Source organism: Streptomyces soli, from assembly GCF_003999195.1.
In the GTDB taxonomy this organism is placed as follows: Bacteria; Actinomycetota; Actinomycetes; order Streptomycetales; family Streptomycetaceae; genus Actinacidiphila; species Actinacidiphila soli.
The window spans coordinates 1-55377 of sequence record NZ_RJVR01000257.1 but is presented as its reverse complement, the minus strand read 5'-3'; the positions used below and the strand labels follow the sequence as shown (position 1 = coordinate 55377).

General features: G+C 70.7%; 56 protein-coding genes and 2 pseudogenes. 17 read left to right on the top strand and 41 right to left on the bottom strand.

Translation table 11 applies throughout. The annotated features are described in order from the left end of the window. Positions 1–35 precede the first annotated feature (35 nt). From EFK10_RS26545 to EFK10_RS26505, 7 genes and pseudogenes are all read right to left on the bottom strand, one after another. A complete protein-coding gene (locus EFK10_RS26545) occupies positions 36–3185 on the bottom strand; it encodes an alpha-mannosidase (protein WP_127358188.1) in 3150 nt (1049 codons plus the stop codon). Between the two features lie 3 nt (positions 3186–3188). After that, positions 3189–4532, bottom strand: a complete 1344-nt coding sequence (locus tag EFK10_RS26540) for a 6-phospho-beta-glucosidase (protein ID WP_127358187.1) — start codon at positions 4530–4532, stop codon at positions 3189–3191. Beyond that, a complete protein-coding gene (locus EFK10_RS26535; protein ID WP_127358186.1) occupies positions 4529–5374 on the bottom strand; it encodes a DeoR/GlpR family DNA-binding transcription regulator in 846 nt (281 codons plus the stop codon). Before EFK10_RS26535 ends, EFK10_RS26540 begins: the two co-directional genes overlap by 4 nt. Positions 5375–5743: 369 nt before the next feature. Beyond that, on the bottom strand, positions 5744–6550 hold the full coding sequence (locus EFK10_RS26525; RefSeq protein WP_127358185.1) for an HAD family acid phosphatase: 807 nt from the start codon (positions 6548–6550) through the stop codon (positions 5744–5746). Between the two features lie 388 nt (positions 6551–6938). Continuing rightward, positions 6939–7100: pseudogene (locus tag EFK10_RS26515) on the bottom strand (GntR family transcriptional regulator); the annotation flags it as partial. Between the two features lie 366 nt (positions 7101–7466). Beyond that, positions 7467–8651 (bottom strand): hypothetical protein, encoded by a 1185-nt coding sequence (locus EFK10_RS26510; RefSeq protein ID WP_127358184.1) that lies wholly within the window; start codon positions 8649–8651, stop codon positions 7467–7469. Further along, positions 8641–9576 (bottom strand): 5-dehydro-4-deoxyglucarate dehydratase, encoded by a 936-nt coding sequence (locus tag EFK10_RS26505; protein ID WP_127358183.1) that lies wholly within the window; start codon positions 9574–9576, stop codon positions 8641–8643. Before EFK10_RS26505 ends, EFK10_RS26510 begins: the two co-directional genes overlap by 11 nt. A 123-nt stretch (positions 9577–9699) precedes the next feature. Here EFK10_RS26505 and EFK10_RS26500 point away from each other — a divergent pair, with 123 nt between their 5' ends. After that, the gene (locus EFK10_RS26500) at positions 9700–10518 is read left to right on the top strand and encodes an NAD-dependent epimerase/dehydratase family protein (protein WP_127358182.1); all 819 of its coding nucleotides are present in this window, start codon (positions 9700–9702) and stop codon (positions 10516–10518) included. A 119-nt stretch (positions 10519–10637) separates the two neighbouring features. Continuing rightward, positions 10638–10844, top strand: a complete 207-nt coding sequence (locus EFK10_RS26495) for a WD40 repeat domain-containing protein (RefSeq protein ID WP_240677469.1) — start codon at positions 10638–10640, stop codon at positions 10842–10844. Here the strand turns inward: EFK10_RS26495 and EFK10_RS26490 are convergent. Both EFK10_RS26490 and EFK10_RS26485 read right to left on the bottom strand, forming a co-directional pair. Continuing rightward, positions 10835–11215 carry a VOC family protein gene (locus EFK10_RS26490; protein ID WP_127358180.1) on the bottom strand — a complete coding sequence of 127 codons (381 nt, stop codon included), beginning with the start codon at positions 11213–11215 and terminating at the stop codon, positions 10835–10837. The two genes, EFK10_RS26495 and EFK10_RS26490, sit on opposite strands and share 10 nt — an antisense overlap. Next, positions 11182–11709 carry a DUF6817 domain-containing protein gene (locus tag EFK10_RS26485; RefSeq protein WP_127358194.1) on the bottom strand — a complete coding sequence of 176 codons (528 nt, stop codon included), beginning with the start codon at positions 11707–11709 and terminating at the stop codon, positions 11182–11184. Before EFK10_RS26485 ends, EFK10_RS26490 begins: the two co-directional genes overlap by 34 nt. 199 nt (positions 11710–11908) lie before the next feature. Here EFK10_RS26485 and EFK10_RS26480 point away from each other — a divergent pair, with 199 nt between their 5' ends. After that, positions 11909–12877 carry a LysR family transcriptional regulator gene (locus EFK10_RS26480; protein ID WP_127358179.1) on the top strand — a complete coding sequence of 323 codons (969 nt, stop codon included), beginning with the start codon at positions 11909–11911 and terminating at the stop codon, positions 12875–12877. Here the strand turns inward: EFK10_RS26480 and EFK10_RS26475 are convergent. Then, on the bottom strand, positions 12802–13089 hold the full coding sequence (locus EFK10_RS26475) for an aromatic-ring hydroxylase C-terminal domain-containing protein (RefSeq protein WP_127358178.1): 288 nt from the start codon (positions 13087–13089) through the stop codon (positions 12802–12804). The genes EFK10_RS26480 and EFK10_RS26475 overlap by 76 nt on opposite strands. Positions 13090–13151: 62 nt before the next feature. On the opposite strand from EFK10_RS26475, the gene EFK10_RS26470 reads away from it, so the two are divergent. Continuing rightward, the gene (locus tag EFK10_RS26470; protein ID WP_127358177.1) at positions 13152–13355 is read left to right on the top strand and encodes a helix-turn-helix domain-containing protein; all 204 of its coding nucleotides are present in this window, start codon (positions 13152–13154) and stop codon (positions 13353–13355) included. 9 nt (positions 13356–13364) lie between these two features. After that, on the top strand, positions 13365–13844 hold the full coding sequence (locus EFK10_RS26465) for a Clp protease N-terminal domain-containing protein (protein ID WP_127358176.1): 480 nt from the start codon (positions 13365–13367) through the stop codon (positions 13842–13844). On the opposite strand, the gene EFK10_RS50890 is transcribed toward EFK10_RS26465, so the two are convergent. Next, complete coding sequence (locus tag EFK10_RS50890; RefSeq protein ID WP_240677468.1) at positions 13816–14013, bottom strand: hypothetical protein; 198 nt, start codon at positions 14011–14013, stop codon at positions 13816–13818. The two genes, EFK10_RS26465 and EFK10_RS50890, sit on opposite strands and share 29 nt — an antisense overlap. Before the next feature lie 51 nt (positions 14014–14064). Next, positions 14065–14247, bottom strand: a complete 183-nt coding sequence (locus EFK10_RS50885; protein WP_240677467.1) for an SDR family NAD(P)-dependent oxidoreductase — start codon at positions 14245–14247, stop codon at positions 14065–14067. Positions 14248–14313: 66 nt separating this feature from the next. Between EFK10_RS50885 and EFK10_RS26455 the strand changes: the two genes are divergently transcribed. Then, entirely contained in the window at positions 14314–15465 is a 1152-nt protein-coding gene (locus EFK10_RS26455; RefSeq protein ID WP_127358193.1) for a TerD family protein, read from the top strand. Between the two features lie 184 nt (positions 15466–15649). Here the strand turns inward: EFK10_RS26455 and EFK10_RS26450 are convergent, their stop codons facing one another. Next, the gene (locus EFK10_RS26450; RefSeq protein WP_127358175.1) at positions 15650–17110 is read right to left on the bottom strand and encodes an alkaline phosphatase PhoX; all 1461 of its coding nucleotides are present in this window, start codon (positions 17108–17110) and stop codon (positions 15650–15652) included. A 137-nt stretch (positions 17111–17247) separates the two neighbouring features. Continuing rightward, positions 17248–18777, bottom strand: a complete 1530-nt coding sequence (locus EFK10_RS26445; RefSeq protein ID WP_127358174.1) for a hypothetical protein — start codon at positions 18775–18777, stop codon at positions 17248–17250. Between the two features lie 273 nt (positions 18778–19050). Between EFK10_RS26445 and EFK10_RS26440 the strand changes: the two genes are divergently transcribed. Together EFK10_RS26440 and EFK10_RS26435 are read left to right on the top strand one after the other, a co-directional pair. After that, positions 19051–19659: a hypothetical protein gene (locus tag EFK10_RS26440; RefSeq protein WP_127358173.1), complete on the top strand. Its 609-nt coding sequence runs from the start codon at positions 19051–19053 to the stop codon at positions 19657–19659. 114 nt (positions 19660–19773) lie between these two features. Then, on the top strand, positions 19774–20637 hold the full coding sequence (locus EFK10_RS26435; protein WP_164836153.1) for a hypothetical protein: 864 nt from the start codon (positions 19774–19776) through the stop codon (positions 20635–20637). Positions 20638–20676: 39 nt separating this feature from the next. On the opposite strand, the gene dapD is transcribed toward EFK10_RS26435, so the two are convergent. The 12 genes from dapD to EFK10_RS26375 form a co-directional block, all read right to left on the bottom strand. Continuing rightward, entirely contained in the window at positions 20677–21666 is a 990-nt protein-coding gene (gene dapD / locus EFK10_RS26430) for a 2,3,4,5-tetrahydropyridine-2,6-dicarboxylate N-succinyltransferase (protein WP_127358171.1), read from the bottom strand. Positions 21667–21772: 106 nt separating this feature from the next. After that, complete coding sequence (locus EFK10_RS26425) at positions 21773–22996, bottom strand: MFS transporter (protein WP_407647144.1); 1224 nt, start codon at positions 22994–22996, stop codon at positions 21773–21775. Positions 22997–23103: 107 nt separating this feature from the next. Beyond that, a complete protein-coding gene (locus EFK10_RS26420) occupies positions 23104–23640 on the bottom strand; it encodes a TetR/AcrR family transcriptional regulator (protein WP_127358169.1) in 537 nt (178 codons plus the stop codon). Then, positions 23640–23960: a DMT family transporter gene (locus EFK10_RS26415; protein WP_127358168.1), complete on the bottom strand. Its 321-nt coding sequence runs from the start codon at positions 23958–23960 to the stop codon at positions 23640–23642. The genes EFK10_RS26420 and EFK10_RS26415 overlap by 1 nt, the downstream gene beginning before the upstream one ends. Positions 23961–24072: 112 nt before the next feature. Continuing rightward, positions 24073–24414, bottom strand: coding sequence for a metal-sulfur cluster assembly factor (locus EFK10_RS26410; RefSeq protein WP_127358167.1), 342 nt, complete (start codon positions 24412–24414; stop codon positions 24073–24075). After that, a complete protein-coding gene (gene sufU / locus EFK10_RS26405) occupies positions 24411–24866 on the bottom strand; it encodes a Fe-S cluster assembly sulfur transfer protein SufU (protein WP_127358166.1) in 456 nt (151 codons plus the stop codon). Before sufU ends, EFK10_RS26410 begins: the two co-directional genes overlap by 4 nt. Before the next feature lie 16 nt (positions 24867–24882). Beyond that, the gene (locus tag EFK10_RS26400; RefSeq protein WP_127358192.1) at positions 24883–26136 is read right to left on the bottom strand and encodes a cysteine desulfurase; all 1254 of its coding nucleotides are present in this window, start codon (positions 26134–26136) and stop codon (positions 24883–24885) included. Between the two features lie 5 nt (positions 26137–26141). After that, entirely contained in the window at positions 26142–26906 is a 765-nt protein-coding gene (sufC, locus tag EFK10_RS26395; protein ID WP_127358165.1) for a Fe-S cluster assembly ATPase SufC, read from the bottom strand. 7 nt (positions 26907–26913) lie between these two features. Further along, on the bottom strand, positions 26914–27243 hold the full coding sequence (locus tag EFK10_RS26390; RefSeq protein WP_127358164.1) for a non-heme iron oxygenase ferredoxin subunit: 330 nt from the start codon (positions 27241–27243) through the stop codon (positions 26914–26916). Continuing rightward, positions 27243–28409, bottom strand: coding sequence for a Fe-S cluster assembly protein SufD (sufD, locus tag EFK10_RS26385; RefSeq protein WP_127358163.1), 1167 nt, complete (start codon positions 28407–28409; stop codon positions 27243–27245). The genes EFK10_RS26390 and sufD overlap by 1 nt, the downstream gene beginning before the upstream one ends. Before the next feature lie 62 nt (positions 28410–28471). Then, complete coding sequence (gene sufB / locus EFK10_RS26380) at positions 28472–29893, bottom strand: Fe-S cluster assembly protein SufB (RefSeq protein WP_127358162.1); 1422 nt, start codon at positions 29891–29893, stop codon at positions 28472–28474. Then, positions 29890–30621, bottom strand: coding sequence for a helix-turn-helix transcriptional regulator (locus tag EFK10_RS26375; RefSeq protein ID WP_206305596.1), 732 nt, complete (start codon positions 30619–30621; stop codon positions 29890–29892). The genes sufB and EFK10_RS26375 overlap by 4 nt, the downstream gene beginning before the upstream one ends. A gap of 148 nt (positions 30622–30769) precedes the next feature. On the opposite strand from EFK10_RS26375, the gene EFK10_RS26370 reads away from it, so the two are divergent. From EFK10_RS26370 to EFK10_RS26360, 3 genes are read left to right on the top strand one after another with little or no spacing between them, the layout of a single operon-like run. Continuing rightward, positions 30770–31600, top strand: coding sequence for an aminoglycoside N(3)-acetyltransferase (locus EFK10_RS26370; protein WP_127358160.1), 831 nt, complete (start codon positions 30770–30772; stop codon positions 31598–31600). A 10-nt stretch (positions 31601–31610) separates the two neighbouring features. After that, the gene (locus tag EFK10_RS26365; RefSeq protein ID WP_127358159.1) at positions 31611–32537 is read left to right on the top strand and encodes an ABC transporter ATP-binding protein; all 927 of its coding nucleotides are present in this window, start codon (positions 31611–31613) and stop codon (positions 32535–32537) included. Further along, positions 32534–33313 (top strand): ABC transporter permease, encoded by a 780-nt coding sequence (locus EFK10_RS26360; protein WP_127358158.1) that lies wholly within the window; start codon positions 32534–32536, stop codon positions 33311–33313. The genes EFK10_RS26365 and EFK10_RS26360 overlap by 4 nt, the downstream gene beginning before the upstream one ends. A 7-nt stretch (positions 33314–33320) precedes the next feature. On the opposite strand, the gene EFK10_RS26355 is transcribed toward EFK10_RS26360, so the two are convergent. Next, a complete protein-coding gene (locus EFK10_RS26355) occupies positions 33321–34046 on the bottom strand; it encodes a L,D-transpeptidase family protein (protein WP_127358157.1) in 726 nt (241 codons plus the stop codon). A gap of 214 nt (positions 34047–34260) precedes the next feature. Further along, positions 34261–34524, bottom strand: a complete 264-nt coding sequence (locus EFK10_RS26350; protein WP_127358156.1) for a hypothetical protein — start codon at positions 34522–34524, stop codon at positions 34261–34263. Positions 34525–34568: 44 nt separating this feature from the next. On the opposite strand from EFK10_RS26350, the gene EFK10_RS26345 reads away from it, so the two are divergent. Then, the gene (locus tag EFK10_RS26345) at positions 34569–35573 is read left to right on the top strand and encodes a COX15/CtaA family protein (protein WP_127358155.1); all 1005 of its coding nucleotides are present in this window, start codon (positions 34569–34571) and stop codon (positions 35571–35573) included. A gap of 79 nt (positions 35574–35652) precedes the next feature. On the opposite strand, the gene EFK10_RS26340 is transcribed toward EFK10_RS26345, so the two are convergent. From EFK10_RS26340 to EFK10_RS26325, 4 genes are all read right to left on the bottom strand, one after another. After that, a complete protein-coding gene (locus EFK10_RS26340; RefSeq protein WP_127358154.1) occupies positions 35653–36759 on the bottom strand; it encodes an amidohydrolase family protein in 1107 nt (368 codons plus the stop codon). Positions 36760–37066: 307 nt separating this feature from the next. Further along, a complete protein-coding gene (locus tag EFK10_RS26335; RefSeq protein ID WP_127358153.1) occupies positions 37067–38359 on the bottom strand; it encodes a type I glutamate--ammonia ligase in 1293 nt (430 codons plus the stop codon). Positions 38360–38424: 65 nt separating this feature from the next. Continuing rightward, the gene (locus EFK10_RS26330; RefSeq protein WP_127358152.1) at positions 38425–38793 is read right to left on the bottom strand and encodes a hypothetical protein; all 369 of its coding nucleotides are present in this window, start codon (positions 38791–38793) and stop codon (positions 38425–38427) included. 24 nt (positions 38794–38817) lie between these two features. After that, positions 38818–39768 carry a heme o synthase gene (locus EFK10_RS26325; RefSeq protein WP_206305597.1) on the bottom strand — a complete coding sequence of 317 codons (951 nt, stop codon included), beginning with the start codon at positions 39766–39768 and terminating at the stop codon, positions 38818–38820. Between the two features lie 399 nt (positions 39769–40167). On the opposite strand from EFK10_RS26325, the gene tkt reads away from it, so the two are divergent. The 5 genes from tkt to pgl are packed head-to-tail and all read left to right on the top strand — an operon-like array spanning position 40168 to position 46693. Beyond that, the gene (gene tkt / locus EFK10_RS26320) at positions 40168–42246 is read left to right on the top strand and encodes a transketolase (RefSeq protein WP_127358150.1); all 2079 of its coding nucleotides are present in this window, start codon (positions 40168–40170) and stop codon (positions 42244–42246) included. Positions 42247–42277: 31 nt separating this feature from the next. Continuing rightward, on the top strand, positions 42278–43396 hold the full coding sequence (gene tal / locus EFK10_RS26315) for a transaldolase (RefSeq protein ID WP_127358149.1): 1119 nt from the start codon (positions 42278–42280) through the stop codon (positions 43394–43396). A gap of 5 nt (positions 43397–43401) precedes the next feature. Next, on the top strand, positions 43402–44925 hold the full coding sequence (gene zwf, locus EFK10_RS26310) for a glucose-6-phosphate dehydrogenase (RefSeq protein ID WP_127358148.1): 1524 nt from the start codon (positions 43402–43404) through the stop codon (positions 44923–44925). Further along, the gene (gene opcA / locus EFK10_RS26305) at positions 44922–45914 is read left to right on the top strand and encodes a glucose-6-phosphate dehydrogenase assembly protein OpcA (protein ID WP_127358147.1); all 993 of its coding nucleotides are present in this window, start codon (positions 44922–44924) and stop codon (positions 45912–45914) included. The genes zwf and opcA overlap by 4 nt, the downstream gene beginning before the upstream one ends. After that, the gene (pgl, locus tag EFK10_RS26300) at positions 45911–46693 is read left to right on the top strand and encodes a 6-phosphogluconolactonase (protein WP_127358146.1); all 783 of its coding nucleotides are present in this window, start codon (positions 45911–45913) and stop codon (positions 46691–46693) included. The genes opcA and pgl overlap by 4 nt, the downstream gene beginning before the upstream one ends. Positions 46694–46984: 291 nt before the next feature. Here pgl and pgi read toward each other — a convergent pair whose 3' ends face one another. The 9 genes and pseudogenes from pgi to EFK10_RS26255 all read right to left on the bottom strand — a co-directional run. Beyond that, positions 46985–48637: a glucose-6-phosphate isomerase gene (gene pgi / locus EFK10_RS26295; RefSeq protein ID WP_127358145.1), complete on the bottom strand. Its 1653-nt coding sequence runs from the start codon at positions 48635–48637 to the stop codon at positions 46985–46987. Positions 48638–48682: 45 nt separating this feature from the next. Further along, positions 48683–49675 carry an N-acetylglucosamine kinase gene (locus tag EFK10_RS26290; RefSeq protein WP_240677466.1) on the bottom strand — a complete coding sequence of 331 codons (993 nt, stop codon included), beginning with the start codon at positions 49673–49675 and terminating at the stop codon, positions 48683–48685. A 121-nt stretch (positions 49676–49796) separates the two neighbouring features. Next, on the bottom strand, positions 49797–50132 hold the full coding sequence (locus EFK10_RS26285) for an RNA polymerase-binding protein RbpA (protein ID WP_073497103.1): 336 nt from the start codon (positions 50130–50132) through the stop codon (positions 49797–49799). Positions 50133–50325: 193 nt separating this feature from the next. Beyond that, positions 50326–50562: a preprotein translocase subunit SecG gene (gene secG / locus EFK10_RS26280; protein ID WP_127358143.1), complete on the bottom strand. Its 237-nt coding sequence runs from the start codon at positions 50560–50562 to the stop codon at positions 50326–50328. Between the two features lie 118 nt (positions 50563–50680). Continuing rightward, positions 50681–51457: a triose-phosphate isomerase gene (gene tpiA / locus EFK10_RS26275; RefSeq protein WP_127358142.1), complete on the bottom strand. Its 777-nt coding sequence runs from the start codon at positions 51455–51457 to the stop codon at positions 50681–50683. Between the two features lie 7 nt (positions 51458–51464). Continuing rightward, positions 51465–52676 carry a phosphoglycerate kinase gene (locus EFK10_RS26270; protein ID WP_127358141.1) on the bottom strand — a complete coding sequence of 404 codons (1212 nt, stop codon included), beginning with the start codon at positions 52674–52676 and terminating at the stop codon, positions 51465–51467. An 85-nt stretch (positions 52677–52761) separates the two neighbouring features. After that, positions 52762–53766 (bottom strand): type I glyceraldehyde-3-phosphate dehydrogenase, encoded by a 1005-nt coding sequence (gene gap, locus EFK10_RS26265; RefSeq protein WP_127358140.1) that lies wholly within the window; start codon positions 53764–53766, stop codon positions 52762–52764. Positions 53767–53953: 187 nt separating this feature from the next. Next, a pseudogene (locus tag EFK10_RS26260) lies at positions 53954–54409 on the bottom strand (zinc carboxypeptidase); the annotation flags it as partial. 59 nt (positions 54410–54468) lie between these two features. Continuing rightward, on the bottom strand, positions 54469–55377 hold a 909-nt coding region (locus EFK10_RS26255; RefSeq protein WP_164836152.1), incomplete at its 5' end, for an RNA-guided endonuclease InsQ/TnpB family protein.

Genomic DNA, 55377 nt, shown 5'->3' with positions numbered 1-55377 from the left:
CCAGGGACCGCGCCGGCACCAGATGTTGAGCGTCGCTATGCGCGCGGCGTCAGCCGCAGGGTCAGCACCTGGAAGGGCCGCAGGCTCACCGCGATCCCGCCGTCCGCGTCGGGCTCGATCGGCTGCTCGCCGTCCATCGGTCGTTCCAGCAGGTCGGTGACCCGCGCGTGTGCCACCGCGAAGCCCGGCCGCAGGGTGGTCGTGGCCCGGCCGCCCAGCGACTCGTAGAGCCTGACCACGACATCCCCCGACCGGTCGTCGGCGAGCTTGACCGCCTCGATCACCGCCTCCCTGCCGTCCAGGCACACCAGGGGCGCGGCGGCCTCGGCGTCCGGCGCTCCGGGGGCGACCCGCAGCGGCAGGTTGAGCGCGTAGCCGCTCTCGACGGCGTCGGCGACGGACGCCCCCGGGAGGAGCGAGTACGTCATCCTGTGCGCGCCCTGGTCCGCCGCCGGGTCGGGGCTGCGGGGTGCGCGGACGAGGCTGAGGCGCAGGGTGGTGGTCGTACCGCCGTCCTCGCGGGCGGCGCGGCCGACATCGTGGCCGTACGTCGAGTCGTTGATGACCGCGACGCCGTAGCCCGCCTCGGCGACATGCACCCAGCGGTGGCAGAAGACCTCGAACCGGGCCGCCTCCCAGCTGGTGTTGGTGTGCGTGGGCCGGAAGACATGCCCGAACTGGATCTCGGCCGCCGAGCGGTCGGCGTGCACGTCCAGCGGGAAGGCCGCCTTGAGGATCTTCTCCGTCTCGTGCCAGTCGATCTCGGTCTCGATGTCGATCCGCGGGCTCCCCGCGCGGAGCCGTACGGTCTGCGTGATCTTCGACTTGCCGAAGCTCCGCTCGATCCGGACCGCGCCGACCAGCGGGCCGCTCTCGACCACCTCGATCGCGTCCACCTCGGTGAGGTCGGTGTACTGCCGCTTGTAGTGCCGGTCGATGTCCCAGGCGTCCCACTGGTTCGGCAGATCCGTGTGCAGCCGCAGCAGGTTGCCGCGCTCCCCCGGCGCCAGGACCTCGCGGCCGGCGGCCAGGTCCCGTACGGAGGCGAAGAGTCCTTCGTCGTCCAGGGTGAGGCGGACGAGGCCGTTGTCGAGGACGCGGTCGGTGACGGTAACGGGGACGAGCGGCTGCGCCTCGGTCAGCGGTGCCGCACCGGACGCGGGTACGTGGTGGGCGTAGACGGTGCGCGGCTTGCCGTCGGCGGTCAGCTCCGCGGGGACGGTGACGACCTCCGTGCGCGGCCGGGGCCCGGCGTTGTACACCCAGGGCGTGGCCTGGGCATGTTCAGCCCGTCCGACGTTTGAGGACGCCAGCGCGGACGTCGCCGCGGCGATGACCGCCTCCAGCTCCGCCCGCACCCGGGCGTACGTCGCCTCGGCCTCGCGGTGCACCCAGGCGATGGAGGAGCCCGGCAGGATGTCGTGGAACTGGTGCAGCAGCACCGTCTTCCAGAGGCGGTCCAGATCCTCGTACGGGTACCCGTACGAGGACCCCGCGCGGAGCGCGGCCGTGGCGGCCCACAACTCGGCCTCGCGGAGGAGGTGTTCGCTGCGCCGGTTGCCGGACTTGGTGCGGGCCTGGCTGGTGTACGTGGCCCGGTGCAGCTCCAGGTAGAGCTCGCCGGTCCAGACGGGGGCGTCGGGGTATTCGGCCTGGGCGTCGCGGAAGAAGGTGTTGGGGTCCTGGACGATGACCTTGGGGGAACCCTCCAGGTCACGCAGGCGGCGGGCCTTCTCCATCATCTCGCGGGTGGGGCCGCCACCGCCGTCGCCGTGGCCGAAGGGGACCAGCGACCGCGTGCCGCCGCCCTTGTCGGCGTAGTTGCGTACCGCGTGGGCCATCTCCTCGCCGGCGAAGACCGCGTTGTAGGTGTCGACGGGCGGGAAGTGGGTGAAGACGCGGCTGCCGTCGATGCCCTCCCACCAGAAGGTGTGGTGGGGCATCTTGTTGGTCTGGTTCCAGGAGATCTTCTGGGTCAGGAACCACTTCATGCCGGCCAGCTTCGCGAGCTGCGGGTAGGCGCCGGTGTAGCCGAAGGAGTCGGGCAGCCAGACTCCCTCGCACTCGACGCCGAACTCGTCGGCGAAGAAGCGCTTGCCGTGCACCAGCTGCCGGGCCAGGGCCTCGCCGCCGGGCAGGTTGCCGTCGGCCTCGACCCACATGCCGCCCACGGGGACCCAGTTGCCGGCCTTGGCAGCGTCCTGCATCCGGGCGTAGACCTCGGGGTAGTGCTCCTTGGCCCAGGCGTACTGCTGGGCCTGGGAGCAGGCGAAGACGAAGTCGGGGTAGTCGGCGGCCAGGGCCGTGACGTTGGAGAAGGTCCGCGAGGTCTTGCGTACGGTCTCGCGCAGCGGCCAGAGCCAGGCGCTGTCGATGTGGGCGTGGCCGACGGACGACAGGGTGTGCGCGCTGGCGTTCGCGGGCCGGGACAGCACATCCACCAGCTCGGATCGGGCGGCAGCGGCGGTGGCCGACACATCCGCGATGTCGAGGGCGTCGAGCATGCGCTCCAGGGCGCGGAGCAGCTCGTGGCGGCGCGGGTCGGTGTCGGGCAGTTCGCGCATCAGCTCGGCCGCGACCTCGATGTCCAGCATGAGGTGCCAGACGTTCTCGTCGAGTACGGCGAGGTCGGCGCGGGCGAAGGTGTAGAGCGGCTCGGGCGGGGCGGTGAGCTTGTCGCCGAAGGGGGTCGGCAGGAAGCCGTTGGCCAGGATGTCGGGGTTGGCGGCGGCCTCCAGCAGGAGTTCCACCGGTTCGCCGCCGGCCGCCGGGTTGGCGACGGGAACGTAGTGGTTCTGGGGCTCGATGCCCTTCACGGGGTGCCCGGCGGCGTCGTAGACCAGGGCCTCGGCCTGGTTGCCGGGCCAGTCGCCGACGAAGCCGAGGTCGAAGACGGCCTCGACGCGCTTGCCGGCCCATTCGGCCGGGACCGTACCGACGGCCCGGATCCAGCTGGTGGACCAGGGCCTCCCCCAGCGCTCACCGACCGCGAACGGCCCGTACTCGGCGGCCAGGGCCTCTTCCACCGGGACCGAGGCTCTCCCCCTGGCTTCGCTGGGGGTACCCCCAGGGACGTGCCAGGCGGTGAGCGTCAGCGGGACCGACGCGGCGTACACGGCCGGGCGGATCCGCTGCTTCAGCGCACGGTCGAGGCGGGCCTCCACCTGCTTGCGGTCGTCATGCATGGCTCAGTCCCGGAGATAGGCGAGGTCGGGTACGTGCTTCTGGTAGCCGTCGAGCAGCCGCTGGGCGACGGCCACGGAGTCGACCAGGGGGTGCAGGGCGAAGGCCCGCAGCGCGGCCGCCCGCTCGCCGGTGGTCGCGGCGTGGATGACCGCCCGCTCGACGGCCTTGACCGAGATGACCAGGCCGACCGCGTGGTCGGGCAGCGGGTCGCCGGTGATGGGGCGGGCGCCGTTGGCGTCCACGTGGCAGGGGACCTCGACGATCGCGTCGCCGTCGAGGGGCGGCAGGGCGCCTCTGCCGCGTACGTTGAGGATCAGGGTCGTACGTTCGTCCAGGGCGATGGCGCGCATGAGGGCCAGGGCGACGAGTTCGTAGCCGCCGGACTCCAGGTCGCAGGAGTCGCGCTCGCCGCCGCCGACGGCCTCGCGGACGTCGGCGCCGTAGGTGGCCTCGCGCTCCAGGCGGGTGGCGTCCCAGGCCTGGAAGGGGGCGGTGCCGGGGGCGCGCATCTGCTCGTAGAAGCGCTGCTGCTGGTCGAGCAGGAAGGCCCCGCGGGTGTGCTCGGCGGCGCGGGCGGCGGCGACCGACTCGCGGTTGAAGTAGTAGTAGTGGAGGTATTCGTTGGGCACCGCGCCCAGGGTGCGCAGCCAGTCCGCGCCGAAGATCTTCCCCTCCTCGAAGGAGGTCAGGGCGTCGTCGTCGGCGAGCAGGCGCGGCAGCAGGTCGACGCCGTCGACCCGGATGGCCCGCAGCCAGCCCAGGTGGTTGAGGCCCGCGTAGTCGAACCAGGCGCGCTCGGGGTCGATGCCGAGGGCCCGGGCGACGCGCTTGCCGAGGCCGACGGGTGAGTCGCAGATGCCGATGACGCGGTCGCCGAGGTGGCGGGACATCGCCTCAGTGACCATGCCGGCGGGGTTGGTGAAGTTGATGACCCAGGCGTCGGGGGCGAGCCGGGCGATGCGGCGGGCGATGTCGACGGCGACGGGGATCGTACGGAGTCCGTACGAGATGCCGCCGGCGCCGACCGTCTCCTGGCCGAGTACGCCCTCGTCCAGGGCGACGCGCTCGTCGATGACGCGGCCGGCGAGGCCGCCGACGCGGATCGCGGAGAAGACGAAGTCCGCGCCCCTGACGGCTTCGTCGAGGTCCGTGGTGACGGTGACCTCGGGCGGGTCGGGGACCCCTGCCGCCTGTTCGCGCAGCACTTTGACGATGGCGTCGAGGCGCCCGGCGTCGAGGTCGTGCAGGGTCACATGGGTGACTCCGCCGTCGGCCCGGTCCTCCAGGAGGGCGCGGTAGACGAGGGGGACCCGAAAGCCTCCGCCACCGAGAATCGTGAGTTTCACGCGGATTCACCTCGCGATGCCGCACCGGAGCGGCGGTCTGGGGTCGGCTTGTCGTCGGAGTAGGGGGTGTCGCTCCCCGGGGTGTCGGAGGGTACTTCGACCACCTCCACGCCGGCCTCGCTGAGCGCGGCGCGAGTCTTTTCGTCGGCGGGTGCGTTGGTCACGACGAGGTCGAGATCGTCGGGGCCGCAGACCCGGGCCATGCCGGTGCCGGGAAACTTCGCGGCGTCGGCGACGAGCACCACCTTGTCGCTGGCGGCGATCATGGCGCGTTTCACCGGTACTTCCACCGCCGTGGTGTCGAGGACCTGGCCGTCGGGCCGTACACCGCTGGTGCCGAGGAACAGCACGTCGGCGCGGACCTGGCGCAGGTTGTCCTCGGTGAGGAAGCCGACCAGGGAGCGGTAGTCGCGCCGGACGACACCGCCGAGCAGGACGAGCTGTATCTCCTTGTCGTCCTGCAGCTCCTCGTAGACGGCGAGGTTGCTGGTCATCACCGTCAGCGACCGGCCGCGCAGTTGCCGGGCGACCCGGTGCGCGGTGGTGCCGATGTCGAGCAGCACGGTCTCGCCGTCCCGGACCTGCGCCGCGCACCAGGCGGCGAGCGCGTCCTTGGCCTCCACCCGTACGCCCGCCACGTCGGTGAACGGGTCGTCCTCGCCGATGACCGGCACCGCACCGCCGTAGACCCGCTTGAGCAGGCCCTCGTCCTCCAGCAGCAGAAGGTCGCGGCGGATCGTCGCCTGGCTGGTGCCCAACTGCTCGGCCAGCGCGGTGACGGCGGTGGGTCCGTCCGAGCGGAGTGCCCGGAGGATCAGCTCATGTCGTCGGTCAGGAAGCATGGCGCTGACCCTACCCCTCAAAGTCGAGCACAGTCACGCACCTTTCTGAGCGACTCTTGTCAAATCTATGCGCGGAGTGAAAGCTTCTGCGCAATTCCCCTCCGGGAGAGGAAGGTCGCCCCGTGCATCCGGCACACAGCACCCCGTCCGGCGGGCAGACGCCAGACGTTTTCCTGTCGGGTCTGCCTGCAACTGGCCCTGGCCCAGCTCAATGTCGGGCACGGCACCGACTACAGCATGGTCATGGCCGCGGTGCTCATGGCCTCGGCGCCACTCGTCCTCGTCTTCGCGCTCTTCGCCCGTGGCTTCATCGCCGGCGCGACGGAGGGAGCGGTGCGCGGCAGAGCCGCCGCGCACCGCTCCTGTCTCCTAGGAGACGAAGTACGTCGGGTTCGGGATCTTGTACGTCTCGTCGGCGTAGCCGCCCTCGAGGTCCGAGTACTGGTCACCGAAGTTGCCGATGATGTCGTAGCCCAGGGACTCCACGTACGCACGGGTGCCGGCCTTGTACTGCACCGTGGTGCAGGTCCAGGAGGTGGCGGTGGCGCAGTTGCTCAGGTAGGCCGGCGGGGCCGCCTTGTTCTTGAGGAACACGTGGTCCGTGGCGAGGTTCAGGTCGTAGCCGTCGGCGGTGAGGTTCTTCACCGCCGAGCCGCGCTGGGCCTCGGCCAGGCCGGAGAGGAGGAAGACCTCGACTCCCTTGGAGTTGGCGTAGTCGACCAGACCGGTCATGCCGGGGACCGCCGGACGGTCCGCCTGGTCGACGTAGGCCGCCCAAGTGGTGCTGTTGTACGTGTAGTTCGTCTTCTTCTCGTAGTCGAGGCTGAGCAGCAGCGTGTCGTCGACGTCGAGGATGATCGCGGGCTTCTCGCCCTTCTTCAGGCCCTTCGCGGCGAGGGGCTTGATGTCCTTCTTCGCCTCGTCCAGAACACTGGCGGTGTCCTTGGCGTAGGCGCTGTCCGGCGAGGCCTGGTAGACGCCGTTGGCGTCCTTCGTCGTGCCGTAGTACGTGTCGATCTCGGTGACGAGCTTGCCGATGTTGTACGGCTCGCTGCTGTGCTTCGCCTCGGTGACCTTGCCGTTGTCGCCGGCGGTCGCGACACCGGTGCCGTACAGGGCACCGCCCGCGATGGCACAGGCGGCGGCTATGGCCGTCACTCTCACTGATCTGCGCATAAATGGGTCTCCGGATCCGGCCGTTGTGGCCAAGAGGTCAGGAAGTGACCCGGCACTGGCCTATTCGGGCCCCCCTCACCAGGTCACCGCCTATCTACGCGCATCACATCGCGGGCCACAACGGTCTTTGTGATTCCGTTATGTAAATTCGCGGGTGCGCCCCGGTCAGTTCCAGTGAGGGTAGGCGACCCGGTCCACGCCGCCCCCGGCGTCGAACGGGGTCACCGGTATCGCCACGACCTCGGCGAGCGCTGACGACTGCTCTGCGAATGACATACGGACTGGCCCTTCCTGTGTCTGTACGGCGGCTGTTGGCCCTTAGCCCGTGGCCCTCTGCACGGGGTGCGGGCGCGCGCGGAACCGTCCCCGCACCGCGCGCGCCCGCGGCTCATGGGGTTCCGCCGCTCTCTTGCGGAAACGCCCGGGCCACGAAGCTCGCGATGTGCTCGTGCAGCAACCCCGCCGCGCCCTCCGCGTCGCCGTCCAGCGCCCGCGCCAGGATCTCCCGGTGCTCGTTCGCCTCCTGCTCCCACGACGGCACCGCCTGCCATGGCCCGGGCTGCCGGGTGGCAGGGACCCGTGGTCCGCGCCAGTGAGGGCGGTGGGGGGTCGGTGTGGGTCCTCCTGCACCCGGGCCCCGTACGCCCCCCACTTGGCCCGGGGTGCCGGGCGGCCACGGATGCGTGGTCCGGGCCAGTGACAGGGCAGGAGAGCGAGCAACCCCCATCGGCCGGTAGCCGCCGACGGCGGGGTGGGTCCGTAGAGACGCTGAGGCGACGCGGAACGCCCGGTTCCGAGCTGGCGAGGAACAGGGCGGGCGACCACGCGGCGCCGGCCGCAAATCGACCGCAGCACTGTCTCATAGGACCCACCCCGACACGCCCCCGGCCCAACAACAAACCCACCGCGCCCCCGGTCACCGCAGAGCGAACCGAACCGCCGCCAGGTCCGCATCGGACGCGAGCCCCGCATGGTAGAGCCGCAGCTCGGTCGCGCCGAGCGCAGCGGCCACCGCGGCGTCGGCCGCGAGCGTGGCGGGGCTGCCGCCCATGCCGGCGACGACGGGGAGGTTGGCGGCGAGGACGGTGCCGGGGCGGCGGTGGGGGGTGCAGGCGGCAAGGCCGGCCGTGCCGGGGAGGACGAGGCCGTCGGCGTGGGCGAGGATGTGCGCCGGGTCGACGCCGGCGTTGGCGCCGGTGTGGTGGAGGGCGGGGTCGGCGTGGAGGAGGACCTGGAAGCCGTCGGGGGCCTCGTCGCGGACGGCGCGGATCGCGTCCCGCTGGAACGTACGGGCCACCTCGCCCCGCCACGAAAGTGTCGCCCCGGCGAGGTCCGCGCCGAGCAGCTTCTCGATGTCCGCCCATTCGTCGGGACCCGCCGTCCATTCCCCCGCCCACACCGGCGCCAGCGCGGCCCGGACCGCGGCCCGGAGGTCGTCGGGGTCGGCGCCGAGGCCGGCGTAGCCCTCGGCGCAGGTGGGGCAGAAGCACAGCGACATCAGGTATTGCGCGGCAGCGCCCAGCGGGACGCCGCCCACCTTGTCGTGGGCGTGGAGGTGGGCGAAGCCGTACCAGCCGCAGGACTCCAGTTCGGTGCCGGCCGCGCCGGGGCGGACGGCGGCCTCGGCGGCCAGCGCGGTGGCGTAGGCGCGGAACTCGGGCTGGGCGATGCAGGGCGCCCAGGGGTAGCGGTCGCCGTAGGCGTTGACCACCGACGTATGCGGAAAGTCGTCGCCCAGGCGGGAGTTGTGGGCCAGGACGACCCACGAGTGGACGGACAGCCCGGCGTCGGCCAGGGCCTCGGCGGCCGAGCCGTACGCGTCGAGGGACGGCACCCAGTCCTGCGTGTAGGGCCGCAGGGCGCGGCCGGCCCAGCGCCGTTCGGAGGGCGGGTAGAGGACGGCCGCGTGCCGGGCGGTGACGATCCGGTGCCGGGGATGGCGGGGGGTGAGGGCGCGGGTGGAGTGGTAGGCGGAGGCCAGCGTGACCTGGCCGATGCCGAGGTCGGCGAGGCGCTGGGGCGCGTCGGGGTCGCCGATGACGTCCCAGGGGTAGACGAAGACGGAGGCCTTGAGGTCAGAGGCCTTGAGGTCAGTGGTCACCGAGCAACGCCCGTTCACGCTCGATCAGTTCGGCCAGCTCCTTGACGTGTGCGGGCAGCGGTTCGGACAGCGGCGGCCGCACTTCGCCGACGTCGAGGCCGCGCAGCCGTACGCCTGCCTTGACCAGGGAGACGGCGTAGCTGCGGCCCTGGTGCCGGAGTTCGACGAGCGGCCGGTAGAAGCCGTCGATCAGCCGGTTGACCGTGTCGTCGTCCCTGGCGTCGAGCGCGGCGTGGAAGGCGAGGGCGATCTCGGGGGCGAAGCAGAAGACGGCGGAGGAGTAGAGCCGGACGCCGATGCCCCGGTAGGCGAGCCCGGTGAGCTCGGCGGTGGGCAGCCCGTTGAAGAACAGGAAGTCCTGGCCGGGCAGTCCGGAGCGCACCGCGCTGACGATGCGCTGCATCAGGTCGAGGTCGCCGACGCCGTCCTTGAGGCCGATGATGTTGGGGATCTTGGCCAGCTCGATCACGGTCTCCGGGGTGAAGACGGCGTTGTCGCGCTGATAGACGATGAGCTCCAACCCGGTCCCGGCGGCGAGTGCCGCGTAGTGCCGCAGCAGTCCCGCCTGGTCGGGTACGACGAGGTAGGGCGGCATCGCGAGGAGCCCGTCGGCACCCGCCTCCTCCGCGATCCGCGCGTACCGCAGCGCGAGCGCCGTTCCGTATCCCGCTCCGGCGACGACGGGAACCAGCCCGGCCGCCTCGGCGACCGCGGCCTCGACGCACAGGCCGAACTCCTCGGGGGTCAGGGCGTGGAACTCGCCCGTCCCGCAGCATGCGAAGACCGCCGCCGCACCCGCGTCGATCCCGTCACGTACGTGGGCACGGAAGGTGTCCAGGTCCAGGGATCCGTCCGGGCGGAAGGCCGTCACGGGGAAGAAGAGCAAGCCGTCCAGGCGCTGGGCCAGTGCAGCGACAGAGGTCATTACGGTGCACCCATCTGATTATTGTCCATATCCGTGAACATGGTTACGCTAAGGGAGCGTCCCAGCAGGGTCAAGCACAGCACCACCCATCGCCCATCACCCTCGGCTCAAGGAGAACGCGTCATGCCCGCTCCCCGCACCATCCTGCTCACCGGCGCCGCCGGCGGCGTGGGCACTCTGATGCGCGAGCTGCTCCCCAAGTACGGCTACGAGCTGCGACTCCTCGACCTCGTCCCGGTCGAAGGCGCCCCCGACGCGATCACCGCCGACCTCGGCGACCCGGCCGACGCCGACGTCATCCGCGAGGCCGTCCGGGGCGTGGACGCGATCGTGCATCTCGCGGGCATCTCCCTGGAGGCGTCCTTCGCGAAGATCCTGCACGCCAACATCCAGGGCACGTACAACCTCTACGAGGCCGCGCGCGAGGAGGGCGTAGCCCGCGTCATCTTCGCCTCCAGCAACCACGCCATCGGCTTCACCCCCCGCCCCCTCGGTGACGACCCGCTGGTCCCGGTCGGCACCCCGCACCGCCCCGACACCTTCTACGGCCTCTCCAAGTCCTTCGGCGAGGACCTCGCCCAGTTCTACTGGGACAAGCACGGCCTGGAGACGGTCTCGCTGCGCATCGGCTCCTGCTTCCTCGAGCCCACCTCGGTCCGCATGCTCTCCCTCTGGCTGAGCCCCGCCGACGGCGCCCGTCTCATCCACGCCGCGCTCACCGCCGACGACGTCAAACACACCGTCGTCTACGGCAGTTCGGCCAACACCCGCGTGTGGTGGGACCTCGCCCCGGCCCGCGCCCTCGGCTACGAGCCGCGGGACGACTCCGAGCCGTACGCCGCCGAACTCATCGCCAAGCACGGCGAACTCGACCCGGACGACCCCGAAACCGCGCGAATGGGCGGCCACTTCACGACGCGCCCGCCGATCTGGCCGCATTGACGGGCTAAGAGGCCGCGCGAATAGGTGGGGCGGCGTCGCGTGCCGACGGGCGGCGCCTGGCGGCGTTGTCGTCGGTCGACGACTCTCCCCAGACTCCGTCCAGGAGGTGCCCCCTGGGCGTGCACGACGACTGGGTGAACGGCCTATCCCGGCACCCGGACGGCACGCGCCTGGCCACGGCCTGCCGCGACCGGTCCGTACGCATCTGGGAGCCCGCGGGGCCGGACCTGGACGCACTGCTGCGCCGGGCCCGCTCCCGGGTCTTCCGCGAGCTGACGCCCGACGAACGGCGTGCGTACCTGCTGCCGGACCGGCCTCAGTCGTAAGTGCTGATCTCGATCAGATTCCCGTCCGGGTCGCGCAGATACACGCTCTCGATAGGCCCCAGCGCTCCCGTGCGCTTCACCGGGCCCTCCTCGACCCGAATGCCCTTGCTGATGAGCTCGGCGAGCACCTGCTCCAGGGGCGTACGGACGATGAAGCACAGGTCGGCGCTGCCACGGGTGGGGCGGCGGGCCTTGGGGTCGAGCTCGTGGCCGACCTGGTGGAGGTTGATCTTGCTGTCGCCGAAGACGAGCGCGCGGCGGCCGTCCCCGAAGGTCACCGGCTCCATGCCGAGGACGCGGGAGTAGAAGCCGATCGTGGCCTGGATGTCGGCGACGGTCAGGACGAGGTGGTCGAGCCGGTCGATCCGCATGCCGTCAGACACTCCTTCCAGGCGGAATCGCTGAGCAGGGGCCGGAACCGGGTGAGGAGCCGCAGCAAACCCGGGCCCCACCGGTCGGCGACGTCGGGGTTGGTGAGGACGAGGTCGATCTCGTTCGCCGCCGTCAGCTCGGCGAAGTCACGCCGGAGGGAGGGGGACGGCACAAACGTACGGCCGGTGAAGCGGTCATGGAAGACCGCGTCGTCGTCCGCCAGGCCGGCGTAGGTCGCTTCGCGGTCGCAGCTCGCGTAGTCGTACACCAGCTGCTCGGCCCCGGCGCCGATGACGGCGGTCAGTTCGGCGCGGCGGCCGAGCGGCAGCAGGGCGGTCGGGAAGCCGTCGGTGCCGTAAGCGGCGTGGCAGAGGCCGGCCAGCCGCAGCTCGGGGCGGGCGCCCCAGGCGGCGAGGAGGGCGCGTACGCGGAGCAGGTGGTTCAGCAGCGTGCCGCCGGGGTGGGCGATCTCCCCGGCGCCGAGCGTTCGCATGAAGCCGGCGGCTTCCTCCTCCACGGCGGCACATCCCTCCGTCAGCGGGTGGGGTCGGTCGGCACCCGTCCGTGGTTAGTCAGCGGACGGGTTGCCGCCAGGGCCGAAACCCGGGCCCTGCGTAGATCATGCGCGGCGGTCGATGCCCAAGTCAATCATCGGGTTTTTTTCGCCAACTCCAAGCTCTAGCTTGGGAGTTATGACTCTTGACGACCTCCGCGTCTTCACCGCCGTGTGCGAGGCCGGCAGCCTCAGCGCCGTCGCCCGTACGCTGACCTGCAGCCAGTCGGCCGTCAGCCAGCACGTCAAGCGGCTCGAACGCCAGCTGAGCCTGAGCCTGCTGGAGCGCCGGCCGCGCGGCGTCGCCCCCACCCACGCGGGACGCGTCCTGTACACGGCTGCAGCCACCGGTATCGGGGGCATCGACCTGGCGCTGGCCGAGCTCCGCGACCTGCGCGACGGAGGCGGCGGCACCGTCCGGATCACCACCGGCGCCACCACCGTGCGGCACTTCATGTCGGAGGCCGTGGTGGCCTTCCGGAAGCGTTTCCCCGAGGTCAGCCTGGAGTTCCAGACGGAGAACTCCAGCCGCAGCTGCTTCGACGCCCTCACCGCGAACGAGGCCGACCTCGCGTGGATCACCATCGGCGCCCCGGTCCGCGGCACCGAGCAGCGGCCGGTCATCGAACTCCCCTGGGTCCTCGTCGTCCGGGCCGACGATCCGCTCGCGAGCCGTGGCACCCTCGGCCCCGCCGACCTGGCCGACATCCGGCACATCCAGCTCCCGGAGAACTCCACCTCCCGGCGCCACCTGGAGGACCACCTCTCCCGCCAGGGCATCCAGCTCACCTCGACCACCAGCGTGGCCGACTGGGACACCGCCATCCTCCTGGCCGAACTGGGCCTCGGCCACGCCCTCGTCCCCGCCCTCCCCGCCCTCGACCCCGCCGGCGGCATCCGCCTCCTACCCGTCCCCGTCCTCCCGCCGCTGTCCGCGGGCTGGGCGGTCCGCCAGTGGGACGCGCTGAGCCCACCGGCCCGGGAGTTCGCGGAAGCGATCGCCGGGAGCCTGGCGCACCGGGCAGCACATCGTCAGGGACCGAACCACGTGGTCAGCGCCTCGCGCAGCCCGTCGTACGGCGCGGAGTCGGCAGCCCAGGCGACATAGCCGTCCGGGCGGACCAGCATCGCGGCGGGACCGTCGGACACCGCGACGAGGTCGACGCGGTCCTCCCACCCCCGCGCCAGGGCCGTCACCGCACCCTCTCCCGTGGCATCCAGCAGCACCGGCCGCCCGGCCCGCAACAGCCCCGGCAGCGGCGGTTCGGAAAGCCACTGGCCGTAGCCGACATCCGTACCGGCCAGCAGCTCGGACCACATCGCGAGTCACGTCTGTCAGTCTGGGTTGACAAAACTCGGAGTGTCAACCCAGACTGACAGACATGGATGCGGAAGAACTCGCCGAACGGCTCAGGTCGAACGACCCCGCCGTAGGCCTGCGCGCGGTGAGCGCCCTGCACCGGCTCGCCGAGCAGGTCGAGACGGCCTCCGTGGCACTCGCCCGGGAGCAGGGCTGGTCCTGGGAACAGATCGGGGACGCCCTGGGCGTCTCACGGCAGTCCGTACACGCGAAATACGGAAAGTGAGGCCCGCACATGTTCAAGCAGTTCGCCACCGGCGCCCGTGACACCGTCACGTCAGCGCTCGAAGAGACCCGCCAGCGCGGCGACCGGCGCATCAGCACCGAGCACCTGTTCCTGGGGCTGCTTCATGACCCCGGCTCGGCGGCGACCCGGGCGCTCGGCGTGGACCTGACGGCCGCGCGCGCCGCGCTGGGGGCGCTGGACCAGGCGGCGCTCGCCGCGATCGGGATCGACGTACGCGGAATCGAGCTGCCGGCCATTCCCGGTTCTCGCAAGCGCACGCCGTTCACCTCCGGCGCGCGGGCCGTCATCGAACGCGCCGTCAAGGAGACCGTCCGGACGCACAGCAAGCGCACCACACCCGAGCACATTCTGCTCGCCCTCCTGGACTGCGAACGCCCCGACCCCGCCGCCGAGTTGATGTGTACGCTGCGCATCGACCCGGCGGCCGTACGGGACCGGCTCAGCGGCCCCGCTCAGCACCCCCGTTGACCTGGAGGATCTGGGCGGTGATGCCGCCGTCGGCCAGCAGCCCCCGCAGGGCCTCCGTCAGCAGGACGGTGGTGAGCACGTTGGCCCGGAAGTTCCCGGTCCACAGCTCCGCCGTGGTCAGGTCGCCGCCGCCGAGGAGGACATTGCCGCCCGCGCTGTTGACCAGCACGTCCACCCGTCCGTACCGCTCGGCCAGCAGATCGCGGACCCGGGCCGCCTCCTACTCGTCGGCGAGGTCGGCGGGCAGAGCCAGGGCGCCGGCCCCGAGCCGCTCGACGGCGGCGTCCAGCACCTCCTTGCGGCGGCCGATCAGGACGACCTGGTCGCCGGCGCGTACGAAGGCATCCGCGACGGCGAGGCCGATACCCGTGCCGCCGCCGCTGACGACCACGATTCGCGACATCTCAAAACTCCAATTCGGTAATGGAACCGTAAAGCGCGATCGCTCGTTATCGAAGACATGACCGCTATGACCCCTGGCTCGAACGTCCCGCTCTCCGCCCCTCGCGTGGCCGTGGACGTTTCCGCGCCCGTCCGGCTGGATGTCTCGGGCCTGCTGATCGCCGCCGACGGCAAGGTGCGCTCGGACGACGACTTCGTCTTCTACAACCAGCCGAGTGGCCCGGGTGTGACGTACCAGTCCGATTCGATCACCGTTGACACGGTATCCGTCCCGGCGGGCATCGAAAAAGTGGTTATCACCGCGAGCCCGGACGCGGCCGGCGCCACCTTCGCGGGCATCGAACCGACGGCCACCATCCGCGACGCGGACAGCGGCACCGTCATCGCCACCTTCACCCCGCCCCAGCTCGGACCCGAGACCGCGCTCGTCGTCGTCGAGGTCTACCGACGCGGCGGCGCATGGAAGGCCCGCGCCGTCGGCCAGGGCTACGCCAACGGCCTGGCCGGCATCGCCACGGACTTCGGCGTGAGCGTCGACGAACCGGCGACTGCGCCTCAGGCTGCGCCGCAGGCCCCGCCCACCGGTCCCGCCGTCACGGACATCCCCCCGCCCCCGGCGGCGGCACCGGCGGCCTCCACCGGCAAGATCAACCTCGACAAGGGCCGGGTCAGCCTCAAGAAGAACCAGACCGTCTCCCTGGTCAAGGGAGGCAAGCCGCTGCTCTCCAGCGTACGGATGGGCCTCGGCTGGGAGCCCGCCTTCCGCTCCAAGGACATCGACCTCGACGCCTCGGTCATCGCCTACGGCGCCGACCGCAACCACATCGCGTCCTGCTACTTCGGCAAGCTCAGCATCCTCAACGGCGCCATCCAGCACTCCGGCGACAACCTCACCGGCGAAGGCGCCGGCGACGACGAGGCCATCACCGTCCACCTCGGCGGCCTTCCCCCCGAAGTCACCGGCCTCGTCTTCACCGTCAACTCCTTCTCCGGCCAGAAGTTCAACCAGGTCGCCAAGGCCTACTGCCGCCTCCTCGACGCCACCACCGGCGAAGAGCTCGTCCGCTTCGACCTCACCCAAGGCGAGCCCCGCACCGGCGTCATGATGGCCAAACTCATCAAGCAATTCTCCGGCGAATGGGAAATGACCGCCATGGGCGAATTCGCCGACTCCCGCACCGTCAAGGGCATGGTCAAACCCGCAGCCCAGGCGCTTTAGCGCTCCGCGCGGAGCGGACGGGGCCCGGGGTGCCGGGTGGGCACGGACGCGCGGTCCGGGGCCAGTGACAGGGGGAACGGGAACAACCCCCACCGACCCGCAGCCGCGCACACCCCCGGCCCCAGGACTACGGGGCGCACCCGGCGCAGGGCGCAACGCCGCCCCGGTGCAGGCGGCGTGCCGCTCAGCAGGGCTGCCGACGCCAAGGCCCCGTGATGGCGAGCATGATGCCGGGCTCCTGGATGTTGGCGAAGAGCGTCTTGCCGTCGGGCGAGAAGGTGACGCCCGTGAACTCGCTGTACACCGGCGCGTCGGCCGTGCCGATGTTGAACTCGTTGCGGGCGATCGGATACGTACGGCCGTCACCGAGGGCACCGAAGAGGTGCTGGATGCCCTCGCCGTCCTCGGCGATGACGAGGCCGCCGTAGGGGGAGACGGTGATGTTGTCGGGGCCGTCGAAGGCGCCGTCGACCGAGGGGGCGGGGTTGACGCCGAGCAGGACCTTGAGGGTCAGCGTGCGGCGCTTGGGGTCGTAGAACCAGACGGCGCCGTCGTGGGCGGTACCGGGGCTCTCGGCGCGGGCGTAAGAGGAGACGATGTAGGCGCCGCCGTCGCCCCACCACATGCCTTCGAGCTTGCGGGCCCGGGTGATCTCACCGGCGGCGAACTGCTTGCGCGTGGAGACCGACTTCGCGTCGCGGTCCGGGACGTCGACCCAGTCGACCCCGTACACGGTACCGATCTTCGTGGCGCGGGAAAGGTCGTCGACGAACTGGCCTCCGGAGTCGAAGCACTTGAAGGCCTGGAGCACGCCGGCGTCGTCGGCCAGCGTGCGGAGCTTGGCGCGGCCGTGCTTGAAGCCGGCCGGCGGGGTCCAGCGGTAGAGGAGGCCGTTGGGGCCGGAGGCGTCCTCCGTGAGGTAGAGGTGGCCTCGCTGGGGGTCGACGACGACGGCCTCGTGGGCGTAGCGGCCCAGGGCCTTGATGGGCTTGGGGTCGAGGTTGGCCTTGCGGTCGTAGGGGTCGACCTCGAAGACGTAGCCGTGGTTCTTGGTGAAGCCCTTGGAACCGGCCTTGTCCTCGGTCTCCTCGCAGGTGAGCCAGGTGTCCCAGGGGGTGCGGCCGCCCGCGCAGTTGGTGGCGGTGCCGGCGACGCCGACCCACTCGGCCACGTGGTCACCGTGCCGGGCGACCTCGACGACGGTGACGCCGCCGGCCGCTCCCGGGTCGTAGACGAGGCCCTCGGCGAGCGGCACCGGGTGCGGCCAGTCGGCGCGGGCGCCGGCCAGTTCGTGGTTGTTGGCGAGCAGGGTCGCGCCGCGCAGGCCCTCGAAGGTGGCGGTGCCGTCGTGGTTGGAGGGGGTGGACTCGCCGGACTCCAGGGTGGTGACGCCGGTCCGGGTGATGATCCGGTACGCGAAGCCCTTGGGGAGCGCGAGGACGCCGTCCGGGTCGGCGACCAGTTCGCCGTAGCCGAGCGCGCCGCTGTGCCGGGCGGTGTCGGCGGCCCCCGCGGAAGCAGCGGCGGGGGCGTCGGCGGCGAGCGCGCCGGGGGCGGTGGCGAGGACGTCCACGGTTCCGGCCAGCGCGATACCGGCACCGGTGATGGCCGAACGCTTGGCGAAGTTCCTGCGGGTGAGCGGCATGGATTCTCTCCTCGTGGGCCACGCAAAGCGCGGGTCATGGGACGGTAAAATACCGTGCGCCACACTCGCGCCCCATGACGAACGGCAGTTGAACTGAACCTGACGTTCCGCCACTGATTTACCGATGTCGAGCCCGTCTACTGCCCCCCGGTCGCCGAGCGGGCCTTGAAGGCGGCCTTACGGGCCTCCTTGGAGACGGCCTTGTCGGGGTGAAGGCGGCCCATGGCCTCCAGAACATCGGCCGTGGCGGGGTGGTCTACCCGCCAGGCGGCGGCGAAGAAGCTGTCGTGGCGGGCCACCAGATCGGTGACGAGTTCGCGCAGCAGCTCGGGGTTGTCGTCGGCGTCGAGCTGGGCGGCGAGGGTGTCGATGGTGAGCCAGAAGACCATGTCCTGGTCGGGGGCCGGGACGTTGGCGGAGCCGGTCTCGGTGAGCCAGACGCGGGCCAGGCCGCCGAGCTCGCGGTCGTCCAGGACCTCGCGGAGGGCGGGCTCGGCCTCCGCGCCCAGCAGGCTGAGGGTCTGCTGCGCGACCAGCCGCCGCCCGGGGGCGTCGCGGTCGTCGCCGCGCGCCGCCTGCAGCAGTTCGCGGGCCGCGTCGGCGGGCTTGCGGGTGCTCAGCCACTGGTCGGCCTCGCTGCGGGCGGCCCGGTCGGGGTAGCCGAACAGCGCCTCCAGCAGTACGGAGGCGGGCTGGTCGGCCAGCTCCCCGGCGGCCGGGGCGTGCATGCCCGCGTCGAGCATCCGGGCGCGTACGCCGTAGAGCCCGAGCGGGGTGAGCTGGACGATGCCGTAGCGGGAGACCTCCTCGGGGTCGATGTCCGGTGACTGGGCCTGCGCGGGGACGGCGGCCTCGCCCGTGTCGGCCCCGTCCGTGTCGGCCTCCTCGATCAGCGCCTCGTCCAGCGGCCGGTACTCGATCAGGCCGGTCGGGGCGAGCACCCGGAAGTGCTCGTCGAGGCGCATCATGACCTCGGTGACCTCTTCGAGGACGGCGTCGGTCGGGTGCTCCATCTCGTCCGGTACGACCATGGAAGCGGCCAGCACCGGCAGCGGCACGGCCCCGCCCTCGTTCTCCTCGATGGCGCTGAAGAAGTAGAGGTTGGCGAGTGCCCCGTCGAGGAAGTCCGCCTCCTCCTCCGGGTCCCAGTCCAGGCCGCCGAGGTCGTCCGGGCCGCCTTCGGCGTCCGCGTCCGCGATGCCGTCGAGCAGGACTTCCAGGTCGGGGGCGGCGGCCTCGGCGAGGGCGGTCTCGACGGCGGCCAGCCAGACCTCCAGCACCTCCTGCGGTTCACCGCCGTCGATCTGGCGCAGCGCGTCGCCGGGCACGGCCTGGCCGGCGGCGGCGTCCTCCAGGCCGTCGAACTCCTGCTCCGCCGACGCGGCCTCATCGAGGTCGAGCTCGACCAGGCCGGAGTCCACCGCGACGCCCCAGGCCTGCGCGGTCTGCGCGACGCCGTCCGGCTCGCCGTCCAGCCCGAGTTCGGCGGCGGCGCGCTGCCAGTCCTCGGCAGTCAGTTCCCCCATGGCGTCCACCTGGACGTGCGGCGCGGCCCAGCGGGCCAGCCGTACGGCCCGATCCAGCAGCGGTGCGGCGAGCGCGAGCCGTGCCAGCTCGTCCTCGGGCAGCAGCCGTACCGGCGGCAGGTCGAGGCGGTCAGCGGCCATGGCGGGGTCTCCTCATGGGGTGCGGGATGCAAGGACGCGAAGCGGACGCGCGAGCACACGGACCCAGCGTAGTCCTGCGGAGGCCGCGATTCGCCGCGTGCTTTCCCCTGCCCGTACGGGCGCGTGGGGTTCACCCTACGGGCGACCCTCGACCACGACCCCCGGGTCGTGGGCCTCAGGCCGTAGTGCTCCTCACACCCCCGGGCCCGTTTGGCCCGGGGGGCCGGGGGCAGACGGGCCCGCATGGCAGCAGTATCGATACTCCGGGCTAGAATGCCCCTTTTCGTCCCTGCCCTGATCGTTTTCGCGGGCGGCATCTGGGGCCTCGGTCGCGGCTCCATGTGGCAGGACGAGGCGACCACCGCTGTCATCGCCGGCCGGTCCCTCCCGCAGCTCTGGCGCACCCTCGGCAGCGTCGACGCCGTCCACGGCGCCTATTACCTCCTGGTACACGAACTGATCGTCGTCTTCGGCGGGGCAGTCCCGCTCGAAGTCCTCATCCGGGTCCCCTCCCTGCTCGCCGCCGCCGCTGCCGCAGCCGGCGTCGCCGCCGTCGCCCGGGCCACCTGGTCCCCGGCAGCCGGACTGCTGTCCGGTTCTGTCTTCGCGGTCCTGCCCGTCGTGAGCCGGTACGCCCAGGAGGGCCGCTCGTACGCCCTGGTCGCGGTGGCCGTGATCTGGGGGACGTACTTTCTCGTACGCGGCCGTTGGGTCGCCTACGCCGTCGCGCTGGCCGCGGCCTGCCTGCTGAACCTCTTCGCCATCCTCGTCCTGCCGGCCCACGCCGTGGCGCTGCTGCTCGGCCGCGCCGGCGCCCCCGCCTTCCGCCGCTGGGCCCTGGCCGTCCTCGCGGGCATCGTCCCCGCCGCCCCGGTCGCCTAGGTCGCCACCCACCAGACCGCGCAGGTCTCCTGGCTCACCCGGCCCGGCTGGCCCGCCGTCCGTGGGCTGCTGTCCGGTTGGACGGGCGGCAGGCTCGCCCTCGCGGCGCTGGGTGTGCTGTGCGCGGCGGGCGTGGCGGTCGGGCTGGCGGGGCTGCTTCCCCGGCGGCGGCCCTTTCCGACCCCGGAGGAAGGGCCGCCGGCCCGGCAGTTGCTGCTCGCGGGTGCCGGCGGGCAGCAGCAGGCCTCGCCGGTACGCGACTCCGGGGCCGGCGGCCCGGGAGTGCGGGACGCGGGGCCCGCCGGGCTCGGGAAGCGCCGGTATGAGGGGACCACGCTGGTCTCGCTGCCCGCGCTGGCGCTCGCCGTGGCCGTGCTGCCCCCGGTGGTGCTGCTGGCCGTGTCCCAGTTCCACCCGCTGTACCAGGATCGCTACGTCCTCTACGCCACCGCCGGCCTCGCCTGGCTGACCGGCGCCGCTCTCGCCGCGCTGGCGGTCCTCCGTAAGGGCGCGATCGTGGTCGCCGCCGCCCTCGTCATCGCGCTGGGCGCCTTCGCCTTCCCCGCCCAGCAGCATGTGCGCCAGGTCAACAGCCGCGCCGACGACCCGGCCGCCGCCGCCCGCATCGTGGCCGACGGCGCGCGCAAGGGGGACGCGGTCCTCTTCCTGCCCTCGGTGCGCAGGCTGGTCGCCGAGGCCTATCCGGCCTCCTTCAGCGGGGTCGAGGACGTCGCCCTCAAGAGCTCGGGCGCGGAGTCCGGCACGCTCGCGGGACGCGAGATCAAGGCAAGGAAGGTCGCCGCGGCCCTGAAGGGCGTCGACCGCGTGTGGGTGGTGAGCCGCTCGTACGTCCGCTCCGCCGACCTCACGGCCCCCACCGACCACGCGAAAAGTCAGGTGTTGCAGAAGCAGTTCAAGCAGACCCGGCTCACCCGGGTCCTGGGCTACGCGGTGCGGTTCTACGTCCGGAAGACGTAGACCGGAAGACGTAGAACCACACCTTTCGTACCGTATGCCTCAGTTGTGGCTGTGCAGTACCTCGTTCAGACCACCCCATGAACCGGAGCGCGGCAGCACCTCGACCGTGCCGGTCGTGGAGTTGCGGCGGAAGAGCAGGTTGTCCGCGCCGGACAGCTCAAGCGCCTTGACGATCTTGCCGTCGGGAAGGGTGACCCGCGTACCGGCCGTGACGTACAGACCGGCCTCGACGACGCAGTCGTCACCGAGCGCGATGCCGATGCCCGCCTCGGCGCCGAGCAGGCAGCGCTCGCCGATGGAGATGATTTGCTTGCCGCCGCCCGACAGCGTGCCCATGATCGACGCGCCGCCGCCGATGTCGGAGCCGTCACCGACCACGACACCCGCGCTGATGCGGCCCTCGACCATGGAGGTGCCGAGCGTGCCGGCGTTGAAGTTGACGAAGCCCTCGTGCATGACCGTGGTCCCGGCGGCCAGGTGCGCGCCGAGCCGGACCCGGTCGGCGTCGGCGATACGGACGCCCGCCGGGGCCACGTAGTCCGTCATGCGGGGGAACTTGTCGACGCTGGTGACCTGCAGGTGCAGCCCCTCCGCGCGGGCGGTGAGCCGCACCGCCTCGAGCTGGTCGACGGCCACCGGACCGAGCGAGGTCCAGGCGACGTTGGCCAGCAGGCCGAAGATGCCGTCCAGGCTCTGGCCGTGCGGCTTGACCAGGCGGTGGCTGAGCAGGTGCAGGCGGAGGTACACGTCATGCGTGTCCAGCGGTTGGTCGTCGAGCGACGCGATGACCGTCCGAACGGCGATCACCTCGACCCCGCGCCGCGCGTCCGGGCCCAGCGCCTTCGGGGCGGCCTCGCCGAGCAGTTCGGCGGCCTGCTCGGCCGTCAGTCGCTCGGTGCCGGCCGGGCCGGGCGCCTCGGCGAGCGCGGGCGCGGGGAACCAGGTGTCGAGAACGGTGCCGTCGGCGGCGACAGTCGCCAGGCCTGCGGCGACAGCACCGGTGGCGCGGGTAGCGGTCGTGTCAGTCATGTATCGAACGCTATCCGCTCACCCCGGCGCGTGCCCAACCCGCCCGCGATGCGGAACCGCCGCCGGAACACCACGGCCACGCCACCGCCCCGAAGCGTCCCGGGCCTCAGCCCTGGCTGACCGCCGTGACGGCTCCCTGCTCCGCCGCCGCCGGCCGGAACGCCGGCAGCCGGTGCGCCGCCAGAACCGTGGCCCCGGCGACCGCGACCAGCCCGGCGCACAGCGGCCACAGCAGCCCGGGCGCCGCCTGGTAGAGCGCCCCGCCGAGCGGCGCGGCGAGGACGACGCCGCTGATGGAGGCGCCGGCGTAGAGGCTCTGGAAGCGGCCCTGCAGGTGGTCCGGCGCGTTGTCGGCGACGTAGGCCGTCGACGGCGACTTGTAGAGGATGTCGCCAAGGGTGAGCAGCGCCATCATCACGATCGCCGTCGCGATGTGGCCGCCGATGATCAGTGCCGCGTAACCCGCCCCGAGAAGCACGATGCCCCCGCCGATGACGAGCAGGGGCGCACGCTGCCGGAGGGCCACGGTGACGGGCAGCTCCAGACAGATGACCAGGCCGCCGTTGATGGCGATGAGCGCGCCGTAGACGCCGGTTCCGATGCCGTGGTCGGAGAGGAAGACCGGGAGGGTGGAGTACTGCTGCCGGTAGACGGTGTCGGCGATCAGCACCGCGACCAGGACGACGAGCACGGCCGGGCGGGACTTTACGGCGCTCCACAGGCCGGGGGTGTCCGCGGTCACGGCCTCCGCCTTGTGCCGCCGGTCGCCGTTGGCCGGCAGGATGAGCGCGGCCCACCCGGCGAAGAAGAGCATGCCGGCGCCGTCGGCGACGAAGAGCCAGCCGTACGAGAACTGGGCGGCGATCAGCGCGCCCAGCGGCGGGCCGACGGTGACACCGGCGTTGGCGAAGAAGCGCAGCAGAGCGAAGCCCTGGCGCCGGGATCCCTCGGGCACCGAGAAGGCGATGAGCGCGGAGTTCGAGGCGCGGGTGATGCCGGTGCCGAACTGGCAGACGGGGAAGAGCAGCAGCAGCGCCCCGGTCGGCAGGACCGGCAGGACGGCCAGGCCGACCCCCGCCACGGTGAAGCCGACGATGAGGGTGCGACGGTGCCCGAAACGGTCACCGAACCAGCCGCCGGTGAAGTTGCCGACGACCATGCCGACACCGCCGAGGCCCGCGATGAGGCCGGCCTCCGAGGTGCTGAGCCCGCGCGGTCCCGTCAGGTAGACGAAGAGATAGACGAAGGTGAAGCTGACGGCCGCGACGACGAACATGCCCGCCGCCAGCAGCCATACCACCCTCGGTATGTCCTTCATCGCCTGTTTCATGCCCACTCCTGGATTCGATTCCCCACCAGAATCGATCATTTGCGGGGGTGAATGCCGGATACAGCAATGGACGGATCAGGTCGCGACCGGTATCGGCCATTTCAAGATCATCGGATCAGCCGGGCGAACATCACACGGGCCTGCTCCCGATCGAATTCACGGCCCGTGAGCAGCGCTTGCAGGCACAGACCGTCGGCCAGCGCGGCCAGCGCCCGCGCGGTGTCGCGGTCGGTCCGGCGGGCGATGACCTCCGTCATCAGATCCACCCATTCCGCCGCGATGGGCCGCACCGCCGACCGGCGCAGCGCCGCCAGGTACAGCTCGTACTCCAGCTCGGTGCGGACCCGGTCCCGGGTGACCATCTCGTCGACCAGACGCGCGAGTTCGGTCGCCAGGTCGGTCTCCGGGTCGGCGAGCTCCTTGCGTGCGTCCAGGTCCCGCTTGCAGGCCTCGTTGGCCTGGTGGAGGGCGGCGACCAACAGGTCGTCGAGGCTCGCGAAGTGGTACGTGGTCGAGCCGAGCGGCACATCGGCCTCGGCGGCGACCGCGCGGTGGCTCAGCCCCGCGATGCCTCGCTCACCGACCACCCGGATCGCGGCGTCGATGATGCGCTGGCTGCGCTCGGGGTCGTACCGGCGGGCCATCAGTGCGCGCCGCCCAGGTTGAGGACGACCACGCCGGCGATCACCAGGGCGAGGCCTATCAGCTTGGCGGCGTTGGCCGACTCACCGAGGAAGACCATGCCGATGGCGGCGATCGCGGCGGTGCCGGCGGCCGACCAGATGGCATAGGCGGTGCCGACCGACATCGTCTTCAAGGTCTGCGCGAGCAGCAGGAAGGCGATCAGATACCCGGTCGCGGTACCCAGGGAAGGCCAGAGCCGGCTGAAGCCGTCGCTGTACTTCATGGCGGTGGTGCCGAGGACTTCGGCGAGGATCGCGCCTCCGAGCATCAGGTAGACCATGCGTACGAGTGTACACATGGATGCGTACGGCCGTACACATAAGCGGGCGCCGCCCAACACGACGAGGCCCCCGGCAGGCTGGCTACCGGGGGCCTCGTTCGGTGCGTACGGATCAGACGTTGAAGCCGAGCGCGCGAAGCTGCTCGCGGCCGTCGTCGGTGATCTTGTCGGGGCCCCACGGGGGCATCCAGACCCAGTTGATCTTGAGGTCGTTGACCAGGCCCTCGGTGGCGGACTTGGCCTGGTCCTCGATGACGTCGGTGAGGGGACAGGCCGCCGAGGTGAGGGTCATGTCCAGGGTCGCGACATTGGAGTCGTCGATGTGGATGCCGTAGATCAGGCCCAGGTTGACGACGTCGATGCCCAGCTCGGGGTCGACGACGTCGTAGAGGGCCTCCCGGACCTCTTCCTCGCTGGCCGGCTTGGTGGTCACGGTGTCTACGTTGTCGCTCATGCGGTCTCCTTCTCGGACAGCGCCTGTGCGGTCGCGTCCTTCCACGCCATCCAGCTCAGCAGCGCGCACTTCACGCGCGCCGGGTACTTGGAGACACCGGCGAACGCCACGGCGTCCTCCAGCACCTCCTCCATCGCGTCGTCCGGCTCGACCTTGCCCTTGGACTGCATCAGCTCCAGGAAGGTCTCCTGGATCTTCTGCGCCTCCGGGTACTCCTTGCCGACCAGCAGCTCGTTGAGGACCGATGCGCTGGCCTGGCTGATGGAGCAGCCCTGGCCCTCGTACGAGATGTCATCGATCCGCGAGCCGTCGAGCCTGACGCGGAGCGTGATCTCGTCGCCGCACGTCGGGTTGACGTGGTGCACCTCGGCGTCGCCGTCGCGCAGGCCACGCCCGTGGGGGTGCTTGTAGTGGTCCAGGATCACTTCCTGGTACATCGAATCGAGCTTCACCAGTCAGCCGCCCTCATCACCCGAAGAAGTTCCGTACGTGCTCCAGCCCGTCGATCAAGACGTCGACCTCACCGGGCGTGGAGTACAGATAGAAGGACGCTCGCGTGGTCGCTGGAATTCCGTACCGCAGGCAGACCGGCCGCGCGCAGTGGTGGCCGACCCGGACCGCGATGCCCTGCTCGTCGAGGACCTGGCCCACGTCGTGCGGGTGGATGTCGCCGAGCGTGAAGGAGATCGCCGCGCCGCGGCCCTCGGCCGTGGTGGGGCCGATGATGCTGAGGTCGGGGACCTCCTGGAGCCGCTTGAGGGCGTACTCGGTGATCGCGTGCTCGTGCGCGGCGATACGGTCCATGCCGATGGCGGACAGGTAGTCCACGGCCGCGCCGAGGCCGACGGCCTGGGCGATCGGGGGCGTACCGGCCTCGAACTTGTGCGGCGCGGGGGCGTAGGTGGAGGAGTGCATCGAAACGGTCTCGATCATCTCGCCGCCGCCGAGGAACGGCGGAAGGTCCTCCAGCAGCTCCTGGCGGCCCCACAGCACGCCGATGCCGGTCGGGCCGCACATCTTGTGGCCGGTGAAGGCCACGAAGTCCGCGCCGAGCGCCTGGACGTCCAGAGCCGCGTGCGGGGCGGCCTGCGAGGCGTCGATCAGGACCAGCGCGCCGACGTCCTGGGCGCGGCGGACGATCGCCTCGACCGGGTTCACGGTGCCGAGGATGTTGGAGACCAGGACGAAGGAGACGATCTTCGTCTTCTCGGTGATGACCTGCTCTATGTTCGACAGGTCGAGCCGGCCGTCGTCGGTGAGACCGAACCACTTCAGCTTCGCGCCGGTGCGCTGCGAGAGCAGCTGCCACGGCACGATGTTGGAGTGGTGCTCCATCTCCGTGATGACGACCTCGGTCTCGCGGTCCACACGGTAGGGCTCGTCTGCGAAGCCCAGCATGTTGGCGACGAGGTTCAGCGACTCGGAGGCGTTCTTGGTGAATATCACCTCGTCGCGGCTCGGCGCGTTGATGAAGGCCGCGACCTTGTCCCGCGCACCTTCGTACAGCGCCGTGGCCTCCTCGGCCAGCGTGTGCACACCGCGGTGGACGTTGGCGTTGTGCTGCTCGTAGTACGAGTTCAGCACATCGAGCACCTGCTGCGGCTTCTGCGAAGTCGCGGCATTGTCCAGGTAGACGAGCTTCTTCCCGTCGTGGATCACACGATCCAGCAGCGGGAAGTCCTTACGGATCGTCTCGGTGTCGAGCAGGCCCGGCAGCTGCAGTTGTGTCACGCGGACGCGCCACCCTTCACGTACGACTCGTAGCCCTCGTTCTCCAGCGTGTCCGCGAGCTCCGGGCCGCCGGACTCGACGATCCGGCCGGCCGAGAACACGTGGACGTGGTCGGGCTTGATGTAGCGCAGGATGCGCGTGTAGTGGGTGATCAGCAGGGTGCCGACCTCACCGCTCTCGGCGACCCGGTTGACGCCCTCGGAGACGACGCGGAGCGCGTCGACGTCGAGGCCGGAGTCGGTCTCGTCGAGGATCGCGATCTTCGGCTTGAGCAGCTCGAGCTGGAGGATCTCGTGCCGCTTCTTCTCACCGCCGGAGAAGCCCTCGTTGACGTTGCGCTCGGCGAAGGCGGGGTCGATCTGGAGGCGCTGCATGGCCTCCTTGACCTCCTTGACCCAGGTGCGCAGCTTGGGGGCCTCGCCGCGGATGGCGGTCGCCGAGGTGCGCAGGAAGTTGGAGACCGAGACACCCGGGACCTCGACCGGGTACTGCATGGCCAGGAAGACACCGGCCCGCGCGCGCTCGTCGACGGTCATGTCGAGGACATTCTCGCCGTCGAGGGTGACGGTGCCGCCGGTGACCGTGTACTTGGGGTGCCCGGCCAGCGAGTACGCGAGCGTGGACTTGCCGGAGCCGTTGGGGCCCATGATGGCGTGGGTCTCGCCCTGCTTCACGGTCAGGTCGACACCGCGCAGGATCTCGCGGGGGCCGCCCTCGGCCTCGACGGACACGTGCAGGTCGTGGATCTCAAGCGTTGCCATGTGTGCCTCAGGACTCCTGGGTGACGGAGACGAGCACATCGTCCCCTTCGATCTTTACGGGGTATACGGGGACCGGCCGCGTCGCGGGCAGCCCCGACGGCTTGCCGGTCCGCAGGTCGAAGCTGGAGCCGTGCAGCCAGCACTCGATCTGGCAGCCCTCCACCTCGCCCTCCGACAGCGAGACGTTCGCGTGCGAGCAGATGTCGTTGATCGCGAACACCTCGCCCTCGGTGCGGACCAATGACACCGGCACACCGGCGAGCTCGACACGCTTGGGCGTGTCCTCTTCCAGCTCGCTCAGCGCGCAGGCGCGGACGAATCCGTTGGCTGTGGTCATCAGACGGACGCCTCCAGCTCGGCGTCGATCTTCGCCATCAACCGCTCCTCCAGCTCCGGCAGGCCGATCTGCTGGATGAGCTCGCCGAAGAAGCCGCGGACGACCAGCCGGCGGGCCTCGCCCTCCGGGATGCCGCGGGCCATCAGGTAGAAGAGCTGCTCGTCGTCGAAGCGGCCGGTCGCCGAGGCGTGGCCGGCGCCGACGATCTCGCCGGTCTCGATCTCCAGGTTCGGGACCGAGTCGACCCGCGCGCCGTCGGTGAGGACGAGGTTGCGGTTGAGCTCGTACGTGTCGGTGCCCTCGGCCTCGGCGCGGATGAGCACGTCGCCGATCCACACCGCGTGCGCGTCCTGGCCCTGCAGCGCGCCCTTGTAGGCGACGTTGCTGCGGCAGTGCGGGGTGTCGTGGTCGATGAAGAGCCGGTGCTCCTGGTGCTGGCCCTTGTCGGTGAAGTACAGGCCGTACAGGTCGGCCTCGCCGCCGGGGGCGCCATAGATCACACGGGGGCTGAGCCGGACCAGGTCGCCGCCCAAGGTGACGATCACGGACTTGAAGCTCGCGTCGCGGCCGACCAGCGCGGTGTGCTGGGCGATGTGGACGGCCTTGTCGTCCCAGTCCTGGACGGAAACGACGGTCAGCTTGGCGCCGTCGCCGATCACGTACTCGACGTTGGCGGCGAGCACCGCGTCACCGGTGTGGTCGATGACCACGACGGCCTCGGCGAAGGCGCCGACCTCGATGACCTGGTGACCGTAGGCGGTGCCGCCCGCGCCGTGGACGGCGATCCGTACCGGCTCGGTGAGCACCGTGTCCTTGGGGACGGAGACCAACGAGGCCTTCTCGAAGGAGCTGTACGCCTGCGCCGCGACCCGGTCGACCGGCTTGCCGGCCTTCCCGAGGCGAGCGTCGTCGCGGCCCACGGTCTCGACGGTGACGCCCTGGGGGGCGGTCACCTCGACCTTGACGCCCCCGTCCGCGACGGCGGTGCCGTCGTGGAGGCCGCGCAGCCGCTCGAGCGGAGTGAACCGCCACTCCTCCTCGCGGCCGTGCGGCACCGGGAAGTCGGCCACGTCGTAGGACGCGGGCGCGCTGACCCGGGCGTCGCGGGGGTGGCCGACCTGGATGGCCCCTTCGGTGGTGGCACCGGCCGGAATGGTTTCAGCCATGGCTGTCGTACGGCTCTCTTTCTCGGTTTCGTCTGGTGGGCGGCGGGATGGGCGCGCCGGTGTCAGCCGACGGCGCCTTCCATCTGCAGCTCGATCAGCCGGTTGAGCTCCAGCGCGTACTCCATCGGCAGTTCCTTGGCGATCGGCTCGACGAATCCGCGCACGATCATCGCCATCGCCTCGAACTCGGTCATGCCCCGGCTCATCAGGTAGAAGAGCTGGTCGTCGCTGACCTTGGAGACGGTCGCCTCGTGGCCCATGGACACGTCGTCCTCGCGGACGTCCACGTACGGGTAGGTGTCCGAGCGGGAGATCGTGTCGACCAGGAGCGCGTCGCAGAGCACGTTGGACTTGGAGCCCGCGGCGCCCTCGCCGATCTCGATCAGACCGCGGTACGAGGTGCGGCCGCCGCCTCGCGCCACCGACTTGGAGACGATGTTGGACGAGGTGTTCGGGGCCATGTGGACCATCTTGGCGCCGGCGTCCTGGTGCTGGCCCTCGCCCGCGAAGGCGATGGACAGGGTCTCGCCCTTGGCGTGCTCGCCCATCAGGTAGACGGCCGGGTACTTCATGGTGACCTTGGAGCCGATGTTGCCGTCGACCCACTCCATGGTCGCGCCCTCGTAGGCCACGGCACGCTTGGTGACCAGGTTGTAGACGTTGTTCGACCAGTTCTGGATCGTCGTGTAGCGGCAGCGGCCGCCCTTCTTCACGATGATCTCGACGACGGCGCTGTGCAGCGAGTCCGACTTGTAGATCGGGGCGGTGCAGCCCTCGACGTAGTGGACGTAGGCGTCCTCGTCGACGATGATCAGCGTCCGCTCGAACTGGCCCATGTTCTCGGTGTTGATCCGGAAGTAGGCCTGGAGCGGGATCTCCACGTGCACGCCCTTCGGCACGTAGATGAAGGAGCCGCCGGACCACACGGCCGTGTTCAGCGAGGCGAACTTGTTGTCACCGGCCGGGATGACGGTGCCGAAGTACTCCTGGAAGAGCTCCGGGTGCGTCTTGAGCGCGGTGTCGGTGTCCAGGAAGATGACGCCCTGCTCCTCCAGGTCCTCACGGATCTGGTGGTAGACGACCTCCGACTCGTACTGGGCGGCGACACCGGCGACGAGGCGCTGCTTCTCGGCCTCCGGGATGCCCAGCTTGTCGTAGGTGTTCTTGATGTCCTCGGGCAGGTCCTCCCAGGACTCGGCCTGCTTCTCCGTGGAGCGGACGAAGTACTTGATGTTGTCGAAGTCGATGCCGGAGAGGTCGGAGCCCCAGGTCGGCATGGGCTTCTTGCCGAACAGGCGAAGACCCTTGAGCCGCAGCTTCAGCATCCATTGCGGCTCGTTCTTCTTCGAAGAGATGTCGCGGACGACGTCTTCGGACAGGCCCCGCTTGGCAGCGGCACCGGCCACGTCGGAGTCGGCCCAGCCGTACTCGTAGGTGCCCAGGCCGTCGAGCTCCGGGTGAGTGGTCTCGGTGGGAGCAGTCATGCGGGGTTCCTCCCGGCAGTGCTTTCGGATGCGGTGGTGGTATGTGCTTGCGGAACAAAGGTCGTGCAGACCCCGTCGCCGTGGGCGATGGTGGCCAGGCGTTGCACATGCGTGCCGAGCAGGCTGGAGAAGACCTCGGCCTCCGCCTCGCACAGCTGCGGGAACTGCTCGGCGATGTGCGCCACCGGGCAGTGGTGCTGGCAGAGCTGCTCACCGGCGGATGCGGGGGCACTGCGCGTGGTCGCAGCGTACCCGTCCTGGCTCAAGGCCTTGGCGAGAGCCTTCGTACGGTCCTCGGGTGCCGCGGCCTCGATATCGGCCCGGTAGCGCTCGGCCTGGGCCGCGACCCGGGCCTTGGCGAAGGCAGACACGGCGGCCTCGCCGGTCTCCCCGCCTCCGGCGGCCCGGGCGATCCAGCGCAGCGCGTCGGCGGCGAGCTGGTCGTAGGCCTGGTCGAAGGCGTCCCGGCCGCAGTCGGTGAGCACGAAGACCTTCGCCGGACGGCCCCGGGTGCGGGCCCCGTAGACCCGCTTCTCGCGGGCTTCCACGATGTCCTCGGCGACGAGTGCGTCCAAGTGGCGGCGGACGGCGGCCTGCGTGAGGCCGAGCCGCTGCGCCAGGTCTGCGGCGGTGGACGGGCCGTGGTCCAGGATGGATCGGGCGACCCGGTTGCGGGTGCTCCGCTCCCCGGCCGTCTGCTCCTCTTGAGCCTCGCCCGCGTATTTCACAATGCCAGTGTTGCGTAATTCCTCAGGGACTGGCAAGCGGCCACCTCGGCGACCGAGGTGGGCTACGTCACTTAGGTATACCTAAGATAACCTGCGCGAATGATCAAATCGGCTGCGTCGGCGGGTACCGCCCGGCATACTCCCCCGCATGCCAGAAGTCCCCGGGCCAGGCCCCCTGTGCACCCGTGAGTCGCTCGCGGCCGACCTCCGCCGGCTCGGCGTACGCGAGGGCCAGACCCTGCTCGCGCACTCCTCGCTGAGCTCCCTCGGATGGGTGTGCGGCGGCGCCGTGGCCGTCGTTCAGGCGCTGCTCGATGCGCTCGGCCGAACTGGCACCCTCGTGGTCCCCACGCACACCGGAGGCAACTCCGATCCGGCGGAATGGGGGAATCCACCGGTGCCCAAGGACTGGTGGCCGCACATCCGCGCGTCGATGCCCGCGTACGACCCGCGCATCACGCCGTCGCGGGGCGTCGGCGTCGTCCCCGAGACCGTACGGACCTGGCCCGGCGCCATCCGCAGCGCCCACCCCCAGACCTCCTTCGCCGCGATCGGCCCGCGCGCCGCGGAGATCACGGACGGGCACGCGACCGACTGCGCCCTCGGCGAGCGCAGCCCCCTGGCCCGCCTGGAGGACGCCGGCGCGACCGTGCTGCTCCTCGGCGCCGGATTCGACTCCTGCACCGCCTTCCACCTGGCCGAATACCGGATCCCCGGTCCCCAGGCCGACCGTTCCTTCGCCCTGACGACGGCCGGGGGCCGCCGGTGGACCACGGTCCGGGAGACCTCCTTCACCGCCGAGCGCTTCGACGAACTCGGCGCCGCCTTCGAGGCCGATCACCCCGTCGTCCGCTCCACGGTGGGCGCGGCTACCGCACGGCTGTTCCCGCTGGCCGAGGCGGTCGCGCACGCCGAGGGCTGGCTGGCCGAGCACCGACCGCGCAGCCCTGCCGCCGAGGGTGTCCCAGGCTCTTCGTAGACTGCCCGTCATGGGAAACGAGCCCGCGGTTGAAGTGGCCGGACTGGTCAAGCGGTACGGCGCGAAAACGGCGGTGAACGGGCTCGACCTCACCGTGGAGCGCGGCGCCATCGCCGCCGTGCTCGGCCCGAACGGGGCCGGGAAGACCACGACGGTGGAAACCTGCGAGGGATACCGCCGTCCGGACGAGGGCAGCGTGCGGGTCCTGGGCCTGGACCCGGTAGCCGAGAGCGCGGCGCTGCGCCCCCGCATCGGGGTGATGCTGCAGTCGGGCGGCGTCTACGCGGGCGCCCGGGCCGAGGAGATGCTGCGCCACACCGCCAAGCTGCACGCGAGCCCGGTCGACCCCGGGCTGCTGATCGAGCGGCTCGGCCTGGAGTCCTGCGGCCGTACGCCCTACCGGCGGCTCTCCGGCGGCCAGCAGCAGCGGCTGGCCCTGGCGATGGCGGTGGTCGGACGCCCGGAGCTGGTGTTCCTGGACGAGCCGACCGCCGGCCTGGACCCGCAGGCACGCCGGGCCACCTGGGACCTCGTACGGGAGCTGCGCGCCGACGGCGTCACGGTCGTACTGACCACGCACTTCATGGACGAGGCCGAGCAACTCGCCGACCACGTCTCGATCATCGACGCGGGCCGCGTGATAGCGGGCGGCACCCCCGAGCAGCTGTGCCGGGGCGGTGCCGAGAACACCCTGCGCTTCTCCGGGCGCCCCGCGCTCGACCTGGCCTCCCTCCTCAATGCCCTGCCCGCCGACTCGGCCGCCGCCGAGCTGACGCCCGGCAACTACCGCATCGAGGGCAAGGTCAACCCGCAGATGCTGGCCACCGTGACCTCCTGGTGCGCCCAGCACGGCGTCATGCCGGACCGCCTCGCCGTCGAGCGGCGCACGCTCGAAGACGTATTCCTGGAGCTGACCGGCAAGGAGCTGCGCGCATGACCACCTTCGCCCCCGACCCGGGCGCGGCCCCGCTCCCCCGCATGATCGGCGCGCAGACGGCGCTGGAGACCCGGATGCTGCTGCGCAACGGCGAGCAGCTGCTGCTGACGGTGATCATCCCCAGCCTCCTCCTGTTGCTCTTCGGCACCGTCGACATCATCACTGTGCCTACTCAAACTGCGGGCGGCGCGGGCAAGTCCGTGGACTTCCTGGCCCCCGGCATCCTCGCCCTCGCCGTGATGTCCACCGCCTTCACCGGCCAGGCCATCGCCACCGGTTTCGAGCGCCGCTACGGGGTCCTCAAGCGGCTCGGCGCGTCCCCGCTGCCGCGCTGGGCCCTGATGACCGCCAAGACCGGCTCCGTCCTGGTCACCGAGGTCCTGCAGATCGTCCTGCTGACCGTGATCGCCTTCGCCCTCGGCTGGTCGCCGCACGGCAACCCGCTGTCCGTACTGCTGCTCCTGGTGCTGGGCACCGCCGCTTTCTCCGGCCTCGGCCTGCTGATGGCGGGCACCCTGAAGGCCGAGGCGACCCTTGCCGCCGCCAACCTGGTGTTCCTGCTGCTGCTGGTGGGCGGCGGCGTGATCGTCCCGCTGGACAAGTTCCCGGCCGGCGTCCGCTCCGCGCTGGAGCTCCTGCCGATCTCCGCCCTCTCGGACGGCCTGCGGGACGTGCTCCAGCACGGCGCCGGCACCCCGTGGGCCGACGCCGGGATCCTCGGGGTGTGGGCGGTGCTGGGGCTGGGGGCGGCGGCGCGGTTCTTCCGCTGGGAGTGACTACGGTTTACGTGCCGGGCTTGCGGCCGTACACGTACACGTCGTCGCCCTTCTTCAGCAGGCTCCAGTACTTCGCGGCGTCGCTGTCGCGCATGTTGACGCAGCCGTGCGAGCCGGGCGGGGACCAGACGCTGCCCGAGATGGAGTGGAAGGCCTGGCCGCCGTCGAAGAACTGGCTGTAGGGCATCGCCACGTTGTAGAGGTTCGAGACATGGTGCCTGTCCCGCCAGTAGATCTTCTTCAGGCCGGTCCGGGTCTCGTAGCGGTTGCGTCCGCTGCGGATCGGCACCGGGCCGTAGACCAGGCTGGAGCCGTCCTGCACCCAACTGATCTGCAGCGTGAGGTTGACGCAGGCGATCCGGCCCTTGTTGGTGGGGCACTTGCCCGCCTTGTTGGGGTTCTTGCCAACGGCCTTCTGCTTGATCATCAGGTCCATCACACCCCAGGTGACCGGCCCCGCGTACCCGACGTTGGGGCTGATGCCGTGCTTGGTCTGGAACGCACGGATCGCCTTGCAGTCGCCCGAGGACTGGCGCCCGTCGACGGGCCGCCCCAGGAACTTCTCCACCTGCTTCTGGTACGGCCCGGTCCGCGTCGTACACGTCGACGACGCAGCCGCCCCGCCCGCCCCCGCCATGACCACCACGGGCGCCACCAGCCCCACCACCGCCGCACCCACGCCAACACGCCGGCCTACCGCGCGTATCCCTCCGCCACCACCGCTGCCGCCCATGGCCCCCGCCTCCCGCTAGCCCGTTCGATGCCGTTGCCCTACAAGACAGACATCACCGGCCAATGGTTGCGCCTGGCTCATTCGGCCTGCCGTCGTGAGACACCACTCACCGACTCGTCCTCGTGTGCCTCGAGACACCGGAGGGAACTGGCATGCCTCGTAGATATCCCCCGGCACCACCCTGGGCGGGTCCGCCCGAGCGTTTTCGCTCATTTCACGAAGGAGTGACGCAGTCGACGAAGCGCGTGAAGCCGGTGTCCTGGCCGCTGTTGACCGCGAGGAAGCCGTTGTCCGGACCGTGGCTGGCCAGCAGGCACATGTCGTAGCGCACGACGCGGGGGTGACCGGAGGTGGCCGGTTCCTTCACGGCGGGGGCGGCGGGCGAGTCGGCGGCGCTGAAGGCGACGGCGGCGGTGCCGCTCAGAGCGGCGGCGGCGCCTCCGTAGAGCAGGTGACGCCGGTTGACGGTACCTGTCATGATCCCCCCAAGCCTGGCCGTACCCTATTTACCCCTCGTGAAGGATGGCACAAAGGGGCGCCTACGATGGGCGGGTGTCGAACCTGAACCCCTTCGCCGCCATCGCACAGCGCTGGACGCCGTCCCCGGTGACGCTCCGGCGGGCCGCCATGGGCGCGCTCGTCATGAGCGTCGTGATCGTGGTGACCGGCGGGGCGGTCCGGCTGACCAGTTCCGGGCTCGGCTGCCCGACCTGGCCCACGTGCACGGGCGACAGCCTCACCACGACCAGCGCCATGGGCATCCACGGCGCCATCGAGTTCACCAACCGCATGCTGACGTACGTGCTGTGCGCGGCCGTCGGCTGGGCGATCATCGCGGCGCGCTCCGCCAAGCCGTGGCGGCGCAGCCTGACCCGGCTCGGCTGGGCACAGTTCTGGGTCGTCATGGGCAACGCGGTGTGGGGCGGTTTGACGGTGCTGACCCACCTCAACCCGTACATCGTCGCCGCCCACTTCCTGCTCTCCGCCGCGCTGATCACGGTCGCCATGCTGACCTGGCAGCGCACCGCCGAGGGGGACGGCGCCCCGCGCCCCCTGGTCGGCAAGCCCGTCAAGCAACTCGCGTGGATCACCACCGGTGCCACCGTCTCCCTCATCGCGGTCGGCACCCTGGTCACCGGAGCGGGTCCGCACGCCGGCGACCACAGCGACGTCCCCCGGGTCGGGATCGACTGGAAGACCATCACCCAGCTCCACGCCGACCTCGCCTGGATCGTCTGCGGCCTCGCCATCGCCCTCTGGTTCGTCCTGCGCGCCGTCGACGCCCCCGCCGGCCCCCGCGCCCGGGCCCGTGACCTCCTGGTCGTCCTGCTCTCCCAGGGCGTCATCGGCTACGTCCAGTACTTCACCCACCTCCCGGAGGCCCTCGTCGGCCTCCACATGCTCGGCTCCACGCTCGTCTGGATCGCGGTCCTGCGGGTGCTGCTGAGCATGCGCGAGCGGCCCTTCACCGAGCTGGGTGACATCCCCTCCCCGGCGGCGGGCCTGGCCCCGGCGAGCATCTCCTAACGCCGCCGTCGCGGTCGCTGGGCCCGTGGCTGTCCGGAGTCCAGGGACGCAATTGTCCTTGCCCCATAGGGGTGACGAATCAGCCCAGGCCGTAGACCCTGCGGGCGTTGTCCACGGCGAGCATCGCGGCGACCCGTCCGGCGTCGTCCGACGACCACGCGCCGTCCGCGACCCACCGGCCAAGCACCCGGCGGACCGCGTCGCGGAAGAGCTCGGCCCCGACGACGTACAGCTCGGGGAGTCCGTAGGCGTCCGTCGAGAAGAGGAGCTTGCCGAAGGGCGCGAGCTCCAGGAATTCGGCGAGTACGTCGGGTGCCCGGGCGCCGACATGGGTCAGGGCGAGCCCGACGTCGGCGTAGACGTGCGGGAAGGCGTGGGCGAGGTAGGCGGCGTGGCGGTGGTAAGGGTAGCCGTGCAGGAGTACGAGATCCGTGCCGAGCCCGGCCGTCGCCCGCAGGAAGTCCGTGAGGAGCGCCGGGTCCGCGTGGTCGAGGCGCAGGTCGGGGTCGCCGAACCCGGTGTGGAGCTGGAGGGGCAGCCCGGTGGAGACGGCGGTCCACAGCAGGTGGCGCAGGAGTACGGGGTCGGTGAGCCGCCCCCCGACCGGCCGGTCGGAGAGCCACTCGCCGGCGGCGCGGCGTACGTCACCGGGGGCGGGGGGTTGGGGTGCCAGGGCGAGGCCGTGGCGGTAGGCGGCGATGGACTTGAAGCCCACGGCGTTCACGGCGGCGGTGTGCACGGACTCGGCGAGGTTGGCGACGAAGCCGTCCACGGTGCCGGAGGTGTCGGCGACCTGCTCGGCGAGCTGCTCGAGCCGCACGACCTCCCGGGCGGTCGCCCCGGCCGCCGCCGCCAGCTCGCCGGGCCCGGTCAGGTCGCCCGGCAGCCCCGTGTCGACCAGGTACGCCGTGATCCCCGTCGCCCGCAGCAGCCTCCGCCCCGCCTCGTACGCCCCCAGCTCCCGGCGCCGCGCCAGATACCGCGCCGGCGTCGCATGCGGCTCCAGCCCCAGCAACGGCGGGCACCAGCGCCTCACGGCGAACCCGGCCTGCGTATCGAAGAACGTCGTCCCCGGCGCGGCCGGTGCGTCCGACTCCGTCAGGTACGCCTCGAACGACGCGAGGCCCAGGTCGCCCCGCAGTACGCCGTGGCAGTGGTGGTCGACCAGCGCGGGCAGCTCAATCATGTGCGCGCCCACCCCTCCGGGTTGGGGGTAGGCCCTCCGCCTGATGCGGAGGGGTTGGCCCAACCCGCCCGCATCCGGCAACGGCGCGCACCACGACGGTGGGAGGCCGGGGGTGCGTCGGCGGGCCGACGGTCCGTGGCCGGGTTGTGCCAACCTCCCCCAAAGCTTCCTTGGGGTGCCCCCATCTCGCTCCGCTCGCCATGCGGAACGCCTTCCCACACCCCGGTCTGGTCGGCAGACCCCAGCCCACCGGGGCCAGAGTGCGGGGCCAACACCCACAACCCGGGGGCCGGGGCGGTAGCCCGCCTCACCAGCGCCACCGCGTGGCTTCCGCGATCTCCTCGGGGCTGCTCTTGGCGAAGCGTTCGGCCTCGGCCCGCCGAACCGCCAGCACCGCGCCATGCAGCACCTCACCGAGCGCCTCACGAAGCACACCGCTGTCCTCGAAGGCGTCGGCCGCGTCGCCGAGGGAGAGCGGGAGCCGTTCCTGGTCGCCGCGGGTGGCGGGGTCGCCGGTGACGGGCTCGGGGAGGGGGCCGGCGCCGGCGAGGCCGACGGCGATGACGGCCCCGACCACCAGATACGGGTTCGCGGCGGCGTCGAAGCACTTGAGCTCGGCGTTGGGGTTGTCGCCGGCAACGAACCGCAGCGCGGCCTCGCGGTTCTCGAGGCCCCAGCAGCGGAAGGCGCCGGCCCAGCGGGAGGGTTCGAGGCGGAGGTAGCTGGCGGGGCTGGGGGCGCCGATCGCGAGCAGGGCGGGCAGCTCGGCGAGCAGGCCCGCCAGGAAGGCCTCGCCGGCCGGAGTCATGCCGTACGCCCCGTCGCCCCCGTCCAGCAGGCCGGAAGCGCTCACGTGGAGGTGGCAGCCGTTGCCGACCTGCCCGGCGGTGAAGGCCGGCGCGAAGGAGGCCCGCAGCCCGTGCCGCAGGCTTACCGCCCGTACGGTCTCGCGGACCAGGATGACGTCATCGGCGGCGCCGACGGGGTCGGCCGGGGCGGTGGAGACCTCGAACTGCCCAAGGGTGTACTCGGGGTGCACCTGGAGGACGTCTATGCCCTGGGCACCCAGCGCCTCGTACAGGTCGCGCAGGTAGTCGGAGCGCTCGACGACCCGGGTCAGCCCGTACGCCGGGCCGTCCCCGGCGGGGTCGACGATCCACTCCGTCTCGAAGCCCATCCGCAGGTCGAGGCCCCGCTCGGCGGCCCGGGCGACCATGCGCCGGGCGAACTGCCGCTGGCAGGCGGGGTGCGGCGCGCCGTCCTGCTGGTAGCGGTCGGCGGGGGCCCAGGCCCAGCCGGACTGGGCGGCCAGAATGGTGAGCCGTTCCAGGTCGGGGAAGAGCCGCAGGTCGCCGTCGGGCCCGCCCAGGTGGGGGGTCGCGGTGATCATGTCGTCCGACGTGAAGACGTCAAAGACCGGTGACATGCCGACCCCGCTGTAGGCGGCGTCCGCGAGCCTGGCCGTGGGCACCGTCTTCACGCGGTTGACGCCCGCGTTGTCGGTCCAGCTCAGCGCGACGCCTCGTACGCCTTCCGCGGAGAGCCGCGCCGCCTCCTGCCGCGCCACGACCCTGTGCTGCTCCCGCGCTTCCGCGTCCACCCGTGCCTCCTAGCCACCCGTGACAAGACCATCACTCGTATGGTCCTTAACGGATGACCCCGGTGTCAGGTGTTGGCTGGACTGCCGATCTGAATTCCGGCCATGCGCTTCCACTCGTACGGTCCCGTGCGGATCTTCGCGGCGAAGTCGCCGTCGAAGTCCTCGTGCACGGTGACGCCGGATCGCTCGACGGCGCGCTGCGCGAGCTCGTACGTAGGAGCCACCAGGTCGCCCCACTCGCCGTTCTCGCCGACGAGGACGATGCGGGTGCCGATCTCGCCGATGTACTCGACTGTGGCCTCGGCGCCGCCGCCGTGGCTCTTGGCGAACGCGTCGATCTGCTTGGCGAGCCGCGCGACGCGGCGTTCGGCCAGGCGCTCGGCACGGGCGGCGCGGGCGGCGGCCTTCGGGTCGTCTACCAGGGTGTCTGCCATGACAGAAATGCTACCCGTCGGTAATCAGCGCAGGAAGGGGTCCACGGCCACGACCACGAACAGCAGCGTCGCGTAGGTGATCGACCAGTGGAACAGCCGCATCTCCTTGAGCTTGGCGCCCGTGATGCCGGCCTTGGCCCGGGCATGCAGCCCGTGCGCCTCCTTGAGCCAGAAGCCGCCGAGGACCACCGCCGCCACCGGGTACAGCCAGCCCGTGGCGCCCAGCGGCCACCACAGGGTGAGCGAGACCAGCACCATCACCCAGCTGTAGATGACGATCTGCCGGGCCACGACCTGGTTGCCGGCGACGACCGGCAGCATCGGGACGCCCACGCGCTCGTAGTCGTCCTTGACCTTCATCGACAGCGGCCAGTAGTGCGGCGGCGTCCAGAAGAAGAGGACAAGGAAGAGGACGAAGGGCGCCCAGGCCAGCTCGTTGCGCACCGCCGACCAGCCGATGAAGACCTGCAGGCAGCCGGCGACACCGCCCCAGACGATGTTCTGGGCGGTGCGGCGCTTGAGCCAGATCGTGTAGACGAAGACGTAATAGAGGATGGCCGTCAGCGACAGCGCGGCGGACAGCGGGTTGACGAGCACCGCGAACCACACCGTGGAGACCACCGACAGCGTGATGCCGAAGACCAGGGCCTCGCGGGGCGAGACCATGCCGGTGACCAGTGGGCGCTGCTCGGTGCGGTGCATGAGCGCGTCGATGTCGCGGTCGATGTACATGTTGAGCGCGTTCGCGCCACCCGCGGACAGATAGCCGCCGATGACCGTCAGCGCGACGCGGCCCAGATCGGGCACACCACCGGCGGCCAGGAACATCACCGGAACAGTGGTGATGAGCAGCAGCTCGATGATGCGCGGTTTGGTCAGCGCCACGAATGCCATGACACGGGCACCGAACGGCCGGTGACCCGTACTCGACCCGATGGCTCCGGCGGGCCGGGATTCGACGGCCGTCACGAACACCCCTGAGGAAAAGTTCAGCAACTGCAAGCGGGCTCCGCTTGCGCGTACCAGGCCACTCTAGACGTAGCGGATACTCCGCCCTGCCGGGGGGGTGCCCCGTGTTGTCCCCATACCGCAATGGAGCGGTGCCCCACACGCCGTATCGAGTTCAAGAGGCGAAGACACTCTCGGCGGGGCAGGCTGAGATCAGGTCCTGGCCGACCAGGGCCTGAGCCCGGCCGCCGCGCCGGGAATGTCCGTCCGAGGAGATTGGTTGCCGCAGGCGTCGAGCCAGTACCGCACTGCTCGCATAGCGAGACCGCTCGAATAGGTGCTCGCCCCTACAGGGGTAGGCTCGACAACGCCCGGTAGGCACCCCGTCACCGGTGTCCAGCATGTGGAAAGGAGCCCTGAGACAGGGTGAGTACCGAGCCGACCACCACAGACCTCGAATGGACCGAACTGGACAAGCGGGCTGTTGACACGGCCCGAGTCCTGGCCATGGATTCCGTGCAGAAGGTCGGCAACGGCCATCCGGGCACGGCCATGAGCCTGGCACCCGCCGCGTACCTGCTCTTCCAGAAGCTGATGCAGCACGACCCGGCGGACACGCAGTGGGTGGGCCGCGACCGGTTCGTCCTGTCCCCCGGTCACACGTCGCTGACGCTCTACACCCAGCTCTTCCTCTCCGGCTACGGCTTGGAGCTGGACGACCTCAAGGCCTTCCGCACCTGGGGCAGCAAGACCCCCGGCCACCCGGAGCACGGCCACACGGTGGGCGTCGAGACCACCACGGGCCCGCTCGGCCAGGGCATCGGCAACGCGGTGGGCATGGCCATGGCCGCCCGCTATGAGCGCGGCCTGTTCGACCCGGACGCGCCGGCCGGTGAGTCGGTCTTCGACCACACCATCTGGGCGATCGTCTCCGACGGCGACCTGGAGGAAGGCATCTCCGCCGAGGCCTCCTCCCTCGCGGGCCACCAGAAGCTCGGCAACCTGATCGCCCTGTACGACGACAACCACATCTCCATCGAGGGCGACACCGCGACCGCGTTCTCCGAGGATGTGCTGAAGCGGTACGAGGCCTACGGCTGGCATGTGCAGCGCGTCGAGCAGGACCCGTCGGGCGACTTCGACGTTCACGCCCTGTACGCGGCCTACCGCGCCGCCCAGGCCGTCACCGACCGCCCGTCGATCATCGCGGCCCGCACCATCATCGCCTGGCCGGCCCCGCACGCCCAGAACACCGAGGCCGCGCACGGCTCCGCCCTGGGCGCCGAAGAGGTCGCCGCGACCAAGCGCGTACTGGGCTTCGACCCGGAGAAGTCGTTCGAGGTCTCCGACGAGGTGCTGGCGCACGCCCGCAAGGCCCTGGACCGGGGCCGCGAGGCGCACTCCGCGTGGAACAAGCGCTTCGAGGAGTGGCGTACCGCCAACCCCGAGCGTGCCGCCGAGTTCGACCGGATCCAGGCGGGCGAGCTGCCCGAGGGCTGGGAGAACGCGCTTCCGGAGTTCCCGGCCGGCAAGGACGTCGCGACCCGCAAGGCCTCCGGTGAGGTGCTGAAGGCCGTCGGCGCCGTGGTGCCCGAGCTGTGGGGCGGCTCGGCCGACCTCGCGGGCTCCAACAACACCACGATCGACGCCTCGTCCTCCTTCCTCCCGGCGGACAACCCGCTGCCCGAGGCCAACCCCTACGGCCGCACGGTGCACTTCGGCATCCGCGAGCACGCCATGGGCTCGACGATGAACGGCATCGCGCTGCACGGCAACACCCGCATCTACGGCGGCACCTTCCTGGTGTTCTCCGACTACATGCGTCCCGCCGTCCGCCTGGCCGCGCTGATGAAGCTGCCGGTGACGTACGTCTGGACGCACGACTCCATCGGCCTCGGCGAGGACGGCCCGACCCACCAGCCGGTCGAGCACCTGTCCGCGCTGCGCGCCATCCCGGGCCTCAACGTCGTGCGCCCGGCCGACGCCAACGAGACCGCGATCGCCTGGCGTGAGATCCTCAAGCGCCACGCCACCAAGCCCGCCCCGCACGGCCTGGCGCTCACCCGCCAGAACGTCCCGACGTACGAGGCCAACGACGACGCCGCGAAGGGCGCCTACGTGCTCTTCGAGGCCGAGGGCGGCGAGCCCCAGGTGATCCTGCTGGGCACCGGTTCCGAGGTGCAGCTCGCCGTGGAGGCCCGCGAGGCGCTGCAGGCCGACGGCATCCCGGCCCGGGTGGTCTCCGTACCGTCCGTCGAGTGGTTCGAGGAGCAGGACCAGGCGTACCGCGACAGTGTGCTGCCGCCGACCGTCAGGGCCCGTGTCGCCGTCGAGGCGGGCATCGGCCTGACCTGGTACCGCTTCGTGGGCGACGCGGGCCGGATTGTGTCCCTGGAGCACTTCGGGGCAAGCGCCGACTACAAGGTCCTGTACCGCGAGTTCGGGCTGACCGCCGAGGCCGTGGCCGCCGCCGCCCGCGACTCCATCGCCGCAGCGACTCGCTGACGTATCCGACTTACGAGGAGATGCAAGACCAATGACAGACGCACTGAAGCGCCTCTCCGACGAAGGCGTGGCGATCTGGCTGGACGACCTGTCCCGCAAGCGGATCACCTCCGGCAACCTCGCGGAACTCATCGACTCCAGCCATGTCGTGGGCGTGACCACCAACCCCTCGATCTTCCAGAAGGCCATCTCCAGCGGTGAGGGCTACGAGCAGCAGGTCACCGACCTGGCTGCCCGCAAGGTCACCGTCGAAGAGGCCATCCGCATGATCACCACGGCGGACGTACGGGACGCGGCCGACGTGCTGCGCCCGGTGTACGACTCCACCGGCGGCCAGGACGGCCGGGTCTCCATCGAGGTAGACCCGCGCCTGGCGCACAACAAGTTGGCGACCGTCGCCGAGGCCAAGCAGCTGGCCTGGCTGGTGGACCGTCCCAACACCTTCATCAAGATCCCGGCCACCAAAGCGGGTCTGCCGGCCATCACCGAGGTCATCGGCCGCGGCATCAGCGTCAACGTCACGCTGATCTTCTCGCTGCAGCGCTACCGCGAGGTCATGGACGCCTACCTCTCCGGCCTGGAGAAGGCCAAGGAGTCCGGCCTGGACCTCGCGCAGATCCGCTCGGTCGCGTCCTTCTTCGTGTCCCGCGTGGACACCGAGATCGACAAGCGCCTGGAGAAGATCGGCACCGACGAGGCCAAGGCCCTCAAGGGCAAGGCCGCGCTCGCCAACGCGCGGCTCGCCTACCAGGCGTACGAGGAGGTCTTCTCCTCCGACCGCTGGGCCGCCCTGGAGAACCACGGCGCGCACAGGCAGCGCCCCCTGTGGGCCTCCACCGGTGTGAAGGACCCGGCCTACCCGGACACGATGTACGTGACCGAGCTGGTCGCCCCCGGCACCGTCAACACCATGCCGGAGGCCACCCTCGAAGCCACCGCCGACCACGGCGAGGTCACCGGGGACACCATTCGCGGCACCTACGAGCAGGCCAAGGCCGACCTTGACGCCCTCGCGGCGGTCGGTATCGACTACGACGACGTCGTCCAGCTCCTGGAGGACGAGGGTGTGGAGAAGTTCGAGCAGGCGTGGACCGAGCTGCTCGACTCCACCGCCGCCGAGCTCGAGCGACTCGCGCCGAAGGAGGCGTAAGCACGTTGAGCAGCGACAATCCGCTGCGTGACGCACAGGACCGACGGCTCCCGCGTATCGCGGGGCCGTCGGGCCTGGTCATCTTCGGCGTCACCGGTGACCTCTCCCGCAAGAAGCTGATGCCGGCCGTCTACGACCTGGCCAACCGCGGTCTGCTGCCGCCGGGCTTCTCGCTCGTCGGCTACGCCCGGCGCGACTGGGCGGACGAGGACTTCGCGCAGGTCGTGCACGACTCCGTCAAGGAGCACTCGCGGACCCCGTTCCGCGAGGAGGTCTGGCAGCAGCTCGCCGAGGGCATGCGTTTCGTGCCCGGCGACTTCGACGACGACGCGGCCTTCGAGAAGCTGAAGGCCACCATCAACGACCTCGACAAGGCCCGGGGCACCGGCGGCAACTTCGCCTTCTACCTCTCGGTGCCGCCCAAGTTCTTCCCCAAGGTCGTCCAGCAGCTGAAGAAGCACGGCCTCAACGAGGGTCCCGGGGACGCCTGGCGACGGGCTGTCATCGAGAAGCCCTTCGGCCACGACCTCAAGAGCGCCGAAGAGCTCAACCAGGTCATCCACCAGGTCTTCCGGTCCCGGAACGTCTTCCGGATCGACCACTACCTGGGCAAGGAGACCGTCCAGAACATCATGGCGCTGCGGTTCGCCAACACGATGTTCGAGCCCCTGTGGAACCGTTCGTACGTCGACCACATCCAGATCACCATGGCCGAGGACATCGGCATCGGCGGCCGGGCCGGCTACTACGACGGCATCGGCTCGGCCCGTGACGTCATCCAGAACCACCTGCTGCAGCTGCTCGCCCTGACCGCGATGGAGGAGCCCGCCTCCTTCGACGCCAACTCCCTGGTCACCGAGAAGCTCAAGGCGCTCAGCGCCGTCAAGCTGCCGGACGACCTGGGCAAGCACACCGTACGCGGCCAGTACGCGCACGGCTGGCAGGGCGGCGAGGAGGTGCTCGGTTACCTGGAGGAGGAGGGGATCAACCCCCAGTCCAAGACCGACACCTACGCCGCGATCAAGCTGGAGATCGACAACCGCCGCTGGGCGGGCGTCCCCTTCTATCTGCGCACCGGCAAGCGGCTGGGCCGTCGGGTCACCGAGATCGCGGTGGTCTTCCAGCGCGCGCCGCACTCCCCCTTCGACACCACCGACACCCAGGAGCTGGGGCAGAACGCCCTGGTCATCCGGGTCCAGCCGGACGAGGGGATCACCATCCGCTTCGGCTCGAAGGTGCCGGGCACGTCGATGGAGATCCGGGACGTGACGATGGACTTCGCGTACGGCGAGTCCTTCACGGAGTCCAGCCCCGAGGCCTACGAGCGGCTGATCCTGGACGTGCTGCTCGGTGACGCCAACCTCTTCCCGCGCCACCAGGAGGTGGAGGAGTCCTGGAAGATCCTCGACCCGATCGAGGAGTACTGGGACAAGCACGGCCGGCCCGAGCAGTACACGGCTGGGACCTGGGGCCCGAAGGCCGCGGACGAGATGCTCGCACGAGACGGCAGGAGCTGGCGCCGGCCATGAACATCGATCTGACGGAGACCACGTCAAGCAAGATCAACTCTGCGCTGATCAAGGCGCGGAGGGCCGCCGGGAGCCCGGCGGTCGGCATGGTGCTGACCTTGGTCATCGTGACGGACGAGGGCAATCACTACGACGCACTCAAGTCCGCCAGCGAGGCGTCGAAGGAGCACCCGTCACGGATCCTCGTCGTCATCAAGCGGCCCGGCCGCTCGCCGCGCGACCGCCGTAAGGCCCGCCTCGACGCCGAGGTACGGGTCGGCGGGGAGACCGGCACCGGCGAGACCGTCCTGCTGCGCATGCACGGCGAACTCGCCAACCACGCCCAGAGCGTGGTGCTGCCGCTGCTGCTGCCCGACGCGCCGGTCGTGGTGTGGTGGCCGGAGGTCGCCCCGGAGAACCCCTCCGAGGACCTGCTCGGCCAACTCGCCGCCCGCCGCATCACCGACGCGGCCGCCGCCGAGAACCCGGTGGCCGCGCTGGCACTGCGCGCCGACACGTACACCCCCGGCGACACGGACCTCGCCTGGACCCGGATCACGTCCTGGCGCAGCGTTCTGGCGGCCGCGCTGGACCAGAAGCACGCCGAGCTGACCGGCGCCGTCGTCGAGGGCGAGGCGTACAACCCGAGCACCGAGCTGCTGGGGCTGTGGCTGGCGGAGCGCCTCGGCGTGCCGGTCGAGCGGCGCGTCTCGGACGGCCCCGGCATCACCGCCGTACGGCTGGCCACGGCCGACGGCGAGATCTGCCTCGACCGCCCCAACGGCTCGCTGGCGGAGCTGGCGATGCCGGGCCAGCCGGACCGCCACGTCGCACTGCAGCGGCGCACCACGGCCGAGCTGATCGCGGAGGAGCTGCGGCGGCTGGACCCGGACGAGGCGTACGCGGCGGCGGTGAAGTTCGGCGTGAAGCGGCTGTCGGAGCCCCAGCCCGCGGCGGCGGGCGCGGCGCCGAAGCCCGCGCCGCCGAAGGAGAAGGCGGCGGCGAAGTGAGCGCGCCGCAGGTCGTCGTCCACCGCGACAAGGAACTCATGGCGAAGGCCGTGGCGGCCCGGCTGATCACGAAGATCGTGGACGCCCAGGCCGCCCGCGGCGCCGCCTCCGTCGTCCTCACCGGCGGCCGCAACGGCAACGCGCTCCTGGCCGCCCTCGCCGAGTCCCCCGCCCGCGACGCCGTCGACTGGGCCCGGCTCGACCTGTGGTGGGGGGACGAACGCTTCCTCCCCGAGGGCGACCCCGAGCGCAATGTCACCCAGGCCCGCGAAGCCCTCCTGGACGCCGTCCCGGTCAGCCCGTCCCGTGTGCACCCCATGCCCGCCTCCGACGGGCCGTACGGCAGTGACGCCGACGCGGCCGCCACCGCCTACGCGGAGGAGCTCGCCAAGGCCGCCGGCCCCGAGGACCACGGCCCCGTGCCCTCCTTCGACGTCCTGATGCTCGGTGTGGGCCCCGACACCCACATCGCCTCGCTCTTCCCCGGCCACCCGGCCGTCCGGGAGACCGAGCGCACCGTCGTCGGCATCCACGGCGCCCCCAAGCCGCCCCCGACCCGCATCTCCCTCACCCTCCCCGCCATCCGCGCCGCCCGCGAGGTCTGGCTCCTCGCCGCCGGCGAGGACAAGGCCGGCGCCGTCGCCTTCGCCCTCTCCTCCCCCGGCGAACTCCAGGCCCCCGCCGCCGGCGCCTACGGCCGCTCCCGCACCCTCTGGCTCATCGACACCACCGCCGCCGCTAAGCTCCCCCCCGAGCTCCGGCCGCCGCGCACGGCCTGAGCGCCGCCTCCGAAAGCCGGAAGCCCCAGTCGTCGGACTGGGGCTTCCGGCTTTCGGCTACCACCAGGAGGAACCTATGCAGGGCACCAGCGAGGCAGTCCTGTCCACACGGGGCGGGCTGTCCGCCGTCGTGACCGAGGCTCTGGTCACGACCGCACCCGCCGCGCCGGCCTGATCCTGGCGGCCGCCCGCGGCGTCGGGGTGCTCACCATCTCCCTCTGCCTGATCGCGGGCATCCGAGGGCCAGGTCCCGGCGGTGCCTCGGGGCATCGCCGGGACCCGGCCGCTGCGTCAGCGGCCGCGCAGCGAGCGGTACTTGGCGACGAGAGCCTTGGTGGAGGGGTCGAGGCCGGGGACGTCGGCGCCTTCGGTGAGCGCGGGTTCGACGCGCTTGGCGAGGACCTTGCCGAGCTCGACGCCCCACTGATCGAAGGAGTCGATGTCCCAGATGGCGCCCTGGACGAAGACCTTGTGCTCATAGAGAGCGACGAGCTGGCCGAGCACCGAGGGAGAGAGCTCGCTGGCCAGGATCGTGGTGGTCGGGTGGTTGCCGCGGAAGGTCTTGTGCGGGACCAGTTCGGCGGGCACGCCCTCCGCCGCGACCTCTTCCGGGGTCTTGCCGAAGGCGAGGGCCTGGGTCTGGGCGAAGAAGTTGGCCATCAGGAGGTCGTGGTGGTCACGGAGCGGGCCGAGTTCGCGGAGGGGCTCGGCGAAGCCGATGAAGTCGGCGGGGATGAGTTTGGTGCCCTGGTGGAGGAGCTGGTAGTAGGCGTGCTGGCCGTTGGTGCCGGGGGTGCCCCAGACGACGGGACCGGTCTGCCAGGAGACGGGGTTGCCATGGCGGTCGACGGACTTGCCGTTGGACTCCATGTCGAGCTGCTGGAGGTAGGCCGTGAACTTCGACAGGTAGTGGCTGTAGGGCAGCACCGCGTGTGACTGCGCGTCGTGGAAGTTGCCGTACCAGATGCCGAGCAGCCCCAGCAGCAGCGGGACGTTCTCCTCGGGGGGCGCGGTCCGGAAGTGCTCGTCGACGAGGTGGAAGCCGGCGAGCATCTCGCGGAAGTGGTCGTGGCCGATGGCGACCATCAGGGAGAGCCCGATGGCGGAGTCGTAGGAGTAACGGCCGCCGACCCAGTCCCAGAACTCGAACATGTTCTCCGTGTCGATGCCGAACTCCTTGACCTTCTCGGCGTTCGTCGACAGAGCCACGAAGTGCTTGGCCACCGCATCGGCGCCCAGGCCGTCCAGCAGCCAGGTGCGGGCCGACGTGGCGTTGGTGATGGTCTCGATCGTCGTGAAGGTCTTGGACGCGATGATGAACAGCGTCTCGGCGGGGTCCAGGTCCCGTACGGCCTCGTGGAGGTCGGCGCCGTCGACATTCGATACGAAACGGAACGTCAGATCACGGGCGGTGTAGGGACGCAGCACCTCGTACGCCATCGCGGGGCCCAGATCGGAACCGCCGATACCGATGTTGACGATGTTCTTGATGCGCTTGCCGGTGTGGCCGCGCCATTCGCCGGAGCGGATCTTGTCGGTGAAGACCGTCATCTTGGTGAGGACGTGGTGCACGGCCGGGACGACGTTGTGCCCGTCGACCTCGATGACGGCCGAGAGGGGGGCCCGCAGCGCGATGTGCAGCGCGGCACGGTCCTCGGTGACGTTGATGTGCTCGCCGCGGAACATCGCGTCGCGCAGCTCGGCGACCCCGGTCGCGGCGGCGAGTTCGCGCAACAGGCTCAGGGTCTCGTCGTTCACCAGGTGCTTGGAGTAGTCCAGGTAGAGGTCGCCGACCTGGAGGGTGTAACGCTCGCCGCGTTGCGGGTCGGCCGCGAAGAGTTCACGCAGATGCGTATCCCCGAATTCTTCGCGGTGCTTGACGAGTGCGTGCCATTCGGGCCGCTGGTCGAGTCGGATCGGGCTCTGCGCGTTTTTGTCGGACATCAGTCCACTTTCTCCTCGTCCTGCCTGCGGGACCAAACTAGTTGATTACGCGACGGGCAGCCGAAGCCGGGCCAGTGCCACCGCGCCCGCGCCGCCGTTGTGCACCGGAAGCACCCGCAGGCCCAGTTCCTCGGCGCGAGCGGTGACCCGGCCGAGCAGCGGGCCGTGCGGGCCGAGCAGGCTGCCGGCGGCGACCAACGGCTCGTCCTCGCGGGGCTCGAGGGCGGCAACGGTGGCGGCGAGTTCGTCGGCGGCGTCGTCGAGCAGGCCCGCCGCGACCTCGTCACCGTCCTCCTCGGCGGTCACGGCGAGCGGGCTGAGCCGGGCGAGCCGCACCGGGGGCTCGGCGTAGGCGAAGGGCACCAGGCGGTGTCGTAGCAGCTCGCATTCATGGCGGCTGGGCCGCTCCTGGGCGAGGTAGGGGCCGCCCGGGGTGCCGACGTAATGCGACAGCACGGCCTCCACGAGCGAGGTCCAGGGTCCGCGCCCGTCCAGGGCCTGCAGGGCGGCGCGCAGCACCTCGCGGCCCAGCCAGAAGCCGCTGCCGCTGTCGCCGAGGAGCCAGCCGTTGCCGTCGGAGAGATACAGCCTGCGGCGGTTCTCGATCCGGGCCGCGACCGCGCCGGTGCCGGCCACGATGGCCAGGCCGTCGGAGGGGGTACCGTCGGCGGAGGCGAAGGCGATCTCGATGTCGCCCAGCACCTCGATGGACCGGGCTGTGATGCCGTTGGCGGAGAGCGCGGCGTCCAGGCACGACATGGCCAGTTCGTACCCGGCGTCGGGTCCCGCGTCGGACGCGCCGCCCGCGAAGCCGCCCACCACCGACCGTACGGCCCCCCGCTGCCGCGTGTCGGGCGCCGCAGCCCTGATCGCCGCCACCAGGTGCCGGGTCAGCTCCGCCCTGGGCACACTCATGGCATTGCCGGGCCCCCCGGCGCCCTCGCCGAGCACGGCTCCGTCGTCGTCCGCGAGGTACGCCCGAGTGCGGGTGCCGCCGGCATCGATGCCGATCACCAGCGGCCGGTGCTCAGCAGTCACAACCCTGAGCATACTTTTTTGAGGGCTCGTTCGCCTCCGCTGACGCGCACGGTCAGCCGCACGGCGCACCTATGCGAAGGCCCCCAGGGCCTCCCGGGGGCGTTCGCGTGCCTGGGGCGTATTAAATCTCACCCCGGAGCTTCGCAAGCGCCTCGGCGAGGATGGCTTCGCCGTCGGCGGCACTGCGCCGCTCACGTACATAGGCCAGGTGCGTCTTGTACGGCTCGGTGCGCGGCGGAGCCGGCGGGTTCTCCTCGTCCTGCCCGGCCGGGAAGCCGCAACGCGGGCAGTCCCAGGTCTCCGGGATCTGCGCGTCGCTGGCGAAACTCGGCTGGGTCTCGTGCCCGTTCGAGCACCAGAAGGAGATGCGGAGGCGCGGCGCGGACTCGCCGCGCTCTGCCTCTCCCATCGGCCCCGCTCCGACCCGACTGCCACGGATCGCGTTGCCACTTGCCACGGTCGTAACTCCCTGCGTGATGGTGCTGCGAGGTCGCCCAGTTTACGGAGACCTTACGCCCCGTCCAGCGCCTGGTCGTCGACCCGGCTGCCGCGGACGCCGTTCCATGATAAGCCGCGTTCGCGACGAGGCGTCAGTTCTCCCGCAACGCACGAGAGTCGGACACCGGGGACGGCGGGGCGTCCGCCGGCCGCTACTTGTTGAACTTCAGCAGTAGGCCAAGCGCGACAATGCAGGCAAACCAGAGCAGACCGATCACCACGGTGATCCGGTCGAGGTTGCGCTCGGCCACCGAGGAACCGCCGACCGAGGACTGCATGCCGCCGCCGAACATGTCGGAGAGGCCGCCGCCCTTCCCCTTGTGCATCAGCACCAGCAGCAGAAGCAGCAGGCTGAAGACGATGAGGGCGATGGAGAACCCGAGTACCACAGCAGGACCAACTCTCTCGGTGACAGGTAAACGACGGCATGGGGCCGCGGGGCCGGACGGTGGTCCGGCCCCGACAGCCTACTTCCCTCACCGGGGGTGAGGGTACTTACCGCACGCCTTACTGATCGCGGAAGCGCACGATCTTGACGAATTCTTCCGCGTCCAGCGACGCGCCGCCGACCAGGGCGCCGTCCACATCCGGCTGCGCCATGATCGCCGCGACGTTGCCGCCCTTGACCGAGCCGCCGTACTGGATACGGACCGCGTCCGCCAGCTCCTGGCTGTAGAGCTCGGCCAGCCGGCCGCGGATCGCCCCGCAGACCTCCTGGGCGTCCTCGGGGGTGGCGACCTCGCCGGTGCCGATGGCCCAGACGGGCTCGTACGCGATGACGATGCTCTCGGCGTGCTCGGCCGGGATGTCCTTGAGCGCGCCGTCGAGCTGCGCGAGGGTGTGCGCGACCTGGTTGCCCGCCTTGCGGACCTCCAGGCCCTCGCCGACGCACAGGATCGGGGTGAGGCCGTGCCGGTAGGCGGCCTTGACCTTGGCGTTGATCAGCGGCTCGTCCTCGTGGTGGTACTGACGGCGCTCGGAGTGCCCGACGACGACGTACGTGCACTTCAGCTTGGCGAGCATGGCGCCGGAGATCTCGCCGGTGTACGCGCCGGCGTCGTGCTGCGAGAGATCCTGGGCGCCGTACCTGATCTTCAGCTTGTCGCCGTCGACCAGGGTCTGTACGGACCGCAGGTCGGTGTACGGCGGCAGGACGGCGACCTCTACGGCGTCGTAGTCCTTGTCGGTGAGCGCGAAGGCGAGCTTCTGGGTGTGGGCGATGGCCTCGAGGTGGTTGAGGTTCATCTTCCAGTTGCCCGCCATCAGCGGGGTGCGCGTGGTCATGGGTGGGTCAGTCCTCCAGTGCGGCGAGGCCGGGGAGCGTCTTGCCCTCGAGGTATTCGAGGCTGGCGCCGCCGCCGGTCGAGATGTGGCCGAATGCGTTCTCGTCGAAGCCGAGGATGCGTACGGCCGCGGCCGAGTCGCCGCCGCCGACCACCGTGAACGCTGGGCTGTCGATCAGCGCCTGGGCGACCGCGCGGGTGCCCTCGGCGAAGTCGGGGTGCTCGAAGACGCCCATCGGGCCGTTCCAGAAGACGGTGGCGGCGTCGGCGAGCTTCGAGGCGAACAGCTTGCGGGACTCCGGACCGATGTCCAGGCCCATCAGGTCACCGGGGATCGCCTCGGCGGAAACCGTCACTGGGTGGGTCGCGACCGGGTTCTTCAGGTCGGGGAAGCTGTCGGTGGCGACGACGTCGACCGGGAGCACGAACTCCACGCCCTGGTCCTTGGCGCGCTGCAGGTACTCCTTGACCGCCGGGATCTGGTCCTCCTGCAGCAGACTGCCGCCGACCTCGTGGCCCTGGGCCTTGAGGAAGGTGAACATCATGCCGCCGCCGATCAGGATCCGGTCGGCCTTGCCCAGCAGGTGGTCGATCACCCCGAGCTTGTCGGAGACCTTCGAGCCGCCGAGCACCACCACGTACGGACGGGCCACGTCCTCAGTGAGCTTCTTCAGCACCGCGACCTCGGTGGCGATCAGCCCACCCGCGGCGTGCGGGAGGCGCGCCGGCAGGTCGTACACCGAGGCGTGCTTACGGTGCACCGCGCCGAAGCCGTCACCGACGTACGCGTCCGCGAGCGCGGCCAGCTGGTCGGCGAAGGCGCCGCGCTCGGCGTCGTCCTTGGCGGTCTCGCCCGGGTTGAAGCGCAGGTTCTCCAGGAGTACGACCTCGCCCTCGGCCAGCGCGGACACGGCGGCCTGGGCGCTCTCACCGACGGTGTCGGTGGCGAACACGACGTCCTTGTCGAGCAGTTCGCCCAGCCGCTTGGCGACCGGCGCGAGCGAGAACTGCGGGTCGGGCGCGCCCTTGGGGCGGCCCAGGTGCGAGGCGACGATCACCTTGGCGCCGGCGGCGGCGAGTTTGGCGATGGTCCGCACGGCGGCGCGGATGCGGCCGTCGTCGGTGATGGTGTCACCCGAGAGGGGGACATTGAGGTCGGCGCGGACGAACACCCGCTTGCCGGCGACCCCTTCGTCGAGGAGGTCTTCGATCGTCTTCATCCATGGCTCCTTGGTCATGGGACAGGGCCCGGACGACTCTGGTGTCGTCCGGACCCTGTCCTCATCGCATCGTGCTGCGCGTTGCTTAGAGCTGGCCGCCGATGAAGGTGGTCAGGTCGACGAGGCGGTTGGAGTAGCCCCACTCGTTGTCGTACCAGCCGATGACCTTGACGCTCTTCCCCTGGACCATGGTCAGGAGGGAGTCGAAGGTGCAGGACGCCGGCTGGTTGACGATGTCCGAGGACACGATCGGGTCCTCGGTGTACTCCAGCAGACCCTTGAGCTGGCCCTCGGCCGCCTTCTGGAACGCGGCGTTGACCTCGTCCTTGGTGACCTCGCGCTCCAGCTCGACGACCAGGTCGGTGACCGAGCCGGTCGGGACCGGGACGCGCATCGCGATGCCGTCGAGCTTGCCCGCCAGCTCCGGGATCACCAGCGCGGTGGCCTTCGCGGCACCGGTGGTGGTCGGGATGATGTTCTCGGCGGCGGCACGCGCACGGCGCAGGTCGCTGTGCGGGAAGTCCAGGATGCGCTGGTCGTTGGTGTAGGCGTGGACCGTGGTCATCAGGCCCTTGACGATGCCGAAGTTCTCCAGCAGTACCTTCGCCATCGGCGCCACACAGTTGGTGGTGCAGGAGGCGTTGGAGATGATGTGGTGGTTGGTAGCGTCGTACTTGTCGTTGTTGACGCCCATCACGATCGTGATGTCCTCGCCCTTGGCGGGCGCGGAGATGATGACCTTCTTGGCGCCACCCGCGATGTGCTTGCCGGCGGCCTCGCCGCTGGTGAAGATGCCGGTCGACTCGATGACGATGTCGACGCCCAGCTCGCCCCACGGGATGTCGGACGGGTTGCGCTCCGACAGCACCTTGATGGTGTGGCCGTCCACGGTGATGGTGTCGGCGGTGTGGCTCACCTCGGCCTTGAGGCGGCCCAGGATGGTGTCGTACTTGAGCAGGTGCGCGGTGGTCGCCGTGTCACCCAGGTCGTTGACAGCCACGATCTCAATGTCCGCACCCTGCTCCAGGGCGGCACGGAAGAAGTTGCGACCGATGCGACCAAAGCCGTTGATGCCTACGCGGATCGTCACGAACCGATCTCCTCGCTGATTCGCCGGATTCCATTCCGGCTGCGACGTATGGGATGTCCCCGACCAAGGACGACCCTACCTCGCCCGGGAGCCCCGGATGACATCAGGCGGGCCGGTGAACGGTGGCCTGTCCCCCTACTGGGCGGTAGGGGGACAGGCCACTGCTCAGGCGCGCCTCAAGTGCACCTCAGGTGCGCAGTACCGCAAGTGCTTTGCCGATCAGCGCGGCGCGGTTCGAGCTGTCGGGGACGTGCTCCAGCCCGAATCCGAGCAGCACGGTGTCATGTGTGGTGACCGCCGCGTAGGACTTGAAGAGTTCGCCGGAGCGGCTCCAGTCGCCTTCGACCGCCGGGCTACCGGCCGGCGGGCCCAACACCGTCCACGCGCCGAGGGAGGTTTCGAAGCCCTCGGCCTGCTGCTCGGCTCCGCCCACCGCGAGTCGCGCGTCGTCCGCGAAGACGCCGTGGCCGCCGCTGCCGGGGTCGGTGATGTAGCTGAGCGACAGCTCAACCTTGGTGCCCGCGTAGGCACTCAGGTCGAACGCGACCTGCTGCCAGCCCTCGGAGGAGCCGGTGAAGCTGTTCCAGGCCCCGGTGGTGCCGGTGGCCGTGCAGCCGTCCGCGCCGGGCGTCAGGTAGTGGGTGTCAGGCGTCATGTCAGGTGGAGGTGGAAGGGGTGCTCGCTGTTGACTTCCTCCCCCGCCTAATGGCGGGGGATTCCAGCGGTCGCCCGCTGGGTTTCCTGCTTCATCGACGACTGCCCCGTCCGGGAGGACTCCCGTTGAGGTCTTACACCGTCTCCACAGGCCGAGACGGCCAGCCCGGCCGCCTTGATGTTGCGTGCCGCGTTCACGTCGCGGTCATGGGTGATGCCGCAGTCGCACGTCCACTCACGGACGTTCAGCGGCAGCTTCTCGCGGATCGTCCCGCACGCCCCGCACAGCTTCGAACTGGGGAACCACCTGTCGATCACTACGAGGTCACGCCCGTACCAGGCGCACTTGTACTCCAGCATCGTCCGCATCTCGGTCCACGACGCATCAGAGATCGCGCGGGCGAGCTTGTGGTTCTTGACCATGTTGCGGACGGTCAGGTCCTCGATCACGACCGTTTGGTTCTCACGGACGAGTCGAGTGGTCAGCTGGTGCAGGAAGTCCCGGCGCCGGTCAGCGATCCGCGCGTGGACCTTGGCGACCTTCACACGGGCCTTGGCCCGGTTCGCGGAGCCCTTCTCCTTACGAGACAACTCCCGCTGCGCCTTCGCCAGGCGCACCCGGTCACGCCGCTCATGCTTCGGGTTGCTGATCTTCTCTCCGGTGGACAGGGTCACCAGGCAGGTGATGCCCGCGTCGATGCCGACCGCCGCTGTGGTGGCCGGGGCCGCCGTGATGGTGTCGTCGCACAGCAGCGACACGAACCAGCGCCCTGCCGCGTCCTGGGACACCGTCACCGTGGACGGTGCCGCGTCTTCGGGGAGCGGACGGGACCACACGACGGCGAGCGGATCGCCCATTTTGGCCAGCGTCAACTGGCCGTCGCGGTAGCGGAACGCCGAGCTGGTGTACTCCGCCGACTTCCGCGACTTCTTCCGCGACTTGAACCGCGGGTACTT

Coding starts and splice junctions, on each gene's coding strand:
- EFK10_RS26390 (WP_127358164.1), bottom strand. CDS start 27,243: ATGACCACAGCCAACGGATTCGTCCGCGCCTGCGCGCTGAGCGAGCTG.
- opcA (WP_127358147.1), top strand. CDS start 44,922: ATGAACATCGATCTGACGGAGACCACGTCAAGCAAGATCAACTCTGCG.
- EFK10_RS26420 (WP_127358169.1), bottom strand. CDS start 23,640: ATGGCCCGCCGGTACGACCCCGAGCGCAGCCAGCGCATCATCGACGCC.
- EFK10_RS26525 (WP_127358185.1), bottom strand. CDS start 6,550: ATGCGCAGATCAGTGAGAGTGACGGCCATAGCCGCCGCCTGTGCCATC.
- EFK10_RS50885 (WP_240677467.1), bottom strand. CDS start 14,247: ATGTCGCGAATCGTGGTCGTCAGCGGCGGCGGCACGGGTATCGGCCTC.
- sufB (WP_127358162.1), bottom strand. CDS start 29,893: ATGACTGCTCCCACCGAGACCACTCACCCGGAGCTCGACGGCCTGGGC.
- EFK10_RS26350 (WP_127358156.1), bottom strand. CDS start 34,524: ATGACAGGTACCGTCAACCGGCGTCACCTGCTCTACGGAGGCGCCGCC.
- pgi (WP_127358145.1), bottom strand. CDS start 48,637: ATGTCCGACAAAAACGCGCAGAGCCCGATCCGACTCGACCAGCGGCCC.
- EFK10_RS26485 (WP_127358194.1), bottom strand. CDS start 11,709: ATGCGAACGCTCGGCGCCGGGGAGATCGCCCACCCCGGCGGCACGCTG.
- EFK10_RS26360 (WP_127358158.1), top strand. CDS start 32,534: ATGACCACCTTCGCCCCCGACCCGGGCGCGGCCCCGCTCCCCCGCATG.
- EFK10_RS26415 (WP_127358168.1), bottom strand. CDS start 23,960: ATGGTCTACCTGATGCTCGGAGGCGCGATCCTCGCCGAAGTCCTCGGC.
- EFK10_RS26345 (WP_127358155.1), top strand. CDS start 34,569: ATGGCACAAAGGGGCGCCTACGATGGGCGGGTGTCGAACCTGAACCCC.
- sufC (WP_127358165.1), bottom strand. CDS start 26,906: ATGGCAACGCTTGAGATCCACGACCTGCACGTGTCCGTCGAGGCCGAG.
- tal (WP_127358149.1), top strand. CDS start 42,278: ATGACAGACGCACTGAAGCGCCTCTCCGACGAAGGCGTGGCGATCTGG.
- EFK10_RS26500 (WP_127358182.1), top strand. CDS start 9,700: ATGCCCGCTCCCCGCACCATCCTGCTCACCGGCGCCGCCGGCGGCGTG.
- EFK10_RS26440 (WP_127358173.1), top strand. CDS start 19,051: ATGCCCCTTTTCGTCCCTGCCCTGATCGTTTTCGCGGGCGGCATCTGG.
- EFK10_RS26470 (WP_127358177.1), top strand. CDS start 13,152: ATGGATGCGGAAGAACTCGCCGAACGGCTCAGGTCGAACGACCCCGCC.
- EFK10_RS26365 (WP_127358159.1), top strand. CDS start 31,611: ATGGGAAACGAGCCCGCGGTTGAAGTGGCCGGACTGGTCAAGCGGTAC.
- EFK10_RS26545 (WP_127358188.1), bottom strand. CDS start 3,185: ATGCATGACGACCGCAAGCAGGTGGAGGCCCGCCTCGACCGTGCGCTG.
- EFK10_RS26370 (WP_127358160.1), top strand. CDS start 30,770: ATGCCAGAAGTCCCCGGGCCAGGCCCCCTGTGCACCCGTGAGTCGCTC.
- EFK10_RS26425 (WP_407647144.1), bottom strand. CDS start 22,996: ATGAAACAGGCGATGAAGGACATACCGAGGGTGGTATGGCTGCTGGCG.
- EFK10_RS26535 (WP_127358186.1), bottom strand. CDS start 5,374: ATGCTTCCTGACCGACGACATGAGCTGATCCTCCGGGCACTCCGCTCG.
- sufD (WP_127358163.1), bottom strand. CDS start 28,409: ATGGCTGAAACCATTCCGGCCGGTGCCACCACCGAAGGGGCCATCCAG.
- EFK10_RS26355 (WP_127358157.1), bottom strand. CDS start 34,046: ATGGGCGGCAGCGGTGGTGGCGGAGGGATACGCGCGGTAGGCCGGCGT.
- EFK10_RS26480 (WP_127358179.1), top strand. CDS start 11,909: ATGACTCTTGACGACCTCCGCGTCTTCACCGCCGTGTGCGAGGCCGGC.
- EFK10_RS26490 (WP_127358180.1), bottom strand. CDS start 11,215: ATGCGGATCGACCGGCTCGACCACCTCGTCCTGACCGTCGCCGACATC.
- EFK10_RS26445 (WP_127358174.1), bottom strand. CDS start 18,777: ATGGCCGCTGACCGCCTCGACCTGCCGCCGGTACGGCTGCTGCCCGAG.
- EFK10_RS26475 (WP_127358178.1), bottom strand. CDS start 13,089: ATGTGGTCCGAGCTGCTGGCCGGTACGGATGTCGGCTACGGCCAGTGG.
- EFK10_RS26465 (WP_127358176.1), top strand. CDS start 13,365: ATGTTCAAGCAGTTCGCCACCGGCGCCCGTGACACCGTCACGTCAGCG.
- EFK10_RS26505 (WP_127358183.1), bottom strand. CDS start 9,576: ATGACCTCTGTCGCTGCACTGGCCCAGCGCCTGGACGGCTTGCTCTTC.
- EFK10_RS26410 (WP_127358167.1), bottom strand. CDS start 24,414: ATGAGCGACAACGTAGACACCGTGACCACCAAGCCGGCCAGCGAGGAA.
- dapD (WP_127358171.1), bottom strand. CDS start 21,666: ATGACTGACACGACCGCTACCCGCGCCACCGGTGCTGTCGCCGCAGGC.
- EFK10_RS26455 (WP_127358193.1), top strand. CDS start 14,314: ATGACCCCTGGCTCGAACGTCCCGCTCTCCGCCCCTCGCGTGGCCGTG.
- EFK10_RS26340 (WP_127358154.1), bottom strand. CDS start 36,759: ATGATTGAGCTGCCCGCGCTGGTCGACCACCACTGCCACGGCGTACTG.
- EFK10_RS26270 (WP_127358141.1), bottom strand. CDS start 52,676: ATGAAGACGATCGAAGACCTCCTCGACGAAGGGGTCGCCGGCAAGCGG.
- tpiA (WP_127358142.1), bottom strand. CDS start 51,457: ATGACCACGCGCACCCCGCTGATGGCGGGCAACTGGAAGATGAACCTC.
- EFK10_RS26450 (WP_127358175.1), bottom strand. CDS start 17,110: ATGCCGCTCACCCGCAGGAACTTCGCCAAGCGTTCGGCCATCACCGGT.
- EFK10_RS26330 (WP_127358152.1), bottom strand. CDS start 38,793: ATGGCAGACACCCTGGTAGACGACCCGAAGGCCGCCGCCCGCGCCGCC.